Here is a 52,538-nt window from a genome sequence, read left to right as displayed (position 1 = left end):
CCAGATCGTTGTAGAAAACTAAAAACACGGTAAAGATACCGCCGCCCCAATCGGGCGGCGAACTTATTGACCTGGACTGGTTATTTACCATTTACAAGGTAAAATTGAAATTATGATATAATGGAATATAAATATGAGACTCAGATGTAAAAAATTAAAAGATCTGGATGGAGAAGATAGTTGAGAAAAAAATTGGAAAGGAAAAATAAAATGAAAAAAGTAGTAATGGGTTCGATGATGTTTTTGGCAGGATTATTATCGTGTTCAATTCTAATAGCAGGGTCCACATTGAAAGACATAACGATTAATGGGAAATATTCATTTCTTTGGAATTTATCCAGTCTGGGTCTTGTGCCAGTAACTGTTTTATTTAGCGCTATTGCATTAGCTGGTTTTCTGATTGCCTTGTGGGGGTTATTAGATAAAAACAATTAAGCATTAATTAAAAAACGATCAGCGAAAATATCTGGTAGTTTTTTAGTGCAACAGAACAGATAAACTGAGATTTTAAGTAATATAGTTCTTTGGTAATTGAATATTGATTGTAAGCGTGATATAATAAAGAGAACACCAGTTCTGTATTAGAAAAGGAGATTATAATGATTCGAAGAATGCCAACTCATTGTGGGGATGAAACTTGTTCGTCAAGTGTCGTTGCAGGAGATTATATTTTCCTGGCACACCATGGAGGAGGACAAGACAAAGAGGATATTATTTATCAAATGAGACACACGTTTGAAGGTATGAAGAAAACGCTTGCTTCTGTTGATGCAACTCTTGATGATATGGTTCAGATAAATCTTTACCTCAGAGATATTTCAGATTTCAGAGCAGCAGCTGATGTTTTCCAGGATTACTTTAAGAATGGGGCACCTGCTAGAATGACAACAACAACAGAATTTGTTGGTAAGACTTGCTTGTGCCAAATGGATGGGATTGCATATAAACCATTATAGTAATTATACAGTGATAAAAATATCTTGAATATAGTTTGCCAGGCTGCAAAGATGCTCAAGCAGGCCTTTCCTGAACTGGGTTTAATTGGTGATGTTGCACTTAATCCATATACAGATCATGGACATGATGGCATTTTGAAAAATGATTATGTGGATAATGACGGAAGCGTAAAAATATTAACTCAACAAGCGCTTTTACTGGCGAAGGCAGGTATTGATATTGTTGCGCCATCGGACATGATAGATGGACGTGTTGCTGCAATAAGAACTGCATAAGATGAGCAGGGGATGATTCAAACAAGAATAATGTCTTATGCTGCTAAATACGCTTCCTGGTTCTATGGCCCCTTCCGCGATGCATTGGGTTCAGGGAAAGCGCTTAAGAATAATAAAAAGACTTATCTGATATGGTGATGAAAACCAGGGCTTCCGTATCTGGATATCATTTAACGGGTGAAGTCTCAATTCGCAGTTCCTACATTTGCATATCAGGTTAGCGGCGAATATGCGATGTTGATGGCTGCTGTTCAAAATGACTGGCTTGATCCAAATATTGTTATCATGGAGAGCCTGCTCGCATTTAAACGTGCTGGTTGTGATGGAATTCTCACTTATTTTGCTTTAGATATTGCAAAGCAGCTTCACGGTGAATAATAAATAGTGTGGAAATAATTCAAAAGATGCCCGTTCAACACGCCCATAATAAAATTTGCACTACATCACATGGTTACTCTGGAAGATTTATTTTGTTCAGTGATTTCCCCAATAAAAAATGTAATAAGGGTGCCTATGGAAAGAATAAGAGTATCTATGTCTGATACTGAATCAAAAAATAATGGAAAGTTTATTGGAAAATCACAATACATATATGTGAAAATTTCTTTGAGAGAACCTATAAATATCATAATTACATAAGATATTACAGATAAAAAAAAGCATATTCCAAAGTTAAAAAAACCAAGACGCCTTAATGTTATTTTACCAATAAAAAATCCAAAAAAGAATGAACCGCAATATATGTATAAATATATTAATAAGAAACCTGGATAAGCCAATGGTTCGTTATACTTTGGCAGTAAATAAAAGGTGATGAAGTACGCAAATATTACACACAAAGAATAAACCATAAATGGGATATAAGCTTTTATAAAACTTTTCATATCATGTCCTTTCATTAACGAAATGACAAATATAAGGCGAAGAGGTTGCTTGTGCCAAATGGAGAGTATCTTTATAAGCGAACGATGTATTCATTTTTGCCCTGCTGCAATATCCAAATACGATTGATAACATTGTTCATAAACAGCGGATAAATCATATCTCTTTAAGGTGTTAAAATTCTTTATTCCCTCTTTGTACATATCGAAAAAATTGCGTCTGTCATGTAAAGCCATCTGACCGCTTTCAAGAGGGAGAGAGGACATTTTCATAATGCCATGATATACATGATTGTGAGCCTCCAGTGCTCTCATTTCCACATAGGTGGCATTGGATGGGTCTATATTGTTAACTGATACGGTCTGTTCAAATTCATTCCCCTTTTCATCAACTCCTTTTGCATAAATAACCGGGTCATCAGTCGTTGATTCCTCTGCATATTTAAGGAAAAAGGATAAACCTGTACCATTTCCGCCAGAATAAAGCATGTCTGGAGTTTTAAAATAAACTTTTATAGACTTGCCTGAGGTGGATGATAAATTAGAACTGTTATCCCAATCATTTTTAAACATTGATGATTTCTTATCGATGTTTAAATTTACTGGACTGCCAGTGTGCTGGTTGCCGTAATTATATGGTGTTATGAACATATTTTCCTCCTAAAGTAAGATATAAGTCTATAATAACAAAATAATACGTCTGATTCAAGATAAATGTCAAAATAAGGCAGATGAGTGTTCGAATTGTCGTGGGATTTATGTTACTCTATAATACGCTTTTGCCACAATGTCAGAAGTGGAAAACTCAATTCCAAGAGTACAAAAACCAAATAGCCATTGGACGGTAAGCCGCACGTAAGTATGGAAATCAAACGACCAATCCCTCCAAAGAAAAAGAAGAATGCTATCACCCTAAGCGTTTTCTTTTCACGATCAATTCGTGGAATCATCCATAGTATGACTATACCAATGCCTAGCCATAGACCACTATAAAATCGTATATTACTGTCCAGCATAAGAAGGCCTTTCGAATATTCTTGCCCTTCAGCAAATCCATAGTACCAGTTGACCGCGCCATATCTTATCCCTAAATAAGCTGTATATAATGCCAAAATACTTATAGAACCAAGTATCAACTGCATGATACGCTTTGGTATAATCCTGTTTTTTTTCTTATCTATTACTTTATCTTCCTTCAAGTCAATTCACACTCCTCTTATATTATAACAATTAGTTATATATCGTTTCGATATTACTAATTATAAAAAATGCACTTTCTCTATTTTCTAAATAAGAAATGTGCCCATAATTGTTAGCCTTTTATACTTTTTGTTTATAGGCCATTTAAAATGGATGTTGCTAAAGTTTCTGCTGTTTTTCTAGCCCTATCACTAAAATCTGAAGCGTCACTAAATGGGATGATAAATTCGCCAACAAGTTTAGTGTGGAACATCCCCTTATTCTCTCCATCAAAACCTCTGCGGAAGAATTCCTGCACCAAATCTGCATTCCCCTCTTCCTGACCAGCGCAGGTTATTAGTAGTGCAACACTTTTTCCATCTAACAGGGGTGTGTTGGACAGGCAAAAAGATCGGTCAACAAGAGGCTTCATCTGTGCAGTAAGGTCAAAACTATAAAGAGGGGATGCATAGACCACAGCATCTGCTGAAATAATACGCATAAGTACCTGTTCGGCATCGTCTTTTTGTACGCATCCAGCAGCATTTTGTTTTTGCATACATGCATAGCATCCTAGACAACCGTTTATGTGATAATCTGTTATATTAATTCGGTCAATTTCATGTCCTTGAGACAGTAATTGTTTCTCAAAAAATTCAAGTGCAGTAGCGGTTTTTCCATGTTTTTTGGGACTCCCCATAACAGTTGTTATTTTCATATTTTTTCTCCTTCGATTTGTTTTAATAAATCATTGCACCAGTGAATTATAAACTGATAATAATTCACACCATAAACCATTGTAGAATATATAAAGGTGTATTGTTTAACATTATTCACTTTTTCAACATCAGATTTTTCTTTCCTTAACTGATTAAAAAGTGATTCTACTTCTGTAATAAAAGTTTTTATATTCAATATTGCTTTTTCTTTCGGTAAGTATTGGTAAAAGTAGAAATAAACTAAATGTTCTTGCTTTGTTTTAGAAAAAACAATCGGTTTTTCCAGCCAGTTAAGAAAATGTGATTTACCAATATCGGTTATTGAATAAATTTTTTTGAATTTACTACTCTCCACCACTTCACTGGATTGGATATATCCTTTCTCCTCTAACCTCTTTAATGCCGGATAAATGCTGCCGAAGCTTGCATCAAAAAAGTAGGATGTGCAATTTGTCATCCACTGTTTTAAATCATACCCGCTCATTTCTTCTTTCATAAGATATCCTAAAATAATGTATTCTAGCATATGACCTCCTATATCGTTTATTTATATATCGATTTGATATAATATATATTATATAAATAATGTTAATATTGTCAACAACTTTTTTCTGAAAATTGTTCACACAATAATAGATTTCGTTCACTTCATGGGCTGGATAAGTCTTGGTTACAAAACCATAGGTATATTGACATAATTATATTGATATATTATACTTAATCTATTATACAGAGAACTTTTATCATCGTTATTCTGGCCAGCAAAAAAAGAGAATAACAAAACAAATGAATCAGACTAAAATAACTGAAACTAGCACTTGACCGCAAAAAAACAGAATGGGATGCGAGAGATGTTAAAAAGAGAAAAGAAGGAAAATCCAGGCAAACTTACCCCTTATAAAAAAAACCTGATCAACAAAATTGAGAATATTTGCAAAGTGAGTGACGTATATTCTGCTGAGAATGGAGATAAAGGGTATTTAGATGGCGATGACGAACTGGAAAAAGCCATCAACAAATTGATCCAGGTAAAAACTGCCCAGACCAGAGCATTATTTGTTAAGAACACAGAGATCATTGAATTCATTACTCAAATGGATTATATTAAGGAAATGGTTGACGGAATTACAAATCAGAAAATCCATGTGGAAAATGTGGCGGCAAGCAGTGAACAGATGAGCCACGCAATCGAACAAGTGGCAACTTTTGTCCAGAATTCTTTCGTAACTACTAACGATACCATCGAAGTCTCTAATGAATCCCTGCAGACAATTAATAAATCCTTTGATTATATCAATAAGTCCTTTGATGAAATGTCAGTGGTCAAGGAAAAAATCAAAAACGTGGCTTCCGATGCCAAAGAAATTGAGAATATTGTCAATATCATAAACGATGTTGCAGGGCAAACGAATTTATTGGCATTGAACGCCAGTATAGAGGCTGCCAGGGCCGGAGATAAGGGAAGAGGTTTTGCTGTTGTTGCAAATGAAATTAAGAAATTAGCCGATAGTACAAAGGAGTCAGCAAATTATATTAAAAACCTGGTCAAAAAACTCAGGGAAGAAATTGGAGGATCTCAGGACGTTATCGACGGTTCTGTTAATCATTTTTCGGAAGGTAAAAATTTCATCAATCAGGCAGTAGGATCCATTGATGCGATTGAGACTTCTCTAAAGAATATCGGAGAGGCATTTAGCGGGATATCCTCTAATATTGAAGAGCAGAATGCAACTACCGAAGAAATTTCCTCTCAACTTATAGAAATTAACAGAAATACCTTGCAGTTATATGATTTATGCACGAAAACAGGACAAGGTGTTTTTAATTTGAGCAAGCTTACAGAGGAAAGCAGAGGCTTGGGACGACCATGGTTTAAGGATTTTCAGGGAATGGATATGGTAAGACCCATGATAGGAGAGCATTTGCTTTGGAAATGGAAAGTTTATAATGTTTTATGCAATTTTACAAAAGCAGATGAGTCCAGTATTAACGAATATACTGAATGTACTCTTGGAAAAATGCTTGAAAATATGAAAAAAACAAAATCAGATTCTCCTTTGCTGGCCATTTATGAGCCTCATAAAAATGTACATAATTTATCCAAAAAAATTATAAGAGATTATAATAGCGGCAGACATTCAGATATTGACAAGGATTTGTTTGAATTAAACAAGAATACGGAGATACTGGTCAATGGAATAAGAAAAGTATTGTGATCATGTATTTTAATACCAGAAAAGGAAGTCCCTGGGTCTATTCCCCCGGAGCTTCCTTTTCTGGCTTTAACCTCAATAATCCATTGTATTTAATATTATTAGTTTGTATAATCCAATGTATTAAACGAAATTTATTAGGAAAAAGGGAGGTAATTATGAAAAATAAAAAAGTTGCGGTTGTTACAGGCGGGAGCTCAGGAATGGGACTGGCTATCTCAAAAAAGCTTCAATATATGGGTATGCACGTTATCGTTTTTGACAAACAAATTCCGCCAGAGGATTTTGAATTTTATCATGTTGATATTAGTAATGATGAGGAGATTAAAGCAGCGCTGTCCCATATCCCGCATTTAGATATTGTTGTAAATAATGCAGGTATCTACTTTGAAAAGTATCTGGAAGACACTACAAACGAAGAGTTAGACAGAATGGTGGATATTAATATTAAAGGGACTTATCTTATGACGCGTAATTCAATAGAAAAAATCAAGGCTTCAAAAGGTTCCATTGTGATTATTGCCTCCTGTCTGGGACTTGTCCCGGAGTTAACCTCACCACTCTATTGCACAACGAAAGCAGGACTTATTATGCTGACAAAATGCCTTGCACAGCAATATGCCCAGCTTGGAGTCCGAGTTAATTGCGTCTTACCCGGACCCATTAATACCCCTCTTTTACAGAATAGTTTTCCTGATCAGGAAACTGCCGACCGTTGTTCTGAACGCATTCCGCTAAAACGCATAGGAGAGCCCGAGGACATAGCAAATATGGTGGCTTTTCTCGTAAGCGATGAGGCGGGTTATATAACCGGAGGGGCTTTCCCGGTTGATGGGGGAGTATCCTCTACCAGCATGTATTCAAAATAAATTAAGAAAGCAGAAGGGAGAGTTTTATGAATTATATGGGAGATTCCACCTGGTGGAAAGACCGGTTTAAAAGCAGAAAGCTGGAAATTATGGGTCATGAGAAATGCCTGGAAGAGGATATGTCTTATTTTCCGTTAAAAGGGAAAATTCTTGATGTTGCCTGTGGAGATGGAAGAAATTCCATCTATCTGGCTCGTTTGGGTTATGAGGTACTTGCCGTTGATTTTTGTGAAGAAGCGATAAACAGATTGACTTACTTTGCTAATAGGGAAAACCTGAACATCAGGACTAAGATAGTTGATCTGTCACAAGACAGCTTAAATACATTAGAGGAAAAGTTTGATGCGATTATAATCAATCATTATAAACCAACCCCGGGACTGTTAAAAGATTTTGTAGATATACAGAATAAAAATGGATTGCTGTGGGTAAATGGTTTTCGTACAATACCATTGGATAATCCGGATATAAAAGAGAGTGATATTATGCTGGAAGAGGAATTTGAATTATTAGATAAGAACTTACTTTTAGACAGAAAATTTTATGAAATTAATCAAAGAGAATTTGTCAGATATATATGGCGTATCCAGTCGTAAAACTGAGGCGGACATACATTTCCAATATAGTTTAAAAAAACTACTAACTAAAAAAGTTAGTAGTCTGATTTGTTAAAGCGTCTGCAATTCCTGAATTATCAAAAAAGAAATTATCACTGTTCCAATCACTGTTCCAAAGATTGTCCTGTTATTTCGCACCCAACCGTTTCAATGCAGGACTTTATTAAATTTTCATCGGCAGATTGATTGTATCCAACCTCAATGGAGCCTCGCGCTACATCTATATTTACCATAGATACTCCGTTAATTTTATCTAACGCATTTTTCAGCTGGGTTTTGATTTCGGAATTCTGTATTCCTGATGTTTCATAATGAATTCTATTCATAGAATGCTCCTTGTATTATTAATCATTTTTCTGGACATTTAAGGCGCTTAAGCCTTTCTCATCCTGTCTGATATCAAAGTTAACAGACTCGCCTTCGTGAAGGTCCTTATTATGAGTCTTTTCTTTAACTTGAGAATGATGTACGAAAACATCCTGACCATCATTGGTTGAGATAAAGCCATAGCCTCTTTCATTGTCAAACCATTTAACAACACCGGTATAATTAGACATGGTTAAATCCTCCATCCTTATCTTTTTGAATTATCATCTTTTAAACCAAATACTGCTCTGGCGCTTTCCGCCTGAGGGTTGTGATTAATATGTTTGGAATGAAAAGTACCATCTTCTTTTTTATGATTACTTGTGCTTTTCTTAGAATTATCTCTGCTCATTATTTTTCTCCTTTTCCTGATGTTTTTTTTTAGTATGCTACAGATGCCACAATAAAATCATAAGATAAGCCACCATATAATGGTAGCGATTCCTGCTCCGATCATGCAGCAGATTGTATCGTTCATAGTATCAACAAGACCGGCTGGTTGAATTGCATTTTCTGGCATATGATTTACTGACGCATGAATTTTCTGCCAACGCTGGGCATTACCATGTGTAAGGCAATCACTTACATATTCAAGGACTTCCCATATTACATGGAGTGTCACGGAAAATGTAAATCCAAACAGAAGAAATATTATTTTTTTTGAATCGGGATTTATCTTAATTATTGCTGTCCCAAATCCGGTAAATCCAACTCCGGAAAGAAAATGAATGGTTCGGTCCCACCACCAGTACCGATCGTAATAACCCAGGCTGCTGCCAAGATATAATGCCATAAATAAAACAATCAGGTAGATGACGGTGCTGTAGGGATCTATGACTATCCCCAGAAACCGGTCTGCCATGCCAGGCAGATAAGATAATATAAACACCAATATAAGAGAACCAATAATTTTGTATTTTTTCTTAATTAAATAGTACAATGCCAAAACAATTGATAAACAGCGGAAAACAAGCTGAAACAAATTTATAATATGCATATAGTCACCTCGAAATGAAGTATGTACGATTGTAAGAGGAGTATGCAAGTTAATTTACTGGTATTAAATACAATTTCCAGAACATAAAATGATATGATCCCAGTGCATTGTAAAAGTGAGGCTGATCTGTTATGAATTATGAAAAAATGAGCGCTTGTGAAAAGCGGGAGGCCATAGAACTCCTGGGAATCATAGTGACAGCATTGTTGTTATTGTATTTACTCATCGCTTTTTACTTTACCAGTCATTTCTTTTTTTCTACGACCATAAACGGAGCAGATGTATCTTTAAAGAATGAAAGACAGGCGGATCAAAGCATAAGAAGATACACGGAGAATTATAAGCTCCATCTGATTGAACGAGAAGGTAAATCGGATGAGATTACCGGACAGGAAGCAGGGCTGGAATACAAGAATAAAACATATGTAAAAGAAGCACTTAATGAGCAAAAAGCACTTCAATGGATCGGATCATTATTTAAAAAGCAGGAATTTCTTTCGGAAAATTTATTTTTCTATAATGAGAACAAGCTAAATTTGACGTTGAATCAGTTAAACTGCTTTAAACAGGCCAAAATAGAGCCCCAAAATGTATCTTATCAATACACAGACGGACATTATCAAATGGTAAAGGAAATTTACGGTAATCGAGTTGAAAAAGAAAAACTAAAAGCTGCTGTAACAGACAGCCTTTTTAAAGGAGAAACAAAACTTGATCTGGAAGCAAATTCCTGTTACATAAATCCCGTATATACCATGAAATCCCCCAAAGCCTTTAAAACCCTGAGACATTTAAATAAATGCGCTTCTACCCATGTCACTTATCTTTTTGGCAGTGAAAGAGAAGTGGTTGATGGCAATGTAATACAGTACTGGATTGCAGTAGATGAAAATCTGGATATGATACTGGATAAAGATAAAGTCAGGGCCTATGTGAAAGCTATGGGGAAGAAATATGATACGGTTGGCGTGAAAAGAAGTTTTAAAACCTCTCTCGGGACAATGGTGGATATAGAGGGGGGAATCTATGGCTGGAAAATTGATCAGGAAGCTGAAACATTGGCACTGGCGGAAAATATCAACTCAGGGCGGATTCTTATAAAAGAACCTGCTTATGTTCAAAAAGCAGTATCCAGGTCTGGTAATGAAATTGGAGAAACCTATGTGGAGATAAATATAACCAGACAGCATATGTGGTTCTACAAGGATGGCAGACTCATTGCCCAGGGCCCGGTGGTTACGGGGAATCCTAACAGAGGTAATGCTACAGTAACCGGAGCTTACATGCTGAATTATAAACAGGAAGGTGCAGTGCTGTCCGGGCCTGGTTACGAAGCCGGTGTCCAGTACTGGATGCCCTTTTATGGAAATATCGGAATTCACGACGCGAAATGGAGGCATGCGTTTGGAGGCGAGATTTATAAAAAGAATGGAACACATGGCTGCGTGAATGCTCCCTATTATCTTGCTAGAACAATATACAATTATATAGAATCCGGTATTCCCATCATCTGTTATCAGGAGAAAAATTGAGTATAGAACAAAATAGTGATGAATATATTCCAGGTAGACTTCCAACCCGGTCTATGATAAAATGCAACTGGCGGATTAACGCTTTTACTTCATTTAAGACAAAGGGGATAAAGATGGCTAAATTATATTTCAGATATGGGGCGATGGGCAGTTCAAAGACAGCAAACGCACTAATGACCAGATATAATTTTATAGAAAAAGGAAAACAGGTGCTGCTGGTAAAACCGGATATTGAAACCAGAGATGGGATAAACAAGATCCGATCAAGGATTGGCCTGGAGGCGGAATGCATTGTATGGTCTGAGTTGGAGAAATATGATTCGGAACAGCTGAAAAAATCTGATGTTATTATCATAGATGAAGCACAGTTTCTTGCAGAAGCAGATATTGATAAGCTGGCTTATATCGTAGATCAGTATGAGATACCGGTCTTTTGCTATGGTCTTAGAACGGATTTCACTTCACATCTTTTTCCGGGTTCCAAACGGCTCATGGAACTGGCTGATGAAATAACGGAATTAAAGACCGTCTGCTGGTGCGGCAATCGCGCAGGAATGACAGCAAGGATCGATGGAAGCGGAAAAGTTGTGAGAAACGGAGAACAGATTCTGATGGGAGCTAACGATAAATATGTATCTCTGTGCAGGAAACACTATAATGAAGGAAAGATCAAGCCTGACTGAGAGAGTGTTGGCTGACAGGTTGTTATTTTAACAAATGATAGAAACTCCTGATATCAGGATTATAAGTATCTGCTTTCAATAAAATCATGGTTTCCTCCAATGAAGAAATTAAGGGGATAAAAATAACCCAGAGAGGTATGTACCCCAGAATAACAGCCGCGGGGCATGCAAAAAAGAAGATGAAACCGGATAATTTATTTCCTATGGTGTGGAGGATACCTGGTATACCAAATTTTTTTCTTGTGATATACAAATTAAAGAAACGGATCAGTGCGATCAGGATGGCTCCTGAAATAATCGGCGCCGGTATCGTGAGGCTGTAAGAAAGCAGCATTCTGAAAAATGCGGCAAAAAAGAATATAAAATCAGCCAGGCTGTCCAGTCTGGCTCCTGTTTTTGTTTGCCACTTAAATTTTCTTGCAAGAAAGCCGTCAAGGACATCGCTTATTCCGCAGACAAAATAGATCACCAGAAAAAGAATCCAGTTTTTCGTTATAAAAAATAAAAAGACAGACAGGATCAGGCGGACCAGTGTAATATAGTTTGGGATATTTTTCATATTAATCTCCATAGCAGGGAACGTAACTTTCATCTTAACTATGGCACAGAACGCTTTTGTTGTCAATCATATGGATAAACGAAACCTGATGGTATGTCAGGAGTCGTTTATCCAAATTTACTAGTTTAGAGTAAAATATCTATTCCCAACGGAAAAAGCGAAGGGAGAGGGCGGCACATATGAATCCAATCCCTGCCAGGAAATAAACAGGTAAGGCTGACTCTTTTACAGGAGATCCCAGTACTGCAGCTTTTAACAGTTTAATCCCCTGAGTAAGAGGCATGAGATCCGAACATTTTTGAAGTGCAGATGGCATGATTTCATATGGAAGTGTGGCACCGGAAAAAATAATCATAGGAAAATAGAGAATGCTGGCGGCTGCGCTGGCAGTTTTTATATCTGGCGCAATTCCTCCTACCAAAAGTCCGATGCTGAACATGGATACCATCACCAGTAAATATGCTGCTAAGAACGTCAAAACGGATCCTCTTAATTGAAAGTCGAAAAATATTACTCCTGCAGTGTAGAGCAGAACGAGAGAAGCAAAGGAATAGAAAGCATAGATGGACAGCTGTACGGCAAGTATTAGTACAGGACTTGCAGGTGTCACTTGAAAGCGTTTTAGAATATGCTTTTTTCGGTAATCAGACACCACAAGAGGCAGACCCATGACACCGCCCGCACAGATTGCAATCGTTGACACTGCCCCAAATGACTGCTCTACAAAGGTATAACCTGCACCTTCAAAAGCAGGTTTGTCCTTGTAAATAATTCCTAAAAGAATAAAAATTGTTACTGGCATACAGATTGCAAAGATAAACATATCCAATCCTCGAAGCGATAATTTGCACTCTGTTCTAAGTAGTGTTCTAAATGCTTTCATTTTTTCTTTCCTCCTCTGTAAAATAGAAGTAAGCATCCTCCAACTGGTCATAAGGACTGTTTTGTATGGCTTCATTTACGGTTCCCTCAAAAACGGTTCTTCCATTCTTTAAGATCATTATTTTGTCACACAGAGTTTCTACTTCGTCCATAAAGTGGGAAGTTAAAAGTACAGTTAACCCGTCTTCTTTCAGTTTTAAGATGCTGTTCCATACATCCCGACGTGCCCGTACGTCGAGCCCTGTTGTCAGTTCGTCTAAAAAGATTACTTCCGGATCTGCGATGAGAGCCAGTGCAATAAACAGACGCTGCTTTTGTCCCCCGGATAAGTCGTTTACCATCACCTTAAGTTTATCAGAGAGTCCAAACTGATGCAGCAAAAGTTTTGGATCTCTGGGCGTCTTGTATAAAGAGGCAGTGACTTGGCAGAGCTCCCATACCCGTATTTTGTCCTGATAACTGGTTTCCTGAAACTGGACCCCCACCCGTTCATATAATTTTTTTCGATTTGTGAAGGGATTCATACCAAGAATTTCAACTGTTCCATAGTCTGGTTTTCTGGTTCCAAGGATACATTCCATTGCTGTACTTTTTCCTGCGCCATTGGCCCCCAGCAAACCAAATATTTCACCTCTGCATACTGTTAAGTCAAATTGGTCAAGGGCCTTTAAGCTGCCATATGATTTTGTCAGCTTTTCTGCTGTGATTGTAACTTCCATTCTGTTTTCCTCCTTTTGATGATAAAAAGAGAATAACACCAGAACAAAGTCTGGTGTTATAATGTAGAGTCGGCAGGATAAAGTTTTTTCATTTTATTCAACTGAATTTCCATGGCATTTGCAAGTGTTTCTGCTTCCGAAAGAGAAGTAAGCAGTTTATCACAGACTGAAATAATATCTTCTGACTCTTCCGGTGTATCAATTACCTGTCGAATATCGGCACCGGGACTTATGGTAAAGGCATTGAGCATACGAAGAATTGCGGAAAGGGAGTAATTAGCACTACGCAGCAAACGGATGATTTTTAAACGGACAAGATCCTCTCCGGTGTAAATACGATAACCATTCTGCCTTCGTTTTACCGATAAAAGTCCGTTCAGCTCCCAGTTTCTTAATGAATCAATGGATATATCAAGACAGTCGGCAGCCTCTTTTCGGGTATAAACTTCATCTCCCCATTCTTCCGGTTTACCGGATAATAGCTTTTTCGTGATTTTAATGGCTTCTTCTGAATTCCTCTGCTCCTTTTTGATCTGCTGTAAATAATTTTCTGTCATTTTAAGGGCGCTATCGTATTTCAGGTATGCAGCTTCCTTTATAATGTCTACAGCCTGTTTTCTCAGACCGTTTAGAAGAATTTCCGCTTTTAATGCCAGCCTGGCAAATATTATCTGCTCCAGGTGCAGATCTGTGAAAACACGATAGCCGTTGGGGAGGCGTTTCGGTTTTGTAATCAGATTCAGCTCCTCATAGAGTCGTACTGTGTTGGGATGAATTCCTGTTCTATGTGCAATTTCAGCAGTTCGATACGTATTCATAAGCAATGGCACCTCCATTTGGCAGCTACAGTATACCACAGATGGAAAGTCTGGTGCTATAGTGGAGGGTTTATTGTTTGGAATACATCTGTTCCATCCCGTGGATCTGAGTGACCAGCATTAAGTTGCAGGGAGCAGCAATTTTATACTGGCTCCCCAGATCGGCGACAACACCATTTATTCTGTCAATTTCGGTCATTCGCTGATTCTGTCTGTCCTGATACATGCTGGCATAACCATTGGCATCATTGATACATACTTTTGAGACTGCCAGTAGTGCTTCCTTTCTGTCAAGATAAGTGCCGTCTGCTTCTGCGATTAATACGCATTCATAAACAATTCTTTTGCATAAATCCCATAAATAGGGATTGGTATAAATTTCTCCGATCCTGCACTGCATCAATGTGCTTAAGGCGTTGATGCCGCAGTTTATAACCAGCTTCTGCCACAGGACGTACTGGATATTTTCCATGATATTAACGGTAAGACCGCTTTCTTCCAGAGCCTGTGCTGCTATTTTGACATCCCGTAAGGATTCTTCACAGGGAAGATCTGGACCGATGTTAGTGGGACCGCACCCGGAGTGATAAAACTTACCAGGCTCCAGGGAAACACTGTTGTGACTGCTGGTGCCTACAATGATCCGTTCTCTTTTAACAAACTGTGCGATGTCCCGGTTATTGCCCGCACCGTTTTGAAGGGTCATGACGATCGTATCCGGTCCTAACAGAGACTGATTGTTTTTTATGGCTTCATAAGTATGAATTCCTTTTACAAAAACAATAACCAGATCCTGATAGTCAAGACTGGTTCCGCTTAACACTGCTTTTACCTGAAATGGAATTTCTGTATGGTCATGGCTGACTTTAATCAGTCCTTTTGTATTAATGTGTTCTACTAAGGGAGCGTAGCTGTCTAACAGTGTAACTGAATGATTGGGCGCCAGATAGCTGGCATAGAGGCTGCCCATGGCTCCTGCGCCAAGTATTGCTATGTTCATTATGTCCTCCGTGATTGGTATGTTTTTCTTGATTTTACCATGAATTATTTTCTTATTATAATGCTAAAATTTCAATAGTATCATGAAAAAATTTCATGTATAATTAGAAAAGGTAAAAGCAGAGAGGATAATCATATGGATGTAAATAAATATATTCTGTTTGTAAAAGCAGCAGAAACCGGGAATCTTTCCAAGGCGGCAGCACAGCTTAGCTATTCACAGACTGCGGCAAGCCACATGATTTCTTCCATGGAAGAAGAACTGGGAATTAAGCTGCTTTACAGAGGAAGAAATGGTGTCTCATTAACGGAAGAGGGGGAAAGAATTTATTCGGCGGCAAAGGAATTAACAGAAAAGGAAGAGATCATAAGGCAGCTGGCAGGAGAAGAGAACCTACAGCATGGAAAGATCCGCATTGGCGTTATCACAAGTGTTGCAGTCAGATGGATGCCTCAGATGATTATTGAATTCAGAAAAAAATATCCTCTGGTGGATATATTCCTGAACGATGCCATCAATTACGAAATTATGAAAGACTGGTTCTCGAAAGATGTAATTGACTGCGCCATCTCTGCGGAATCAAACAAAAAGGAGAATGAGACCCCGCTGGTAAGAGATCCCTATTATGTCATTTTGCCAAAGGATCACCCTCTTTGTGACTGTGAGACCATTACTCTTACTCATTTAAAAGGGGAAACCTTTATTATACCAAGCGAAGGAACCAGCTATTCCGTGGGGAAAATGCTCCGTCAGGCAAAAGGAAATTTAATGGAGCATAGTGGTTTTTTAAGCGATCAGGCAGCCATATCCATGGTATGCGGAGGCTGCGGAATCAGTATTTTACCAAAGCTGGTTCTGGATTCTTATGGCAGCGGGGGGTATGTAAGAAAAGCTCTGGATCCGGAAGTTTACCGTATTTTATATTTCATCGTTCCTTCCGGCAAGACGCTGCGTCCAACAGTCAGAATATTCTCGGCTTTTGCCAGGGAATGGGTAAAAGAGAATGCGGAAAATGTAATCATTAACTGATATACAGGTATATTCTGACAAAATTTCACCAATCCTAAAAGTCAGATAGGAGTAAGAATTTTAAGAAAAGAGGGATGTTTCTATGAATAATAAAAAGTCAATTACAGCTGAGTTTAAGGAATTTGTTCTGCGGGGAAATGTAGTGGATCTGGCTGTCGGCGTAATAATTGGCGGAGCATTTCAGGGAATTGTAAGTTCCCTGGTGAAAGATGTGATCTCCCCTTTCATCGGTGTGATAACAGGAGGTGTGGATTTTTCCAATCAGTTTTTGCTGCTTTATAAAGTTCCCCAGGGAACGGTCATTCAAACCCTTGCGGATGCGCAGGCACGGGGTCCGGTTTTTGCCTATGGTGCCTTTATAACTTCTGTAATAAATTTCCTCATTATGGCCGTGGTAATATTCCTTATCATTAAGGCGATTAACGTTTTAAGAGGAACGAAACAGGCTGGTGGTTCAGCTGCGGCAGAGGATAAAAAATGTCCTTTTTGTTATCAGCCAGTTGATCCCAAGGCTACCCGCTGTCCTCACTGCACCAGCCAGCTGAATTCCAAAAGTCAGACATCCTAAAGAGAGAATGATGATCTTTGTATAATACGGGGATCATCATTCTCTTTGCGTAATAATAAATTTATAAATTATTATAGAGCTGGTTAATAATACGGTAAACATCAAGTATCCCATAACCCCAGATATTATTTGGATAATGGTAGGCAGGGCTGCGCTGCGCACTTCGGATTAAAAGTTTGTTTGCCTGTTCTCCGGTTATAGAAGTCAGATTTCCTTTTCCCTCTGACCATTCAAACAGAATTGCCATTGCACCGGCAGCCTGTGCAGCAGATGCGCAGGTACCCGTTAATGTTCCGTATTTACCGTTTGGAACCGCACAGGTAATGTTGTAGCCTGGAGCTGCCACGTCAGGCTTTACCTGACCGTTTCTTGTATATCCCCTGCTGGACTCATTTAAAATATTACCTGTCTGCTGATTATAGGCGGTTACTGTAAATACACTTTTGGTATTACCAGGTGAAGTAATGGTCGTATCAGGATCGGGACTGAGAAAGAACGTATTTTCAGAAATTAAATTTCCTGAGGGAAGCCAGGCATTAAAAGAGAAACGCTCATTTTCCGTACTCCTTAAATGAAAGTTCCATGTACCGGGAAGGGGATTTTCAAAGCGCAGTAAGATAAGCTGATCACCGGTTTGCTGCTCAAATGTTATATTATTAATCCAAAGTATGGTTTCACTTTCCTGGAATTCATATTTTATGCAATCACTAAAGGAAGGGTCGGTCTGAGGAGCCTTTTCCATATTGGGAGAAGTGACCTCAATAGAAAGCTGCCCTGGGGGCTGAGACCATATTTCCATGGCAAATTTCATTTCTCCCTGGCCAACGTTTAGCTGGAAATCCCTTGTATAAGGCAGTGAAACCACAGAATTAAAATGATGTCTTCCGTTATTTCCTTCGTTACCAGCTGACGTAACAATTCCAACTTCTGGTATCTGAACCAGATCATCAATATATCTGGATAGAACACCTTTTCCGTCATGACCTCCCTGGCTGCTTCCCAGAGCAAGGCAGATCACCAGGGGACGCTTCAACTTTTGAGCAAGGACAACCAGATAACGGATACCAAGTATAATGTCACTTTCCTGGTAACACAGCCTGTCATCAGGAATTGCATAGAGCATTTTTAAATTTTGCTTTGCTTCCTTAAGTTTAACAACTGCCAGTTCTGCATTTGTAACAATTCCCTGGAACGGAGGATCCTTACTCTGGCTTCCTGCAATAATACTTGCGACGGCAGTTCCATGGCCAATTAAATCCTGGGTTGGCACTGTTAGCAAAGGGTCATCTGAACTGAGAGCGCTGTTAATGGCTGCTTTTGTGTATTCCGTTCCAAATGTAAAACTCTGTGGAGCAGGACCGTTTTGAATGGTCTGATCCCAGACAGATAGAATTTTAGTTGTTTTATCCCTGTTGAGGAAAGCGGAGTGCTGATAATCAATTCCGGTATCCACGATCCCTATGATCGTTCCCTGGCCTGAGAGGGAAAAATCAGGGGGCTGCTGGGTATACCGTAAAGGACCAGAATAATACCGGCCAATGGCTGAAGTTAGTGTATAGACATTGGGAAAGAAATGATATGGATTTACTCCAAGATCGCAGAGATCTTTATTTTTTTTTGATACATGGAGCAGGGAAAAATATCCATTTAAAAGAGTGATATCATCACCAGCGCCGAAATTGGGTACCATGTAATTATTAATTATCATATCATAATAATTATTGTCCAGTATTTTCCCCATAAACTGTTCTCCTTTATTCCGTTTCTCCAGGCATATGTTATATCTTATGCAATAGTCTTTCCATTATGAGTGGTCTGCTTCCAACACAACTCATAATAAGTGCCTTTTCGCATAAGATATATCATATGTACTTCAAGTGATAGACAGGGAGGCCTGCTTATGCAAAAAATACTGGATGAGAATTATTATGATATCATTATCAGTAACGTGATGAGACCCACTTATGATACAGGAGATAATATCACTTATATGAATTTAAGGCATTCGCTGGCTCACATCCCCATCCCTAATATTCCGCCGGATCCATGCGATTTGGGAACCTATCCTTATAATGCTTTTCCCTCTGTGCTGACCCTTAGTTCCACGGTCAGTCTGGAAAAATCAGGAATTGGAACGGTTCAGAGAAATCCATATCTGGCTTTATTTGGGAGAGGGGTCATAGTAGCAGTCATAGACACTGGTATTGATTATCAGCACCAGGCGTTTCTTTTTAATGATGGAACGACCCGTATCCTATCACTCTGGGATCAGACGATCCAGACTGGTACTCCTCCAGCGGGATATACATATGGATCCGAGTATACCAGGGAGTATATCAATGTGGCTCTCCGGTCGGAAAATCCCCTCTCAATTGTACCTTCTGAGGATACCAACGGACATGGTACTGCAATCGCCAGTGTAATGGCAGGCAAGCCAAATGCAGCCCAGTCTTTCAGCGGTGTGGTACCGGAGGCAGATCTGGTAATTGTAAAGCTGAAACCCGCAAAAAATACCCTGAAACATATATTTTTTGTTCCTGAAAATGTGGAATGCTATCAGGAATCTGATTTGATTATCGGACTCAGTTATGTAACAGAGCTTGCCAAGAGACTCAACCGGCCCATAGCTGTGTGTATCGCTATGGGAACCAATCAGTCAAGTCACGATGGTCGGGGGGCAACCAGTTATATTACTAATTTTCTGGCTGAACAGCCCCAGACAGGTATCATAATCTCAGCAGGAAACGAAGGGAATAAACGGAGACACTATTTTAATAATACCGTTGCAGATCCCTATATCAATGAGTTTGAAATGCGGGTGGGAGAAAATGATAAGCTTTTTTCTCTGGAGATCTGGCCATTTGCTCCGGCAAGACTTTCGGTTGAAATTACAGTGCCAAACAGAGAAACCACCGGACAGGTATTTCCTACACTTGGCGAATGCAGAAGATTTTCTTTTGTTTTAAATGAAAGTGTCATATACGTAAATAATTATATCTTTGAAGAAGAGACGGGAGATCAGTTGATCCTGATCCGTTTTCAGAATCCTATACCGGGAATATGGACCATTAAACTGCAGAATCTGGAAAACGAGGCTTTCTCATTCCACTCCTGGCTGCCATCGGGAAATCTGATCAGTGAAAATACGTTCTTCTTAAATTCCAATCCGGATACAACCATAACTGCTCCGGGTACGTCAACTCATCCCCTTGCCGTAACCGCTTATAATGGGGATAATGACAGTATATTACCGGAGTCAGGAAGAGGGTTTACAAGAACCGGATATATCAAACCGGACATTGCAGCACCAGGGTATCAGCTTACCTGTGCAGTACCAGGAAATCAATATGGTACTGTAACGGGATGCGGGTGTGCAGCTGCACAGGCCGCAGGAATAGAAGCTATGGTTTTTGAATGGGCGGTACCAAGAGGTAATTATACAACCATAACAGGGAATGATGTAAACCGGCTTTTGATCAGAGGAGCCAGGCGGAATCCATCCAATACATATCCCAATAATGTGTGGGGTTATGGGCAAATTGATATTAACACTCTTTTCGAACGGCTCACCAATATTTAAAGTCAGGACATCCCGTTGTCCATAAGTCTGGGAATCCCGTATTTTATGGAAATAATAGTTGAGGTCAGAGGGTTGTTCCTGTATAATTAAGAGTACTGCAAAAGAAAGGAATGGAGATACGGTATGAAGCATGAGGAAGAGATTGGACTGGAATCCTTAAACGGTCTGGTGACAAGTGAACTGAAGTGGTATGTATTTGATCTGATTATGGAACGGTTAAAACTGGATAAAATAGATGAGTGCAGATACAGTGTGGAGAAAGAAGAAACAGATAAAATCAGCTTTTATATTAAGGATGGAACCATTCTGGTTTCTGGTAAAGATGGTGGGGATTTAAAAGTCTATGAAAATTTATACCTGGCAGTCTGCGATTTTTTCAATCGGGTATATCAGGATGAGGCAAAGACAGAGGAAGCCATATCCCGTTTTCTTACCAGGACACTTGATCTTCCCATCCTTATGAAAAAGCCCAGCCGATCCTTACTTCAGGAACAGATAAAGGAATGCGAGGAACGGATTGCAGCACTTGATGAGCAGCTGCAAAAGGAAGACGTAAAATCCTTAAGGTCAAAACGCAGACTGGATGGAATCTATCTGGAGGGGCTGAAAGCAAAACTTTCCGGACTTTATTAAAATTAAATTGATTTATGTGAATAAAAACAATGGTATGGGTGATAATAGAATTATACCAAAGATAAGTGAATACTTATCCTCCCCTTTTTAATACCCCATGTGCGGCAAAGGCGTCGCATGTGGGGTATTTTTTGCAGTTTGTATTTTTCTTAAAAGCTGCATTGCAAAATTTTTCAATATGTTATATACTGTTTGATGGAGTATTACAAGAAAGAACAGACAAAAGGATGGTTTTAATCATGACTATTTTAGAAAATTGGAGAAATCTGGCATACGGCGAAGGTCTGGATGATAAAGAAAAAGAAGAATTATGGACCCAGTATTTTAAGGTTGAAAAGGGAATTTACGAACATATTCTGTCTAAGCCGGAAGAAGTAGTGGAAGGAACCGTTGAAGAACTGGCTAAGAGATATGGCACAGATGTGCAGACTATGACCGGATTTTTAGATGGTATCAATGAAAGCTTAAAGGGTTACGAGAATCCTGTTGAGACGATGGACGAGAATACCGTTGTTAAAATTGAGATCGATCCGGAAAAGCTTTATTATAATATGGTAGAAGCAAAAGCGGAATGGCTCTACAGCCTTCCCCAGTGGGATCAGATCCTGACAGAGGAAAAGAAGAAGGAACTTTATAAGACTCAGAAGGCTTCCGGAACCATTGTAAAGGGTGCTAAAATCGGAAGAAATGATCCATGTCCATGCGGCAGCGGCAAGAAATATAAAAAGTGCTGCGGACAGAACCTGTAATTGTAACGGTTGCTGCGATTGCAGTGAGACAATGAGACAGGAAAGCAGGTACCTCTCCGGGGCTACCTGCTTTGTTTTTCCATTGGGAGAAATAGCGCTATAAAGAAAGGAACTCATAAGTGGAAGCGTATACAAATTTTGCCGAAGTCTACGACCTGTTTATGGATAATATTCCATACGAAGACTGGTGCAGTTATGTGACTGGCCTTTTAAAAGAGTATGGGGTGAAAGACGGCCTGGTTCTGGATTTAGGCTGCGGAACAGGAAGTCTTACAGAGCTTCTTGCAGATGCAGGCTATGATATGATTGGAGTGGACAACTCGGAAGATATGCTTCAGATTGCCATGGATAAGCGGGCAGAATCTGGTAAGGATATTCTTTATCTGCTGCAGGATATGAGAGAGTTTGAACTCTATGGCACTGTGAAGGCTGTTTTAAGTATCTGTGACTGTATCAACTATATCTTGGATTACAAAGATCTGGTGGAGGTATTCCGGCTGGTAAATAATTATCTTGATCCCGGCGGCGTTTTTATCTTTGACCTGAATACGGTTTATAAGTATGAATCGGTAATGGGAGATACTACCATTGCAGAAGACAGGGAGGAATGCAGCTTTATCTGGGATAATTTTTATGATGAGGATACAAAAATCAACGAATACGATCTTTCTCTCTTTATCAGAGAGGAAGAGGATCTGTATCGGAAATATATGGAAACCCATTACCAGAGAGCTTATACCATCGATGAGATTAAAAAGGCATTAAAGGAAGCCGGACTGGAGTTTTTACAGGCATACGATGCTTTTACCAGGGAACCGGTTAAGGATACCAGTGAACGAATTTATCTGATTGCGCGAGAGCATGGAAAGGAGCAAATAAATGGCTGATTATATTGTAAGAGCGACAGCAGGGGATCATCAGATCAGAGCTTTTGCAGCGACTACCAGGGATCTGGTGGAGCATGCAAGACAGGCTCATAATACCAGTCCTGTGGCAACGGCGGCGTTAGGAAGACTTTTAACGGCTGGCGGTATGATGGGGATTATGATGAAGGGAGAAGAGGATTTACTTACAATTAAGATCCAGGGAAGCGGTCCCATAGAAGGTCTGACTGTAACTGCGGACTCCAAGGGAAATGTAAAAGGATATGCATATAATCCAGGCGTTATGCTGCCTCCCAATGAGTTTGGAAAACTGGATGTGGGCGGTGCTGTTGGAGAAGGCGTTTTAAGCGTGATCCAGGACATTGGTTTAAAAGAGCCATATGTGGGACAGACCATATTGGTTGGCGGAGAAATCGCAGAAGATCTTACCTATTATTATGCCAATTCAGAACAGACACCTTCTTCCGTAGCACTTGGTGTTTTAATGAACAAAGATAATACGGTAAAGCAGGCAGGCGGTTTTATTATCCAGCTTCTTCCGGGAGCATCAGAAGAGATGATTGAATTACTGGAAAAAAGACTGGGTGAGATCCATTCAGTGACTTCTCTTTTGGAAGAAGGGAAAACTCCGGAGATGATACTGACCTATATTCTGGGCGGACTTGGTCTGGAGATTATGGAGCAGACACCGGTACAGTTTACCTGTAACTGTGATAAACAGCGGGTTGAAAAGGCGTTAATCAGCATTGGAAGAAAAGAACTGGAAGAGATGATTGAGGACGGAAAGAGCATAGAAGTAAACTGCCATTTCTGTAACAAACATTATGAATTTACAGTGGAAGATTTATCAGAGTTATACGAGAAAGCAAAATAAACAAAATCATAGAAGCGTCAAAAAGAGCCATCCTGGGGATGGCTCCAATCGTAATCATGTGAAACAATATAACTTCTTCCTATATTGAAAAAAGGTACACTGATAAGTCAATGATTATATTTTGATAACGTTTGTAGCCTGAGGACCCTTAGCTCCATCTACTACATCGAACTCTACAGCAGCGCCTTCATCTAAAGACTTGAAACCATCCATGTTGAGACCTGAGTAGTGAACGAATACATCGTTACCCTGTTCGTCGGAAATAAATCCGTAACCCTTTTGGTTGTTAAACCACTTAACTGTACCTTTCATTATGATACCTCCAAAACGACTATAAATTGTACTGTTACAGGATATCTGTAACTTCCCTAAGAATAGCATAAAATGGGTAAGGTGTCAAACATTTTCCACCATAAAAAACAAGAATTCTCTTAAAAAAATGAAACCGAAAAATATGTGGTAAAATCATAGGTATTTGTGATAAAATGGGTGAAGATTTTACGTTGGGACAGGAAGGATAAATATGAAACTTAAAAACTTTTGGGGACATTTTTGTACCATTCATATACACAAAATCCGGGTTATGAAAAACTGCTTTCGGGTAGGTCTGATAAAGCAGGGCCTGCTTCACGATCTTTCCAAATACAGTCTGGAAGAATTCATACCAGGTGTCTTATATTATCAGGGAAACAGAAGTCCCAATGCGGCTGAAATTGAAGACAAAGGCTTTTCCAAAGCATGGCTTCATCACAAAGGGCGAAACAAGCATCACTGTGAATACTGGATCGATTTCTCCATGGATCCGTCAAAAGGAATGATTGGTTACAAAATGCCTCTTAAATATCTGGTGGAGATGGTCATGGACCGGATTGCAGCGTCTAAGACCTATAAGGGGAAAGATTATACGGATGCATCTCCCTGGGAATATTACGTACAGGGGAAGGCTTATATGATTGTTGCGCCTGAGACGGAAAGACTTTTAGAAACCCTTCTTATCATGTTAAAAGAGGAAGGAGAGAAAAAAACGTTTTCCTACATCAGAGAATTGTTAAAAAAAGGGGACTATTAAAGAAATTATGGAATTTCAAATCAGCAGGACAAGACGTCCTTATGAATTTAATATGTGGAAAAGCCATTGGCACCCTTATTATGAACTGTTCTACCTGGTATCGGGGCATTGTAAAATATTTATTAATCACAGCTTATATTATCTGGAACCAGGTGATATGGTATTCATCACACCTGGTGAAATCCACAGGACTACTAATTATTCCAGTCCGGTCAACGAAAGGATCACTTTAAGCTTTGATCAGGAATATTTAAATGACATGACTCAAAGCTGCGGTTACCATCTGACAGATTCTTTATTCCAAAGCTCCAAAGTCTCCATACCGGCAGGCAGCAGGTCCTACGCGGAAGAATTAATTCAGAAAATGGTTTATGAGGGAGCTGGTCAGGATGGATATTCTCCCATGATGATGAGAAATTATCTATATGAATTACTGATTTTTCTTTCCAGATGTCAGGAAGCCAGACCGGTTGCAGGGAAGATGGAGGTTGGTGAAAAAGCCATAGAAGAAGCGGCGGAATATATCTACCATAACTTCGGAGCACCTCTGACTTTGAATGAAGTTGCAGAAATGATCCATATGAGTCCTGCCTATTTCTCCAGAAAATTTAAATCAGTAACAGGATTTGGATTTAAAGAGTATTTAACCAATATCCGGATCCGGGAAGCTGCCCAGCAGTTAATCAATACTTCAAAATCTGTGACAGATATTGCACTTGAATGCGGGTTTGGTGACGGAAATTACTTTGGAGATGCCTTTAAAAAGATCAAAGGTGTATCTCCAAGAGACTTCCGTAAAATGCAGGGGATCCGATAAACGGTTTAAGAAGAAAGATGATCGAACAGGTGGCGGATATAAGCCTGAAGCTTCACCTGATCCTGAAAGAACTTTGGGTCATATGCAAAATACGTGATCTTATCTTTCCACTGATACTGAAGAACGGGTGTCCATAAAGGAGAAAACTGAGGTACATAGCAGCCGGTCTGCCGGATATAGCAGTTTTTTGCAGACGCCTTCACCCGCGCTTCTTTGTCCACGTATTCTGCCACACTTTTATGAATGGCTCTGTCTTCATATATGAGATAATAGTAATTTTTGTAATCCGGATAAAAGTATTTCAGTTCTCCCTCATACAGGTCGATGAGAAGGGTGAGCTCTCTGCCGTCTGCCGTTGCCCTGACCATGGAATTGGCTTTTGAAAATCCCACAGGTACAGAGAAACCATTTTCAAGGGTCAGTTTAAGAAGATGCTGCTCCCGCCCGAGTAAATCGGGATTGATAATAAGCTCCTGGTCTGACAATGAAAAGTCATGCTCCAGAAAATCCGGGTAGTTTAAAATGGGGAGAATTAAGGGCATACCTTTTAAATCGTCTTCATTATGTAGGATCAGTAAATCAAAAAGGTACTGGTCCCTGGAAAATAAGTAATCTTTATAAACTTCAATCAGCTGTCCGCCGGAATAAAGATCCTTCCGTTCCACACCCAGGAATGCTTCAATGGCTTTCTGCTTCATGCTTGAAAGACCTAAAAGATTCCGGTATGGACGGATTTTTTTATAGATGTCCAGGCTTTCGGTGCCTGAAAAATTATAGTCAAACCCATAGGCATGGCAACGCTTTAACAGATAAGGAATATCAAATCCATCCCCGTTAAAATGAATTACTTTTTTAAAACTTTTAAGAAATTCGAAAAAGGTTACAAGAAGCTCTTTTTCCGAATCCAGAGTATCGGCAAACCATTGAACCAGATTCCAGACCCCGTTCCTGTAATAGACACATCCAATTAAGTAGAGAGTGGAATACTCCCCTGAAAATCCGGTGGTTTCTATGTCAAAGAACAGAAGCTCCTCCCGGTTTCCCAGACGGTGAAGGGGATAGGTTTCTTCAAAGGCTATTTGTTTTTTTAGAGTGATCATCGGCAGTTTCGTCCTTTCTTTCGCTTCTTAATTATAGCCAAAGCTTTCTGGTTCGTCAACGGAGTACAGAATATTTGTTCGATCAATTACTTGCATATCAACTGGCAGTATGCTATGATAAAAATCAAAGGAATGGTTTTACAAAAGTATTTGCAAGGCATAAAAGGAGAACTGCAGAGTGATTTCTTTCGTAAAAGGACCGATTGCCGAGATGACAGGAGACTGTGTCGTAATTGAGTGCGGAAACGTGGGGTATGAAATTTTCATTCCCCTGTCTGTATTTGAGAAGCTTCCGGGCGTCGGCAGGGAAGTAAAGTTATATACATATTTTCAGGTGAGAGAGGATGCCATGTGTCTCTACGGCTTCTTGTCCCGCCAGGATCTAAAGATGTTTAAGCAGCTGATCAGTGTGAATGGAATTGGCCCCAAAGGAGCACTGGGGATTTTGTCTGCCATGGATCCGGATGATTTAAAAAGAGCGGTGATATCAGGAGATGCAAAGGCTATTTCCAAGGCGCCTGGCGTAGGTGCGAAAACTGCTCAGAGAATTATTCTGGATTTAAAGGATAAGATTGATATAGAAGATATGATCCCAGCTGCCTTTAAAGAGGCGGTGAATGAGCTGGGAAAAGAGACCGGAGTCACTGGTGAGGCCATTGATGCACTCACTGCACTTGGTTATTCTCCTGCGGAAGCCGGACGTGCGGTGCGTCAGGTAGAGGTAACGGACACCATGTCTGTGGAGGATGTCTTAAAGGCTTCCTTAAAGCATTTGGCATTTATATAGAATATAACAGGGTATGGCGAAGATGGAGCGTAGAATAATAACCACAGAGTTAACAGAAGAAGATAAGAAAATTGAACCGAATTTAAGGCCCAGAAGTCTGAATGAATATATCGGACAGGAGAAGATCCGGACCAATTTAAAAGTATATATTGAAGCGGCAAAAGCCAGAGGAGAATCCTTAGACCATGTATTGTTCTATGGTCCTCCTGGACTTGGAAAGACCACTCTTTCCGGTATTATTGCCAATGAGATGGGCGTGAACATGAAAGTTACTTCAGGCCCCGCCATAGAAAAGCCGGGTGAGATGGCAGCTATTTTAAATAATCTTCAGGAAGGCGATGTCTTGTTTGTGGATGAGATTCACCGCTTAAACCGGCAGGTGGAGGAAGTACTTTATCCCGCCATGGAGGATTTCGCCATTGATATCATGCTTGGAAAAGACTCGGCAGCCAGATCCATCCGGCTGGACCTTCCTAAGTTTACCCTGGTGGGAGCCACCACCAGAGCCGGACTTTTGACGGCACCCCTTCGGGATCGTTTTGGAGTAGTTCAAAAGCTGGAATTTTATACACCAGATGAGTTAAAGATAATTGTATCCCGATCCGCAGATGTTCTGGGGGTGGAAATCGAGGAAGAGGGAGCGGTGGAGATTGCCAGGCGTTCCAGAGGGACACCAAGACTGGCAAACCGCCTGTTAAAGAGAGTGCGGGATTTTGCCCAGGTTAAGTACCATGGAGTGATTACCAGGGAAGTGGCTGATTTCGCTCTTGATATACTGGATGTGGATAAATTTGGACTGGATTATAACGACCGCGCAATTCTTACCACAGTAATTGAAAAATTTGCCGGTGGTCCTGTTGGCCTTGATACCCTTGCTGCTGCTTTGGGTGAGGATGCGGGAACCCTGGAAGATGTATATGAACCCTATCTTCTGATGAATGGATTTTTAAACCGGACGTCCAGAGGACGGGTAGCGACGGAACGGGCTTATGGGCATCTTGGTATCCCCATGGAGTCATAACTGCCTGAATTTTAGAACTTTCCTAACTGTGTAAAGTATGATATAGTAAAGAAAGAGCAAATGATAACAGGGAGAGAACAACATGAATTCCAAGCAATATACAGAAGTTTTGATTGATGGCAAGATTTATGCACTTGGCGGCAGTGAAGAAGAGGGATATATACAGCGCCTTGCCAGCTACATCAATGAGATGATCATAACTTTAAAACGTCGGGAAGGATTCACGAAGCAGAGTGCAGAATACCAGAACGTTATGATAGAGTTAAATATGGCAGATGATTATTTTAAGGCCAGAGAACAGATAGCAAGGCTGGAGCAGCAAAAGACTGAGATGGAGAAGGAAACCTACAGTTTAAAGCATGAGCTGGTTGCAACTCAGATGAAGCTGGAGGCAGTGAAAACAGAACTGGCCGGACTAAAGAAATCTTCTGGTTCAGACAGGAATGAATAAGGCAGGAGGGGGTGTTTCATGGATTTTCCGTGACCTCCTCCTTTTTATCAATCAGAAATTAATTACTGATATTTTTGGAGGCAGATGTGAAAAAAATAGTTGAGATCCTTGCTCCGGCAGGCTCGTTTGAAAGCATGAAAGCGGCAGTAGCCGCAGGCGCAGATGCAGTATATATTGGAGGAAGCCGGTTCGGGGCCAGAGCATTCGCAGAAAATCCAGGAGAGGACAAGCTGCTGGAGGCCATTGACTATGTTCATCTTCATGGTAGAAAACTCTATTTAACTGTCAATACTCTTATGAAAGAACAGGAGATGAAGGAACTTTTTGAGTACCTTCTTCCTTACTATCGTCAGGGACTTGATGCTGTTATTGTTCAGGACTTGGGAGTGCTTTCTTTTGTAAGGGAGCATTTTCCGGATCTTCCCATTCATGCCAGCACACAGATGACGATTACCGGAGTTTATGGAGCCGGGCTTTTAAAGGAGCTTGGTGCAGAACGGGTCGTAACTGCCAGGGAACTGTCATTAAAAGAGATCCGGCAGATTCACCAGCAGGTTGATGTAGAAATCGAAAGCTTTGTTCATGGGGCTCTCTGCTATTGTTATTCCGGTCAGTGTCTTTTCAGCAGTCTCATCGGGGGCAGAAGTGGGAACCGTGGAAGATGTGCTCAGACCTGCCGTCTTCCGTTTGATGTAAAAGATAAGGGAAAGACTCTTGGGAAAAAAGAGGAGCGTTACTGCTTAAGTCTGAAAGATTTAAGTACATTGGATCTGATACCGGATATGATAGAGGCCGGAGTCTATTCCATGAAGATCGAGGGCAGAATGAAAAGTCCCAGATATACGGCCGGAGTGGTAAGCATTTACCGCAAATATGCGGATCTTTATCTGGAAAAAGGCAGAAACGGTTATAAAGTAGAAGACGGAGACAGAAAAGTACTTCTGGATCTCTTTGACAGAGGCGGACAGACAGACGGCTATTATAAGAAACATAATGGCAGAGATATGATAGTATGGAAGGAAAAACCGTCATTCAGGGAGGGGAACAATCAGTTATTTGATATGCTTGACCGTGAATATGTGGATAAGCAGTTAAAAGTGGCCGTTAGCGGTAAGATTTTCCTTTCAGAAGGAGAAAAGGCTTCCCTGACCCTTGCGTCACAGGAACATCGCATTGTGATAGAAGGAGATCTTGTAATGACGGCTTTAAACCAGCCGATGTCAGAAGAAAAAGTGTTAAAGCAGCTGAACAAAACAGGGAATACTCCATTTTTATTTGAGAACCTGGAGGCAGAGATTAATGGCAATGTCTTTGTTCCTGTTCAGGCACTGAATGAGTTAAGGCGCAGAGGTCTGGAAGAACTGGAGGCAGAGATACTTCGGGAATACAAAAGAGAATACCCACAGAATGAAGTTTCTGGTGAAGGTAATAATGTTTTAAAAATTCCAGTATCTGAGCCGGCAAAACTTACTGTTTCTCTTGAAAAGCCAGAATGTTTTGACGCAGTGGTTTGCAATCCCGATGTATACAGACTTTATATAGAAGCAGCTCATTTTGAATCGGAACGGTGGAGTCAATATGTAAATGTGTGCCATGAAAAGGGAAAAGAGTGTTATCTGACCATGCCTCATATTTTCCGAACCGAAGCCCAGCTGTTCTTTGACCGTCATCAGAACTATTTAAAAGAAGCAGGTTTTGACGGCTTTTTAATCCGTTCCATGGAAGAACCGGGTTATTTAAAGAAGACAGGCATAAGAGGAAATCTTGTTTTTGATTTCGGCGTATATGGAATGAATAACCAGGCACAAAAGATGCTTAAGAATCTTGGTGCAGATGAGATCACCTGGCCTGTGGAATTAAACAGCAGAGAATTGGAAAAGCTAGAGATTCCAGGAGAACTGTTAATCTACGGTCGTCTTCCAATGATGGTGACAGCGCAGTGCATTCACCAGGGAATGGAGCGGTGTGATAAGACGCCGGTTGAATTAAATTTAAAAGATCGTATGGGAAAAGAATTTCCTGTAAGAAACCATTGTGTATTTTGCTACAATTCCATTTATAACTCAGCACCCCTTTCTCTTTTGGGATTAAGTGATACCGTGAGTTCTTTATCACCCGCCTCTTTAAGACTTCAATTTACAACCGAGGGTCCAGGAGAGACAGAAACCATTATTAAGGCTTTTTCAGACGAGTTTCTAAGGGGGAAAAAGGCAGAAATGAATCTGCCGGAATTTACGAGGGGACATTTTAAACGCGGTATCGAGTAGGTGATTTATGATTAATCTGATAATAGACGTATCCCGGTATCTGATGATACTGCTGATCGCTTTATACACATATTTAAATTTCAGATATTTTTCTTTTCAGGATGATAAGAGAAAAAACAGCATTTGCAGGCGGCAGAACATATTGATGTTTCTGATTCATCTTCTGGCGTATGGAATCATCTGGCTGGAGACAGAAGATGAGCGGATGCTTGTTTTCTATGGAGCGCAGGTCCTGTTCTTTTTTGGTTACCTGCTTTTATACCGGCTGTTTTACAGAAACTTATCAAAGCTTTTGGTCAATAATATGTGTATGCTTTTATCCATAGGCTTTATTATGCTTACCAGATTGTCATTTGACAAAGCGGTGAAGCAGTTTACCATTGTAGTTGTGGCGGCGGCAGTAACCTGTATTATACCATTTATCATTGACAGGGTATGGCAGCTTAGCAAAATTCCCTGGGTTTATGGCATAGGAGGGGTAATCCTTCTTGGAATTGTGTGTGTCGCTGGTACTACAAGCTATGGAGCCCAGCTTTCCATCGGGGTAGCTGGATTTTCCTTCCAGCCGTCTGAATTTGTAAAGATCAGTTATGTTTTTTTTATCGCTACCATGTTTTACCGCTCTGTCAGTAACCGGACAATTCTTTTGGTCAGTGGTGTTTCTGCGCTTCATGTGCTGATACTGGTACTGTCAAAGGATTTAGGCAGTGCACTGATATTCTTTATCACCTATGTGTTTATGCTTTTTATAGCCACAGGCAAATGGCGGTACTTACTTGGAGGAACGGCGGGAGGAATTTTAGCGTCTACACTTGCATTCCAGTTATTTAGTCATGTAAAGACCAGGGTTGCGGCGTGGTTGAATCCATGGTCTGATATTGCTGGAAAAGGATATCAGATCAGTCAGTCCCTGTTTGCCATTGGAACAGGCGGCTGGTTTGGAATGGGGCTTTACCGCGGAATGCCAAGAAAAATCCCGGTTGTGGAAAAAGATTTTATATTTTCCGCCATTTCAGAGGAAATGGGTGGGATTTTCGCCCTCTGTGTCCTTTTAATATGCCTTGGCTGCTTTCTGCAGTTTATGATGGTTGCAGGGAATATGCAGGCCGTATTTTATAAGCTTATCGCCTTTGGGCTGGGCATGATCTATGCGATCCAGGTCTTTTTAACCGTCGGGGGAGTGACCAAATTCATCCCTTCAACTGGTGTCACCCTTCCTCTTGTCAGTTATGGGGGAAGTTCGGTGCTAAGTACTTTTATTATTTTTGGAATTATCCAGGGACTTTATATTCTAAAGCGCAATGAAGAGGAAGAGGACCAATATGAAAGCTAATGCGAATCCAAAAGCAAATCATCAGATCTTAATTTTAACCTATGGTATTGTTCTGCTATTTATAGGTCTGGTGGTTTATTATGGATACTTTCTTCAGGTGAAGAGCGACAGTGTAATTAATAATTCCTATAATGCCAGACTGGACAGCTTTGCAGACCGGGTAGTAAGAGGAGAGATCAGGAGCAGTAACGGTCAGGTCCTTGCCCGGACGGATGTGGATGGTGAAGGACATGAGACCAGGGTTTATCCATACGATTCCATGTTTGCCCATGCAGTGGGATATTCGGTAAACGGAAAGACCGGGCTGGAGGCCCAGTCTAATTTCTATCTGCTTACCAGCCATGTCAATATCATGGAACAGGTAATTAATGAATTGTCTTCCAGAAAAAATCAGGGAGATAACGTGGTGACGACCCTGGATGTGGATCTTCAGAAAAAGGCGTATGAAGCACTTGGAAAAAGAAACGGGGCAGTTGTTGTAATGGAACCTGATACGGGTAAGATTCTTGCCATGGTATCAAAGCCTGATTATAATCCCAACACCATTTTAAGTGACTGGAATAGTCTGGTTGCAGAAGAAAATACATCAGGACAGCTGTTAAACCGGGCAACCCAGGGACTATATCCGCCAGGTTCCACATTTAAGATTGTTACGGCACTGGAATACATCCGCGAAAATCCTGAAAACTATAAAGACTATGTTTTTGACTGTGACGGGATTTATGAAAATGGGGATTACTCCATCAAATGCTATCATGAGACCGCCCATGGACATCAGAATTTTACTCAGGCATTTGCCAACTCCTGCAACGGAGCCTTTTCAAATCTTGGCCTTATGATGGATTTAAACGGTTTAAGGAATACATCCCAGCAGCTGCTGTTTAATACAGACCTTTCTTTGCCGTTTCCGTCCAACAGAAGTTCATATATTATGGCGCCAGGGGCAGATACGTGGCAGATACTTCAGACCGCCATTGGCCAGGGTCAGACCCAGATTACTCCTCTTCATAATGCCATGATTACTGCAGCCATTGCCAACGGGGGGACTTTGATGAAACCTTATCTGATCGACCATGTGGAGAATGCGGGAGGAGATATCATTAAGAAATTTGTGCCCCAGGCTTACGGGAATATCATGACTGCGGAAGAATCAGCCAAAATGACAGAGCTGATGCAGGCTGTGATCACGGAAGGAACCGGATCTGCTCTTCGGACAGATGCTTATACAGTGGCAGGAAAGACAGGGTCAGCGGAATTTGATAAAAACAAAGAGACTCATGCCTGGTTTGTGGGATATGCGCCTGCAGAGCACCCAAAGATAGCTGTCAGTGTGATAGTAGAAGAGGGAGGATCCGGGGGAAAAACTGCCGCACCCATTGCCAGATCGCTTTTTGATTTATATTTTTCCAGATAAGGTCAGCGATTACACACTTGCATATCATTATAAAAAGAGGTATACTATAGCCAGTCTGTGAGACACACCAAAATCGGGATCCCTATGGATTCACGGTTTCACTCTGGAGGAATTGCAATGATAGAAGCAACGAGTTGTGGCGGTGTGGTTATTTTTCGAGGTAAAATTCTGGTTTTATATAAGAATTACAAAAACAAGTATGAAGGTTGGGTTTTGCCAAAGGGAACAGTAGAAGCGGGTGAAGAGTATAAAGAGACGGCGCTTCGGGAAGTTAAAGAAGAGACCGGAGTAAGTGCGTCCATTATCAAGTACATTGGTAAGAGTCAGTATTCTTTCAATACGCCTCAGGATATGGTGGAAAAGGATGTATACTGGTATCTCATGATGGCCGACAGCTATTACAGTAAACCACAGCGGGAAGAATATTTTATTGATTCAGGATACTATAAGTTCCATGAAGCGTATCATCTTCTGAAATTTTCCAACGAAAAACAGATTTTGGAAAAAGCATACAATGAATATCTGGATTTGAAGAAGAGCAACCTTTGGGGTAATAAAAAGTATTTCTGAAAGAAGTCAGAGTTGTTTTCCTGACTGTAAAAAGAGCCGGAAAAGCTTCTGCCAAAACTTTTCCGGCTCTTCTCTATTTATTGTTAAAAAGTTAATTCCAGATCTCTGAATTTCGCCATCAGTGTCTCAGGGTTAAGTTCAAAGATCAGTCCTTCCCGTTTTTCACTTTCCATAACTCTGCCTAAATAGGAACAATGATTTACCATAGGGTCTTCGTGACGCTCAGAGATAATATCCAGATCCTCAACAGCCACGATTTCGTCTACAACAATACCCCACTGGATACCATCAAGTATCAAAACCATCTCTTTATAAATGGTAGAACGGAACAGATCCTTTGTCTGATCCAGAAGTTTTAAAATAACTGGCATGGATTCGCCTTTTACCCGCTTTAAAACCGTTTGCAGGCATTCGGATTCCTGGCAGTTTTCACAGTCTCTTTTGCAGTCTTCTGCCTCAGCTGCCGCCTTATGGAGTTTCTCGTGAGGTTCTTCGATTTTTTTAAGATGATTCATAATTGACTGGTTATCAGTGGTAAAATTATCGTACCATTTTCCAAATGCACACTGGTGGGAATCTTTTGCCAGAGTAAAGGAGCCGCCTTCTTTGATATATCGTTCAAGCTCATTGACCCAGTGGATGTGATCCTGTTTTCTGGCATCAATCATCTGCTCAAAGTCTCTGCATTCTTCTACAATGGGCTTTAAACCAAACGTAATGCGTAAATCCATCATATTTATGACCTGGTTCCGGTACTTAAACATTCCGGTAACATTCGCTGGCGCGGCAGGAATGGTGCTGTATTCCGGCAACTGTAAAATTGTGGATATGTATTTGCTGTTTATGCAGTATAAAGAACCTGCAATTTTAAATATAATGTAGGGGCATTTAATCTCTTTTTCCATTCTCTTACGTACCTTACCTTTTTTATTTGCTGTTAATGTTTATTATAAATCTTATTTCCCTATACTTCAACGGGTTTTTGGAAAATATATGTTAAAACTTGAGGAATGTACTATGAATAACTGGAAAATCAGGGTATAATGAGTTAGGATATCTGATTAGATAAGCTTGGAGGAATGAATTATGCTAAAGTATTTCAGTGGAGATATCTTTAATTCCGATGCGGACATTATCTGTCATCAGGTGAATTGCCAGGGAGTATTTGGACGGGGAATTGCCGGGCAGATTAAAACGATGTTTCCTGAGGTAGAGAAGACATATCGGATTATTACAAAACAGTGGCAGGAGCAGGCCGGCGGAATTACCTCCGGTTTATTAGGCAGGGTTTCAGCTCAGCCGGTTGAATTAAATGGCCGGTGGTTTCTGATTGCCAATCTTTACGGACAGGATAATTATGGAAAGAATGGAATTTATACGGATTATAGAGCGCTTTTGCAGGCTGTGACTGAGATCCGGGATTTTGTAGATGTCAGAGGTAAACTGGAAAAAGTGGCATTTCCCTATGGAATCGGCTGTGGGAATGCAGGTGGAGACTGGAATAAAGTAGAAGAGATTATAAACAGCTGCTTTTCGGATTACCAGGGTGAAGTTCAGATTTGGAAAAATGAATCACAATCATAAAAATATCATTGCAGCATAAAGTCAGCAAAAATATCCGGGAGGAACGAATATGGCTAAAGTCAGCTCTTTAAGCCGCAGTATCACTGCTTTTTATGTGGAATGGAGTGCGCTCAATCACTATTTATCATCTTATGAATGCGATAGAAATGGTCTGCCCTATGTTGGATTTTCAGACCCCCGCGTTCAAAAGCTGTGGAAGGGATTGTCTGCTCAGGAGCGGAAGGAAATCATGAAACGGCTGGGCGCAAAGAATGAAACGGAATTGCAGAATTATTTTACTTAATTCCGTCTGGAACGGAAAAGAATGGAGTTTATAGATGTCAGAAAATAAATTTGTGGTTGTAGATGGCTCATCCATGCTGTCAACCTGCTATTATGCAGTTTTGCCCAGAGAAATCATGTTTGCCAAGACAGAAGAGGAAAAACTGAAGCATTATGATAAGATTCTTCATGCAAAGGATGGAACGTATACCAATGCCATCTTTGGTATGCTTAAGATGATAGTATCCCTTATGAAGAAGCAGCAGCCCGGCCACATCGCCTTTGTTTTTGATAAAACCAGAGATACCTTTCGCAGAGAACTGTATTCCCAGTATAAAGGGACAAGAGGGTCCACACCGGATCCGTTAAAAGAACAGTTTGTACTCATGGAACGGATTTTAGAGGAAGCAGGATTTAAAGTGCTTTACAGCGATCAGTATGAGGCAGATGATTATGCGGGAAGTCTGGTTATGAAATTCAGGGAACAGATCCCCATGGTTGTTTTAACCAAGGATCATGACTATCTTCAGCTGGTAAGTGATGAATATAATGTCCGTGCGTGGATGGTTCAGTCCCGCCAGGAGAAAGCGGACGAGCTTTATAAAAAATATTATTCTTTTTACGGCTTCGGGAAAGAAGAGATTAATCTTCCGGAAAAAGTATTCGAATATACATCGGATACGGTTCTGCGTGAGGAAGGTGTGATGCCGGAGCAGATTCCGGATTTAAAGGGAATACAGGGTGATGCTTCTGATAATATTCCTGGTGTAAAAGGGGTTAGCAGTGCAGCACCATTACTGCTTCGGGAATATGGAACTGTAGAGAACATTTACGCGGCCATACACGAAGCGGAATCAGACAAAAAGCGGTTAAAGGATCTTCAGGATTTTTGGAAGAATGATCTGGGAATTTCAAGATCACCGTATAAAGCCATGACGAAAACCAGCGAAGAAGAACTTTGCGGAGAAAAGGCAGCTTTATTATCTAAAATTCTTGCTACCATGAAAACAGATATCGAAATCGATTTTCAATTAGAAGATTTTAACGTTTCTTCTTATATGGAAGAGAAGATCCGGGAATGGCTGGTAAGGCTGGATATAAAAGAAGCTTCCATCTTTGGCAGCGGAAAATAAATCCGTTCCAGTATTATTTCAATGGGTTTGGAGACAATCATACAGAATGTCCCGATTTTTTGTAAAGGAGAAATAATAATGAATAAAACTTATGAAAACTTATCTTCTATATTAGAAAAGACAATGGCTCTGCAGACTGCTCTCGTTCTTTTTGAGTGGGATAATGAGACACTGGCTCCGGAAGAATCAGGATCTTATACTGCCAGAGTGATTGGTACTCTTTCTGAGGAGTATTACGGATTTATGACTGGTAATGAAATGGGAGACGCCATTGCAGCGTGTGAAAAAGAATCTGATTTATCTGAGATCCAGCAGGCAGTTTTAAACGGCGCAAAGGAAGCCAGAGAGGAACTGATCTGCATCCCGAAAGCGGAATACAGGGAGAATGCCCAGCTCATAGCAGAAGCAGCGAGAGTGTGGTTTAAGGCAAAAAAGAATGAAGATTACGATTCTTTTCTGCCTACGTTAGAAAAGGTAATTAATTATAAAAGAAAAGTCGCCTCCTATCGGAAGAAAGACGGACAGAAGCTTTACGATGTCCTTCTTGCTGAATATGAGAAGGGCTTTGATACAGAGCTTTTGGATGAATTTTTCGGCAGACTGAAGGAAGAGATCATTCCTCTTCTAAAAGAAATTAAAGAGAATGGAAAAGAAATTGACGATTCCTTTCTCACTGGAGGCTACCCCGTAGAAAAGCAGGAGGAGATGGCTCGTTTTCTTGCTGAGTATATCGGGTTTGATTTCCATAGAGGCGTATTGTCTGAGAGCGCCCACCCATTCACCACCAATCTTCACAATCATGACGTCCGCATCACAACCAGTTATCATGATAAGATGGACAGCTCCATGTTTTCTGTGATCCATGAGGGCGGTCATGGACTTTATGAATTGGGAATCAGCGATGAGATTACTCAGACGCCAGTGGGACAGGGAACTTCTATGGGAATGCATGAATCCCAGTCCAGATTTTATGAAAATATCATTGGCCGTAATCCTAACTTCTGGATTCCTCTTTATGATAAATTAAAAGAGCTTTATCCTGACAAGCTTGATTCTGTGTCCATAGACCAGTATATGGAAGCCATTAACAAGGTTGATCCCGGATTTATCCGTACAGAAGCAGATGAACTGACTTACAGCCTTCACATTCTGATCCGCTATGAGCTGGAGAAGATGATTATGGAAGAAGATGTGGACTTAAAGAAACTGCCGGAAATCTGGGCTGATAAATACGAAGAATATTTGGGTATCCGTCCGGAACAGGTTTCAAAAGGGATTTTGCAGGATATTCACTGGTCTCAGGGACTGTTTGGTTACTTCCCTTCTTATGCACTTGGGAATGCCTTTGGAGCACAGCTCTATTTCCACATGAAGAAAGAGATGGATTTTGACCAGCTTTTAAGAGATGGAAAGATGGATGTGATCAAAGAATATCTGCGAAGCCATATTCATCAGTACGGAAAGATGAAGACAAGCCGTGAGATCTTAAAGGCGGCAACAGGTGAGGACTTTACTCCGGAATATTTCATTGATTACCTGAAAGAAAAGTACCGCAAGATTTACGGTTTATCATAATAATACATGCCTGCAGATAAAATATAATCAGGACACATACGCGGGATTTATAAACGTATGAGAAAAGAGGATGATTATGGGAAATATCAAAAAAAGTGCTATGGAACTCATCGGCAATACTCCTTTGCTGGAACTCTCCAATTATGAAAGGAAGCATGGACTGAAAGCTTCTGTCATTGCAAAGCTGGAATATTTTAATCCGGCAGGCAGTGTGAAAGACAGAGCAGCATTAGCCATGATTGAGGCTGGAGAAAAAGACGGTACGATTAAACCAGGTGCCACCATTATTGAACCTACTTCCGGGAATACCGGGATCGGTATTGCCAGTATTGCTGCCATGAAAGGCTACCGTGCGATCCTGACTATGCCAGAGACCATGAGTGTAGAAAGAAGGAATCTTTTAAAAGCGTATGGGGCTGAAATTGTGCTTACAGAAGGAACAAAAGGAATGAGAGGCGCAATTGAAAAAGCAGAAGAGCTGCAAAAAGAGATAGAAGGTTCGGTTATTATGGGACAGTTTGATAATCCTGCGAATCCAAGAATACATCGTGAAACAACCGGACCTGAAATTTGGGCGGATACAGATGGGAAAGTCGATGTATTTGTTGCAGGAATTGGTACTGGGGGAACAATCACTGGTGCTGGGGAATTTTTAAAAGACAGGAACCCGCACATCAGAATTATTGGGGTTGAGCCGGCAGGATCACCCATTCTTTCAGGCGGAAAGCCAGGTCCTCATGGAATTCAGGGAATTGGAGCTGGTTTTGTTCCAACTGTACTCAACAGGGATGTATACGATGAAATTATACCGGTAGAGAATAATGACGCATATGAAACCGGAAAAGAGATCGCTAAGACAGAAGGAATTCTTGTGGGTATCTCCTCAGCCGCAGCTGTATGGGCTGCGAAAGAAGTAGCGAAACGGCCTGAATTCCAAGGCAAGACAATCGTAGTGCTTCTTCCTGACACAGGTGACAGATATTTGTCAACGCCTCTTTTTTCTTAGATCGTCCGTATCAAAAAGCCAGGGATTCTTAAGGGAATCACTGGCTTTCCTAAGTTATGTTCCGTCTTTCCAGTTTTCTGAGTAATAATAATTGATCTCGGCTCCGAAAAACAGGATGGAGATGCAAAAATAAAGCCATAACATCAAGAGGACGATGGCAGTCAGGCTTCCGTACATCACGGAATAGTTGCTGAAGTTGCTAAAATAGATAGAAAAAGCAAAGGAGAAACCGATCCAGCCAAGGGTAGAAAATACGGCACCCGGGATCTGCTTCATAAATTGCTGTTTCTTTTCAGGTACATAGGTATAAAGCATGGCAAAACACAAGGTGAGAATAAATAAAAGCATGGTACGAAAGCTGATAACATATCGGGTGATCTCACCTAGGATAGGAAAATGATGGTTCATAAATGACTGTATGGAACCTCCCAGTACTAAAAGTACAAGCGTCAGAAGACAGATGATAATGAATACAACCGTATAACAGGCACAGACAAAACGGGTCATTAAATAGCTCCTCTTATTCTCCTGACCGAAAACACGGTTTAATCCACGCTCTATGCTCAGCATGCCTCTGGAAGCGGACCAGATCGCGGCAATGGCAGTAGCAGATAAAATTGCCGCAGGAGTATGAGTATAAAGATCTTCAATTACAGTAACGATGACGCTGTCAATCTCTAAAGTGCTTGGAATAATTGTGATTAAAACCTGGAGCAGGTTTGCTTTTGTAATGGATGGGATAAACTGAATCATTGCTAATAACAGCATAATAAACGGAAAAGCAGCAATTATGGTAAAAAATGATGCCTGTGCTGCATAGACAGTCATTTCATCTCTGGTAAATTTGTCGTATATCTGCTTGCAGCGCAATAACAAACGTATCATAATAAACTCTTCCCTTCTTATCTCGTATAAGCATATTAACATGGAAGAAAGAAAATATCAAGGGATCACCTTTTTAGCAAAATAAGAAAGAGAGGACGGAGGTATGGAGCTCATTCCTGCAAAGACAATTGTAACAAAAACAAAGGATTCCGGGTGGTTCGGGATTGATTATAACATGAATATTTACAGGGGTTGCAGTCATGGTTGCATTTACTGTGACAGCCGTTCGGACTGTTATGGAATAGACCGGTTTGATCAGGTTCGGGTCAAAGAAGATGCTCTGCGGATTATCCGGGATGATTTAAGACGAAAGGTAAAAAACGGAGTGGTGGGCACAGGGGCTATGAGTGATCCTTATAATCCGCTGGAAAAGGAATTGGAACTAACCAGACATGCTCTGGAATTAATTGATGCTTTTGGTTTCGGTGCAGCAATTGCCACAAAAAGCAATCTGCTTACCAGAGACATTGATATACTGGAAAGTATAGCAGATCATTCTCCTGTACTGTTAAAAGTTACGGTTACAACCACTGACGATGCCCTGGCTGCTAAATTAGAGCCAAGAGTCTCCAGACCCTCTGACCGGTTGTCTTTGATTGCGGCGTTAAAGGATCGGGGACTGTTTGCAGGGATTCTCCTCATGCCAGTGCTTCCTTTTTTAGAGGATCATGAGGAGAATATACGTTCAATTATAAATGCCGCAAAAGAAACCGGCGCCGATTTTATCTATCCTGCTTTTGGGGTCACACTTCGTAACAATCAAAGAGAATGGTATTACGACCGTTTAAGGGAGTTGTTTCCCGGGGAACATCTTGACGAAAAATACATGAAACAGTATAAAAATAATTATCATTGTACCAGTCCCAAAGCACGTAAATTATGGCAAATATTTTCGGAAGAGTGTGAGCGCAACAGGATTCTGTATAAAATGCCGGATATCATTCATGCTTATAAGAAAAATTACCAGATAACCCAGTTAAGCCTGTTTGATTAAAGCATACCGTTCTGACAACCAAAACTATTTACAAATTCTCTGGCTATGTTTGAAACATAGCCATTTTTTTTATAAACTGCTGCAATCTGAGTGACTGTATCAGGAGAATCAATCTCCTTAAACATCAGGTTATTCTGCCCTGTGATATCGCAGATGGATTGAGGCACCAGTGCGATCCCCAGTCCGGCTTTTGCCCATTGAAGACAGGTTCTTGCATCGTCATTTCGGCAGAATATATCTGGCTCTGTGCCGCTGTTTTGAAATGCGAGAGATATGATGGAATCAAATCTGCGGTAATATATCAGCCGCTTTCCCGTTAAGCCGGTGATACTTACTTTGTCATCTGATATCTGCGGAAAAAATTCTGGAATCCCCACTGCCATAATCGGTTCTTTCTTACCATAGACACATTCCAGCCCTTCCGGATTAAAAGGTGTCCGTATAATCGAGCACTCAACCAGTCCGTTTTTCATCTTCTCCAGCAGCTCATAGGTGTTTCCCTCTGTCACTTCAAACCGGACACCTGGATGATCTGCTGTAAAATGTTTCAGAAAATCCACAAGAACTGTTCCCGCTGAAGAGATGACACCCAGCTTTAACAGGCCTCTGGCAGAAGAGGGGAAGTGTTTTAAATCCTCTGATACGGAATCCATCAGAGATAAAATATCTCTTGCTTTAAAATATAAATAAGTTCCTGCTTCTGTAAGCTCTGTTTTTTTCGCACCCCGCTCAAAAAGTCTGACCCCCAATTCTTCTTCCAAAAGCATGATCTGCTTGCTTAAAGGCGGCTGGGATATTCCCAGTTTCTTTGCGGCAGCGGTAAAACTGCCGGTTTCTGAAATGACTGTAAAATAATAAAGCTGTTTTGAATTAATCGGAACCATATGGTACATCCTCTATTCATAAGATTTTCATTTTGTACTTGTATAATTATATCAAAATGGTATAATAATACAAGGCATTATTCTAAAAAAGTATTGATTACGGAGGAAAAGGAACATGAAAAAGCTCCTTAAATATTTAAAAGAGTATAAGCTGGAAAGTATCCTGGGGCCTTTATTTAAACTTCTGGAAGCCAGCTTTGAGCTTTTAGTGCCTTTGGTTATGGCCAGAGTCATTGATATTGGAATTAAGAATCACGATCTGCACTATATTCTTTCTATGGGCGGATTGCTGGTGTTGTTAGGCATTATAGGGCTTGCCTGCTCCATTACTGCCCAGTATTTCGCAGCAAAGGCAGCAGCCGGATTTGGCACCTCACTGAGAAATGATTTATTTGCCCATATCAACAGCCTGTCTTATCAGGAAATTGATACCGTCGGGACTGCGACTCTGATTACACGAATGACCAGCGATGTGAATCAGGTTCAATCAGGGGTCAATCTGTTTTTACGGTTGTTTCTCCGTTCGCCCTTTGTGGTATTCGGTGCAATGATCATGGCATTTACCATAGATTTTAAGGCGGCTCTTATATTTATGGTTTCCATACCTGTGCTTTCTGTTGTAGTATTTGGCATAATGATTATAAGTATGCCTTTATATAAGAAGGTACAAAAACAGCTGGACCGGGTTTTACTGACTGCAAGAGAAAATTTAGGCGGAGTCCGTGTAATTCGTGCCTTTAACCGCCAGAATGATGAAATCCGCCGGTTTGATGAAGAAAACGGCATGCTGGTAAAATTTCAGGTGTTTGTAGGAAAGATCTCTGCACTGATGAATCCTCTTACTTATGTCATTATTAACCTTGCAATCATAGTTCTGATTAACACTGGCGCAAACCGGGTTGAATCGGGTATCATCACCCAGGGTCAGGTAGTGGCTCTGGTGAATTATATGTCTCAGATTCTGGTAGAACTGGTTAAACTGGCAAACCTGATTATTACCATATCAAAAGCACTGGCCTGCGCCAACCGGATCAGTTCCGTATTTTCCATGGAATCAGGAATCAGGGAGACAAATCACGATATTGTCAAGGAAGATGCAGATGTACCCAAGGTGGAATTTGATCAAGTCAGTCTTTTTTATCAGGGAGCAAAAGCAGAATCACTGGCCGGAATTGAATTTCAGGCTATGAAAGGTGAAACAATTGGAATTATAGGCGGAACCGGTTCTGGTAAAACCACACTGGTAAATTTAATTCCCCGATTTTACGATGTATCAAAGGGAAATGTTAAAGTGGGAGGGATTGACGTCAGAAATTATCCTCTCAGCCAGCTGAGAAATATGGTTGGAATCGTTCCTCAAAGAGCGGTATTGTTTAAAGGAAGCATCAGGGAAAACATGCAGTGGGGAAAAAGAGATGCCTCTGATGAAGAGATTTACCGTGCTCTTACCATTGCCCAGGCGAAGGATTTTGTGGATGAGAAAGGCGAGGGCCTTGACTTTATTATAGAGGCAGGAGGTAAGAACTTATCCGGAGGGCAGCGTCAGCGTCTTACCATTGCCAGAGCGGTTGTCAAAGATCCCCAGATTCTCATTTTAGATGACAGCGCTTCAGCACTGGATTTTGCCACAGACGCCCGCCTTCGTAAGGCAATTAAAGAAGAAACAAAAGACATGACAGTATTTCTGGTATCCCAGAGAGCCTCCACAATCAGAAATGCAGACCGAATTGTCGTTTTAGACGACGGACAGATGGCAGGCTGCGGAAATCATGGTGATTTAATGGAATCCTGTGAAGTCTACCGTGAGATCTGCCTTTCCCAGCTGTCTGAAAAGGAGGTGCAGTAATATGAATATAAAAAAGCACAAGTCCACAATTAAGCGGATTTTAAATAAGATTGCAAAGTATAAATGGAGTGTGATGGCCTCCCTGTTCTGCGCATTTCTGACCGTGGTTTTCACTTTGTATGTTCCCATATTAATCGGCCGTGCAATTGACTGTATTGTAGGTGCAGGAGCGGTAGACTTTAGCGCCATGGGTATGATACTTTTGCAGATTGCTGTTGTCATACTGATTACTGCAGCAGCGCAGTGGGTGATGAGCCATATTAACAATCAGATCACCTACCGTGTAGTAAAGGATATCAGAACCCAGGCATTTAACAAGCTGGAAATTCTTCCTTTAAAGTATATAGATTCCCATGCCCACGGGGATATTATCAGCAGAATTATTGCTGATATCGATCAGTTTTCAGATGGCCTGCTCATGGGATTTACCCAGCTTTTCACTGGAGTTTTAACAATCCTTGGAACATTGTTTTTTATGTTTTATATTAATCCGGTGATTGCTGCCTTAGTTGTTCTTGTTACACCGCTGTCTCTGTTTGTGGCCAGCTTTATTGCAAAAAGAACTTACAGCATGTTCCGGATGCAGTCTCAGACCAGGGGAGAGCTGACTTCACTGGTGGAAGAGATGTTAGGAAATCAGAAAGTAGTGAAAGCCTTTGCATATGAAGACGAAGCTCAGAAAAAATTTGAAGTTATTAATGAAGACCTTCGTCTATGGGGGCTGAAAGCGACATTTTTTTCTTCCATCACAAATCCGGCAACCCGGTTTGTAAACAGCCTTGTATATGCGTGTGTAGGAATTGCAGGAGCATTTGCTGCAGTCAATGGCCTTTTAACAGTGGGACAGCTGTCCAGCTTTCTAAGCTATGCCAATCAGTATACGAAACCGTTTAATGAGATTTCAGGAGTGGTAACAGAGCTTCAGAACGCACTTGCTTCTGCTGCCAGGGTATTTGAATTAATTGATGAAGAAATAGAAGTACCAGATGACAGCAATGCGATTGTACTGGATGATGCAAGGGGTGAGGTGGTACTGGAACATGTTGACTTCTCCTACAATCCCACTGTACCTCTGATTGAAGATATGAATCTTCATGCGGGGCAGGGAAAGCGGATCGCCATTGTTGGCCCCACAGGCTGCGGAAAAAGTACTGTCATCAACCTGCTTATGCGTTTTTATGATGTAAATGCGGGATCAATCAAGGTTGATGGAAACGATGTGCGGCATATAACCAGAAAAAGTTTAAGGTCTGAATATGGAATGGTTCTTCAGGAAACCTGGTTAAAGACAGGTACCATAAGAGAGAATATTGCATATGGGAAGCCGGAGGCTTCGGAAGATGAAATTATAACAGCAGCAAAAGAAGCCCATGCCCACAGCTTTATTTCCCGAATGCCTCAGGGATATGATACAATCATATCAGAAGACGGAGGTAATTTATCCCAGGGACAGAAGCAGCTCTTGTGCATTGCCAGAGTTATGCTCTGTCTGCCGCCAATTCTTATTCTTGATGAGGCGACTTCATCCATTGATACAAGGACGGAATTAAAGATACAAAAGGCGTTCGCGAAAATGATGGAAGGACGTACCAGTTTTATTGTTGCCCATCGTCTTTCCACAATCAAGGAGGCAGATGTCATACTTGTCATGAGAGATGGCCATATTATTGAACAGGGAACTCATGAAGATCTCCTCTCTAAAAATGGTTTTTATGCTCAGCTTTACAACAGCCAGTTTGCGGTATAATTCGGCAGGATAATTATGGATCAGGCACCGGGAAAATATGAATTTTGTATTTTTCTGGCGCCTTTTCTTGTATTATTGACATATTTCTTATAGAATAAGAGAGATAGTACGATATCTAATAGAAAGTAATTAAGTAAGAGGGGAAAAAGTATGTTTGAAATTGCTATTTGTGATGATAGTATCGGCGACAGAGAGCGTTTAAAAGAACGAATTGGAAAAAACATGCCGGAAAGCGACAAGTTCCGCATCCATGAATATGATTCAGGAATCAGTCTTCTGGCAGCGATAAAGAACATCAGATTTTCTATTATATTTCTTGATGTTCAGATGAATGAAATGAATGGAGAAGAAACAGCTGTCAGGGTTCGTCAGCTGGATAATAATGTGATACTGGTTTTTTATACGGGTTTTGCGGAACCTTCGCCGCGTAGTTTTGAAGTTCAGCCATATCGGTATATTATGAAGAATATGACTGATGAAGTTATGGACCGTTACATAAGGGATTCTCTTGATAAAATGATCGAATTGGGACAGGCACCCCTGCTTTCTGCCAATGTAAACCGGGAGCGGCTGTTTTTAAGAGCAGATGATATTGTTTACATTGAAAAATATAAGAAAAACACCAGAGTCCATATTTCTGAAAGTTCAATCAGAATCTATGGAATAAAAGATTTAGATAGCAGTGACGTTCCGGATATCCGCGTTTCAGAAAGACTGGAAACAATTTACGAACGCCTTAAAAAATATGGTTTTGGCTATCCACACGACAGCTATATTATAAATTTTAAATATTTGATCTACTGCACCAGTAAAATATTGCGGCTGAAGGATGTTGACACCATGTTTCAGATAACCAGAAGCAAGGCGCAGGAGTTTCATATGCTGAAGGAAGAATTTATGTTATCAAAATATAAGGATGGCATTTGATATGGGAAATGATTTGTTGTCAATAAACAGGCTTTTATTTTGTGGTGCAGATGTTTATATGATGTGCAGATTTTTTGCCGCCATATATCCTTTTAAAACTTTTGGTATGAAGCGTCATATAATTAGTTTAGTTATAACATTATTAATTTTTGTTGAAAATGCAATTGGCAGTGTGGGCCTGAATTTTATTACAATTCCACTTTTTTGTTATATTTATGCTTTGCTATTATTTAAAGTTTCATTTACAAATGGAATTGCATATACCATAATTTATTTTGCTTTTGTGGGAGGAAAAGAAGTTCTTTTTGAACTATTATATCGTTTCTTTTCATATAATCTGCCTTTTTATATACCTCCATGGTTCACATCAGGAGGAGTATATTTTTTAATATTAGAATATATTGTAGGTATTCTATTTTTAATTTATATTGAAAAGTATATTAAAAAAATAAACATAAGGAATAATAATGGATTTTCGTGGTATTTACTGATTCTGCCAATTTTATCCCTTGCTATTTCAAGCAGCTTTTTATATATGGATTTTCCTAAGACTATTGTTTTGCAATTTTTTATGTGCGGTGGTGCGGTGTTATTATATCTATCAAATGCAGCTATATTTATCATCCTGGAGAGATATACGGATATGATGAATAAAATAAAATATGCAGAACTTTATTCGGTTAAAAGAGAGATGGAAAATGACCATTTTCAGAATATTTTAAAAATAAATGACCATTACCGCTGCTTTATGCATGATGTTCACTCTTATTTTAACAGTTTTCGTTTATTAGCTTTAAATGGGGAAAACAATAAAATAGTTGAAATTATTGATGAATTAAAGGGTAAAATACAAGAAGAGATTAATATAGTAATTTATAGTAGCAATCCAGTATTTAATGCTATTTTATCTGAACGTGTTTCAAAGGCGAAGGAACTTGATATACAGTTATCTATTTTTATAGAAAAAAATTTAAATTTGGATTTCATATCAGATTCCGATATGATTTCAATGTTTGGTAATCTGCTTGACAATGCGCTGGAGGCAGCTGCGAAGTGTGAGGCGGGAAAGCGAATGGTAAATATAAAACTATTTATGGGAACTAATTATTTTCTGATATTCCATATTGAAAATAGTTTTAAAGTGAAAGTCAAAAAGGAGGGGGATAAACTGCTGTCAACAAAAGAAGATTCAAAACATCATGGTTTGGGAGTAGGAATCGTAACATCGTTGGCAGAGAAGTATGGAGGGTCATTAAATCTTTCTCAAAAAGATAATTTATTCGATACAGTATTAACGATTTCTGCGTTTTTGTAAGGGCTGTGTGCAAATTTTGGCACTCAACGTGTATAATTTTGGCACTTGACTTGAAAAACATAAATTACTGTTATATTATGAAAGAAAAAAGGAGGTCTCAAAATGAGAAAAATGTTAAATGCTTTAAAAGGAAAAGTATCAATGGTGAAGGTGATGAACACATGCGCATTACTGGTTGCAGCTTATACAATTAATGTAACCTGTTTCTGGGCTCATCATCAGCCAGAAGTGCCAGAAGAGGCTAAGATGCTCAGGAAGTTCTAATGTTACAACGGATTTCAGAAGACATAGTCAGCTGGCAAATTAAAAAGAATCTTTTAAAAGATGATCAGCGCGCTTTATATCTTTACGCCTATGAGGTATTAATTAACCAGATTATTAACATAGTCGTGGCTGTGTTCATAGCGGTAATCATGCGTGCACCTATGCCAGTGTTTGTGTTCCTTGCCAGCTATATACCATTAAGGTCATATTGCGGCGGGTATCACGCAAGAACCAATGGAGTCTGTACTGTAGTTTCAGCAATCCTTATTCTGATTGTCTGTCTGCTTGAGAAGTACATAGTCGGGACAGTGGCTCTTATATTGCCAATTGCAGGGTTTCTTATTTCAGGAATTCTGATCTTTAAGTTTGCACCTGTTCCTGACAGGAACAAGCTTCTCGATGAAGAGGAGACAAGCCGTTACCGGTCAAAAAGCAGACAGTTCTGGTTAATGGAAGTAATCGTAGGTGCGATATTCTGGTTTGTTAATATGAGAGTCTGTGTTGTACTGGCCATAAGCCATATGCTGCTGTCCGTTATGCTTGTATATGGAGTGCTGAAAATTAGTAAAGTGAAATAGGAAAACGAGACTGTTGTTCTGGCAACAGTCTCGTTTTTCTATTATAGATTCACTGGTTTTAGCAAAGGAGAAATCTAATTGTATGCTGTTTCAACTGGTCCGGCATGCAAATTTTGGAGCTCAATGTGTACAATTTTAGCACTTCGGTTGAATTTCTTTCAGTAATATGTAGAATGTAAATTATAAGTGATATAGTTCTCGGAACGAAAGGAGGGCTGATGGTGCAGAATAAAAGAAACAATGAAAGCTATTACCAATACAGAGCAAGCTGCTCAATCCGCAAGGAGGATGGAACAGAGGAAATAAAAAATTACGAATTGGAAACAGATATTTTATACGGAGATCTCCATTTTTGGAATCGTTTATATTATCTGAAAAAAAGTCAGAATATGCTGTTTGACTTTGCATCCCGTGAACCCGGAATTGTAAAATGCAGAATCTTACAGGAAAGGCTGGTTTTAATACCAAGATTTACTTATAAATCACAAAAGACTGTATGCAGAAAAGGATCATTAATCAAAAGACTGCTGCTGGTAATTGAAGTGATAGTATTACTGCTTTTGGTTATGACCAGAGCATCTGCTGCAGGAGAGGAAGAACAGGGTATTTACGCAAAAGGTCAGGAACTGTCTTATATTGCAGGCCATGGAGAGGAGAACATGGTACAGTATATATTAGATAAAGATTGAACATACCAGAGAGGAAGAATCATGTGTGAAGAAGAGAAACTGATGAATGACAGGCATCTTGAACGGATTAACCGGTTTACCAGTATTGAAACAGGGATTTATGTGGAGGGAGAATTGCTTCAGTTTTGTGAAGCAAGGATGTTTGATAACGAAGTGGGTATCTTTCTTCCCTCCACCTTTAAGGATATGAAACCGGAAGATGCGAAGAAAAAGTATTTTTCTGAGCAGCGTCCTGAAATTATAAAAACAAATGAGGATGGCACTGTTAATTTCTCCTTCAGTATGGTAGAAAGAGAGATTAAGCCAGAACAGCTTGCGGATGTAATACAGGAATTTTATCTTGTTTTAAAGCGATTTCAACCAATGAGTGTTTGTCTGGAAGATGGGACAGAGTCAGCCCATAATGTACCTTTTGCATGGATGGAATTTATCAGTACAGCTCTTGATGATAATCTATTTAATACATTGATTATTTATCCGGTGGGCAGAAAGCTGCTGATGGTAATGTTTAGCTGTCCGTTTGAGAAAAGGCTGGACTGGAGCCGTTGCTTAAGTGAAATCCGCAAGAGTATTACGATATATAGTAAGGAGAATGAAATTGGAGCAACTTAGAATCTATTTGGATTCCGGGGGAATGTTTTATCCGACACAATGTTTTATTGATAAAAGAGTAAACGAACATTTTACAGCTGTTGTAACCGGAATGGTAAGTGCAGAAAAAGATACTCTGATTCTTAGAGGATCGAAGGAGGTTTTGCTGACTATAACTTTTCTTGACGAGAAAAAGAAAGAAACACCTGTTTTCAAAGGAAGAATTGAAAGAAGATATGAGATTCAGGCAGATGGAGCTGTGTACTGGAATCTGTTTGCAGTGTCCCTGACTATGGATCTTGACAGAGAAAAGCATATAAGGACGTTTCAGGGGGAGGGACAGAATTATCTTCAGATAATTGGATCGGTGCTTGCCGGATATGAGAATACAACTGTAGTTTTAAATAAAGAGATGCGGGAAATGTCCGATGGTCTGGCTGTACAGTATATGGAGACAGACTGGCAGTTTTTAATACGTCTTGCAGCAAAGAAAAATCAGATTCTGGTGGCAGACAGTGTTCATAATAACATCTGTTTCCATTTTGGAAGAATAAAAAGAAAAGGCAGAAAGTGTTTTAACTCCGATCAGTACCGTATCAAATGTTATGATGACTTTGAGAAAGGTGAGACTGTTGAATATCTGATTAAAAGCAGAAAGTGCCTGCACTTATGTGATTGTGTGATGATAGAAGACAGCGCTTATTACATATACTCCATGAGTATGAATTTCAGCGGGAGTAAGGTGGAGTTTGATTATGTACTCCGCACCCGGTCCGGTTTTCTGGTTCCGGCAAAGGAGCATTTAAGTCTTGCAGGACTTATGATCATGGGGAATGTTAAAAATACAGGCGAGAACGCAGTTCAGATAAAGCTGCTGAGTGAGAAAGATGAAACCTATGGAAAACCCATCTGGTTTCCGTTTTCTTCTGTATATACGTCACCGGAAGGAACGGGCTTGTATGTTACACCCAAACCAGGAGATCCCATTCGGTTGTATTTACCAGATGGCTGGGAAGAACATGCGTATGCAATTGGTTGCGTTCCGGCTGGAGATACGGCTGGCGAAAGGAAGGAGATTATATGACAAAAGATCAGACATTTCAGGATTTATACGGATATTTTTTTGGAATGCTAAATAGAGGAGATCTGGATGAATTATATGTAAGGGCTTTGGAGGCAATTCCCTCTATTGTTTCCCTGGATGAGATCAATGATGTTAAAAATTCATCAGGTGTCAGCAGTTTAAGAACATAAAAAGCACTTCCCTTTGTACCTCAAAATCCCCGTACTTTTGCACGGGGACAATGAAATAATCTGTTATCAAAGGTTTGTTTGCGCCTATTTTGACTGAAGCCGGTTAATCATGGTTAAGATCAGCAGTAAATCACTTTCCGGCAAAGATTTAAGCTTGTCTATTGTATCCCTGACTAAAGGCGGGTTGGGATTATCATTATCGAAAAAATCTTTCGGCGTTACGCTTAAGTACTCACAGATTGCCAGAAACTCCGCCATGGAAGGGAGACTTCTGCCGCTGGAGATACTTTGTACGTAACTTCTGCTGTGTCCAAGTTCCAGGCTCATCTTATGTTCTGCCACTCCCTTTTTAAGACGTAATTCTGTAATTCTTTTATTGATATAGTCTTGATCCATTATAGTCACCTCTCGTACTATATTTTATGATAATAAAATTTGTAAAATACACGATTAAAATATGTAAAATTCATATATTGCATAATTTGAATACCAATAGTATAATTGAAAACTGTTAATATTATGTAAAAAGTGCAGGGAGGAAAGGAGTTTGTATTAATATAAAAGTTCTGATAATCAGTTTATATGTACATAAG

General features: G+C 40.0%; 59 protein-coding genes and 1 pseudogene. 40 read left to right on the top strand and 20 right to left on the bottom strand.

The window, feature by feature from the left end:
• Positions 1–210: 210 nt before the first annotated feature.
• The 3 genes and pseudogenes from BXY41_RS15025 (at position 211) to BXY41_RS27215 (ending at position 1,610) form a co-directional block, all read left to right on the top strand.
• Positions 211–435, top strand: a complete 225-nt coding sequence (locus tag BXY41_RS15025) for a hypothetical protein (protein ID WP_170072390.1) — start codon at positions 211–213, stop codon at positions 433–435.
• Positions 436–599: 164 nt separating this feature from the next.
• Positions 600–956 carry a RidA family protein gene (locus tag BXY41_RS15020; protein ID WP_104437659.1) on the top strand — a complete coding sequence of 119 codons (357 nt, stop codon included), beginning with the start codon at positions 600–602 and terminating at the stop codon, positions 954–956.
• 24 nt (positions 957–980) lie between these two features.
• Positions 981–1,610, top strand: a pseudogene (locus BXY41_RS27215) (hypothetical protein).
• A gap of 596 nt (positions 1,611–2,206) precedes the next feature.
• Here the strand turns inward: BXY41_RS27215 and BXY41_RS15005 are convergent.
• The 4 genes from BXY41_RS15005 to BXY41_RS14990 form a co-directional block, all read right to left on the bottom strand.
• On the bottom strand, positions 2,207–2,764 hold the full coding sequence (locus tag BXY41_RS15005; protein WP_104437657.1) for a hypothetical protein: 558 nt from the start codon (positions 2,762–2,764) through the stop codon (positions 2,207–2,209).
• 110 nt (positions 2,765–2,874) lie between these two features.
• A complete protein-coding gene (locus BXY41_RS15000) occupies positions 2,875–3,312 on the bottom strand; it encodes a DUF4345 domain-containing protein (protein ID WP_242980210.1) in 438 nt (145 codons plus the stop codon).
• A gap of 134 nt (positions 3,313–3,446) precedes the next feature.
• Entirely contained in the window at positions 3,447–4,010 is a 564-nt protein-coding gene (locus BXY41_RS14995) for a flavodoxin family protein (RefSeq protein WP_104437656.1), read from the bottom strand.
• Positions 4,007–4,537 carry a PadR family transcriptional regulator gene (locus BXY41_RS14990; protein WP_104437655.1) on the bottom strand — a complete coding sequence of 177 codons (531 nt, stop codon included), beginning with the start codon at positions 4,535–4,537 and terminating at the stop codon, positions 4,007–4,009. Before BXY41_RS14990 ends, BXY41_RS14995 begins: the two co-directional genes overlap by 4 nt.
• Before the next feature lie 325 nt (positions 4,538–4,862).
• Here BXY41_RS14990 and BXY41_RS14985 point away from each other — a divergent pair, with 325 nt between their 5' ends.
• From BXY41_RS14985 to BXY41_RS14975, 3 genes are all read left to right on the top strand, one after another.
• Positions 4,863–6,227: a methyl-accepting chemotaxis protein gene (locus tag BXY41_RS14985; RefSeq protein WP_170072388.1), complete on the top strand. Its 1,365-nt coding sequence runs from the start codon at positions 4,863–4,865 to the stop codon at positions 6,225–6,227.
• Positions 6,228–6,382: 155 nt separating this feature from the next.
• A complete protein-coding gene (locus BXY41_RS14980) occupies positions 6,383–7,093 on the top strand; it encodes an SDR family NAD(P)-dependent oxidoreductase (protein ID WP_104437653.1) in 711 nt (236 codons plus the stop codon).
• A gap of 26 nt (positions 7,094–7,119) precedes the next feature.
• On the top strand, positions 7,120–7,689 hold the full coding sequence (locus tag BXY41_RS14975; protein WP_104437652.1) for a methyltransferase domain-containing protein: 570 nt from the start codon (positions 7,120–7,122) through the stop codon (positions 7,687–7,689).
• A 125-nt stretch (positions 7,690–7,814) separates the two neighbouring features.
• Here BXY41_RS14975 and BXY41_RS14970 read toward each other — a convergent pair whose 3' ends face one another.
• Genes BXY41_RS14970 through BXY41_RS14960 form a run of 4 tightly spaced genes read right to left on the bottom strand, consistent with a single transcriptional unit; the run spans position 7,815 to position 9,073 of the window.
• Positions 7,815–8,036: a heavy metal transporter gene (locus BXY41_RS14970; protein WP_104437651.1), complete on the bottom strand. Its 222-nt coding sequence runs from the start codon at positions 8,034–8,036 to the stop codon at positions 7,815–7,817.
• Positions 8,037–8,054: 18 nt separating this feature from the next.
• A complete protein-coding gene (locus BXY41_RS14965; RefSeq protein ID WP_104437650.1) occupies positions 8,055–8,267 on the bottom strand; it encodes a cold-shock protein in 213 nt (70 codons plus the stop codon).
• Positions 8,268–8,284: 17 nt separating this feature from the next.
• On the bottom strand, positions 8,285–8,428 hold the full coding sequence (locus BXY41_RS26800) for a CPC_1213 family protein (RefSeq protein ID WP_170072387.1): 144 nt from the start codon (positions 8,426–8,428) through the stop codon (positions 8,285–8,287).
• A 57-nt stretch (positions 8,429–8,485) separates the two neighbouring features.
• Entirely contained in the window at positions 8,486–9,073 is a 588-nt protein-coding gene (locus tag BXY41_RS14960) for a DUF2238 domain-containing protein (RefSeq protein ID WP_104437649.1), read from the bottom strand.
• A gap of 131 nt (positions 9,074–9,204) precedes the next feature.
• On the opposite strand from BXY41_RS14960, the gene BXY41_RS14955 reads away from it, so the two are divergent.
• Both BXY41_RS14955 and BXY41_RS14950 read left to right on the top strand, forming a co-directional pair.
• Complete coding sequence (locus tag BXY41_RS14955) at positions 9,205–10,605, top strand: L,D-transpeptidase family protein (RefSeq protein ID WP_104437648.1); 1,401 nt, start codon at positions 9,205–9,207, stop codon at positions 10,603–10,605.
• A gap of 113 nt (positions 10,606–10,718) precedes the next feature.
• The gene (locus BXY41_RS14950) at positions 10,719–11,288 is read left to right on the top strand and encodes a thymidine kinase (protein ID WP_104437647.1); all 570 of its coding nucleotides are present in this window, start codon (positions 10,719–10,721) and stop codon (positions 11,286–11,288) included.
• A gap of 22 nt (positions 11,289–11,310) precedes the next feature.
• Here BXY41_RS14950 and BXY41_RS14945 read toward each other — a convergent pair whose 3' ends face one another.
• The 5 genes from BXY41_RS14945 to BXY41_RS14925 form a co-directional block, all read right to left on the bottom strand.
• The gene (locus BXY41_RS14945) at positions 11,311–11,847 is read right to left on the bottom strand and encodes a CDP-alcohol phosphatidyltransferase family protein (protein WP_170072385.1); all 537 of its coding nucleotides are present in this window, start codon (positions 11,845–11,847) and stop codon (positions 11,311–11,313) included.
• 139 nt (positions 11,848–11,986) lie between these two features.
• Positions 11,987–12,730 carry an ABC transporter permease gene (locus BXY41_RS14940; protein WP_104437645.1) on the bottom strand — a complete coding sequence of 248 codons (744 nt, stop codon included), beginning with the start codon at positions 12,728–12,730 and terminating at the stop codon, positions 11,987–11,989.
• Positions 12,717–13,448, bottom strand: a complete 732-nt coding sequence (locus BXY41_RS14935; protein ID WP_104437644.1) for an ABC transporter ATP-binding protein — start codon at positions 13,446–13,448, stop codon at positions 12,717–12,719. Before BXY41_RS14935 ends, BXY41_RS14940 begins: the two co-directional genes overlap by 14 nt.
• A gap of 56 nt (positions 13,449–13,504) precedes the next feature.
• Positions 13,505–14,266 (bottom strand): MerR family transcriptional regulator, encoded by a 762-nt coding sequence (locus BXY41_RS14930; RefSeq protein ID WP_104437643.1) that lies wholly within the window; start codon positions 14,264–14,266, stop codon positions 13,505–13,507.
• A gap of 70 nt (positions 14,267–14,336) precedes the next feature.
• Positions 14,337–15,266, bottom strand: coding sequence for a ketopantoate reductase family protein (locus BXY41_RS14925; protein ID WP_104437642.1), 930 nt, complete (start codon positions 15,264–15,266; stop codon positions 14,337–14,339).
• 135 nt (positions 15,267–15,401) lie between these two features.
• Between BXY41_RS14925 and BXY41_RS14920 the strand changes: the two genes are divergently transcribed.
• Both BXY41_RS14920 and mscL read left to right on the top strand, forming a co-directional pair.
• On the top strand, positions 15,402–16,295 hold the full coding sequence (locus tag BXY41_RS14920) for a LysR family transcriptional regulator (RefSeq protein WP_104437641.1): 894 nt from the start codon (positions 15,402–15,404) through the stop codon (positions 16,293–16,295).
• Between the two features lie 82 nt (positions 16,296–16,377).
• Positions 16,378–16,863 (top strand): large conductance mechanosensitive channel protein MscL, encoded by a 486-nt coding sequence (gene mscL, locus BXY41_RS14915; protein WP_104437640.1) that lies wholly within the window; start codon positions 16,378–16,380, stop codon positions 16,861–16,863.
• Positions 16,864–16,924: 61 nt separating this feature from the next.
• On the opposite strand, the gene BXY41_RS14910 is transcribed toward mscL, so the two are convergent.
• Positions 16,925–18,604 carry a S8 family peptidase gene (locus BXY41_RS14910; RefSeq protein ID WP_104437639.1) on the bottom strand — a complete coding sequence of 560 codons (1,680 nt, stop codon included), beginning with the start codon at positions 18,602–18,604 and terminating at the stop codon, positions 16,925–16,927.
• A 159-nt stretch (positions 18,605–18,763) separates the two neighbouring features.
• Between BXY41_RS14910 and BXY41_RS14905 the strand changes: the two genes are divergently transcribed.
• From BXY41_RS14905 to hslO, 5 genes are all read left to right on the top strand, one after another.
• On the top strand, positions 18,764–20,443 hold the full coding sequence (locus BXY41_RS14905; RefSeq protein ID WP_104437638.1) for a S8 family peptidase: 1,680 nt from the start codon (positions 18,764–18,766) through the stop codon (positions 20,441–20,443).
• A gap of 123 nt (positions 20,444–20,566) precedes the next feature.
• A complete protein-coding gene (locus BXY41_RS14900; protein WP_104437637.1) occupies positions 20,567–21,076 on the top strand; it encodes a hypothetical protein in 510 nt (169 codons plus the stop codon).
• A 239-nt stretch (positions 21,077–21,315) separates the two neighbouring features.
• Positions 21,316–21,825, top strand: coding sequence for an SEC-C metal-binding domain-containing protein (locus BXY41_RS14895; RefSeq protein ID WP_104437682.1), 510 nt, complete (start codon positions 21,316–21,318; stop codon positions 21,823–21,825).
• Between the two features lie 119 nt (positions 21,826–21,944).
• On the top strand, positions 21,945–22,712 hold the full coding sequence (locus tag BXY41_RS14890; protein ID WP_146088581.1) for a class I SAM-dependent DNA methyltransferase: 768 nt from the start codon (positions 21,945–21,947) through the stop codon (positions 22,710–22,712).
• Positions 22,705–23,583 carry an Hsp33 family molecular chaperone HslO gene (gene hslO, locus BXY41_RS14885; protein WP_104437636.1) on the top strand — a complete coding sequence of 293 codons (879 nt, stop codon included), beginning with the start codon at positions 22,705–22,707 and terminating at the stop codon, positions 23,581–23,583. Before BXY41_RS14890 ends, hslO begins: the two co-directional genes overlap by 8 nt.
• Positions 23,584–23,697: 114 nt before the next feature.
• On the opposite strand, the gene BXY41_RS14880 is transcribed toward hslO, so the two are convergent.
• Entirely contained in the window at positions 23,698–23,895 is a 198-nt protein-coding gene (locus BXY41_RS14880; protein ID WP_024295188.1) for a cold shock domain-containing protein, read from the bottom strand.
• A 211-nt stretch (positions 23,896–24,106) separates the two neighbouring features.
• Here BXY41_RS14880 and BXY41_RS14875 point away from each other — a divergent pair, with 211 nt between their 5' ends.
• On the top strand, positions 24,107–24,652 hold the full coding sequence (locus BXY41_RS14875) for a DUF5662 family protein (protein WP_104437635.1): 546 nt from the start codon (positions 24,107–24,109) through the stop codon (positions 24,650–24,652).
• Positions 24,653–24,659: 7 nt separating this feature from the next.
• Positions 24,660–25,469, top strand: coding sequence for an AraC family transcriptional regulator (locus BXY41_RS14870; RefSeq protein WP_104437634.1), 810 nt, complete (start codon positions 24,660–24,662; stop codon positions 25,467–25,469).
• Positions 25,470–25,474: 5 nt separating this feature from the next.
• Here the strand turns inward: BXY41_RS14870 and BXY41_RS14865 are convergent, their stop codons facing one another.
• A complete protein-coding gene (locus tag BXY41_RS14865; RefSeq protein ID WP_104437633.1) occupies positions 25,475–26,569 on the bottom strand; it encodes a ribonuclease H-like domain-containing protein in 1,095 nt (364 codons plus the stop codon).
• A 178-nt stretch (positions 26,570–26,747) separates the two neighbouring features.
• Here BXY41_RS14865 and ruvA point away from each other — a divergent pair, with 178 nt between their 5' ends.
• The 7 genes from ruvA (at position 26,748) to BXY41_RS14830 (ending at position 34,412) form a co-directional block, all read left to right on the top strand.
• Positions 26,748–27,356 (top strand): Holliday junction branch migration protein RuvA, encoded by a 609-nt coding sequence (ruvA, locus tag BXY41_RS14860; protein ID WP_104437632.1) that lies wholly within the window; start codon positions 26,748–26,750, stop codon positions 27,354–27,356.
• A gap of 22 nt (positions 27,357–27,378) precedes the next feature.
• Complete coding sequence (gene ruvB / locus BXY41_RS14855; protein ID WP_104437631.1) at positions 27,379–28,377, top strand: Holliday junction branch migration DNA helicase RuvB; 999 nt, start codon at positions 27,379–27,381, stop codon at positions 28,375–28,377.
• Between the two features lie 82 nt (positions 28,378–28,459).
• On the top strand, positions 28,460–28,828 hold the full coding sequence (locus tag BXY41_RS14850) for a cell division protein ZapA (RefSeq protein WP_104437630.1): 369 nt from the start codon (positions 28,460–28,462) through the stop codon (positions 28,826–28,828).
• A 134-nt stretch (positions 28,829–28,962) separates the two neighbouring features.
• A complete protein-coding gene (locus BXY41_RS14845; RefSeq protein ID WP_104437680.1) occupies positions 28,963–31,095 on the top strand; it encodes a U32 family peptidase in 2,133 nt (710 codons plus the stop codon).
• A gap of 7 nt (positions 31,096–31,102) precedes the next feature.
• Positions 31,103–32,428 carry an FtsW/RodA/SpoVE family cell cycle protein gene (locus BXY41_RS14840; RefSeq protein WP_104437629.1) on the top strand — a complete coding sequence of 442 codons (1,326 nt, stop codon included), beginning with the start codon at positions 31,103–31,105 and terminating at the stop codon, positions 32,426–32,428.
• On the top strand, positions 32,418–33,842 hold the full coding sequence (locus tag BXY41_RS14835) for a peptidoglycan D,D-transpeptidase FtsI family protein (RefSeq protein WP_242980209.1): 1,425 nt from the start codon (positions 32,418–32,420) through the stop codon (positions 33,840–33,842). Before BXY41_RS14840 ends, BXY41_RS14835 begins: the two co-directional genes overlap by 11 nt.
• A 117-nt stretch (positions 33,843–33,959) precedes the next feature.
• On the top strand, positions 33,960–34,412 hold the full coding sequence (locus BXY41_RS14830) for an NUDIX hydrolase (RefSeq protein ID WP_097005819.1): 453 nt from the start codon (positions 33,960–33,962) through the stop codon (positions 34,410–34,412).
• Between the two features lie 83 nt (positions 34,413–34,495).
• On the opposite strand, the gene BXY41_RS14825 is transcribed toward BXY41_RS14830, so the two are convergent.
• A complete protein-coding gene (locus tag BXY41_RS14825; protein WP_104437627.1) occupies positions 34,496–35,317 on the bottom strand; it encodes a CZB domain-containing protein in 822 nt (273 codons plus the stop codon).
• A gap of 181 nt (positions 35,318–35,498) precedes the next feature.
• Between BXY41_RS14825 and BXY41_RS14820 the strand changes: the two genes are divergently transcribed.
• The 5 genes from BXY41_RS14820 (at position 35,499) to cysK (ending at position 39,971) form a co-directional block, all read left to right on the top strand.
• Entirely contained in the window at positions 35,499–35,996 is a 498-nt protein-coding gene (locus BXY41_RS14820; RefSeq protein WP_104437626.1) for a macro domain-containing protein, read from the top strand.
• Between the two features lie 49 nt (positions 35,997–36,045).
• A complete protein-coding gene (locus BXY41_RS14815) occupies positions 36,046–36,279 on the top strand; it encodes a hypothetical protein (RefSeq protein ID WP_104437625.1) in 234 nt (77 codons plus the stop codon).
• A 34-nt stretch (positions 36,280–36,313) separates the two neighbouring features.
• Positions 36,314–37,390, top strand: a complete 1,077-nt coding sequence (locus tag BXY41_RS14810; protein ID WP_104437624.1) for a 5'-3' exonuclease — start codon at positions 36,314–36,316, stop codon at positions 37,388–37,390.
• Positions 37,391–37,468: 78 nt separating this feature from the next.
• The gene (locus tag BXY41_RS14805) at positions 37,469–38,965 is read left to right on the top strand and encodes a carboxypeptidase M32 (protein ID WP_104437623.1); all 1,497 of its coding nucleotides are present in this window, start codon (positions 37,469–37,471) and stop codon (positions 38,963–38,965) included.
• Positions 38,966–39,041: 76 nt separating this feature from the next.
• Positions 39,042–39,971, top strand: a complete 930-nt coding sequence (cysK, locus tag BXY41_RS14800; protein ID WP_104437622.1) for a cysteine synthase A — start codon at positions 39,042–39,044, stop codon at positions 39,969–39,971.
• A gap of 54 nt (positions 39,972–40,025) precedes the next feature.
• Here cysK and BXY41_RS14795 read toward each other — a convergent pair whose 3' ends face one another.
• A complete protein-coding gene (locus BXY41_RS14795; protein WP_104437621.1) occupies positions 40,026–40,856 on the bottom strand; it encodes a YihY/virulence factor BrkB family protein in 831 nt (276 codons plus the stop codon).
• Positions 40,857–40,959: 103 nt separating this feature from the next.
• Here BXY41_RS14795 and BXY41_RS14790 point away from each other — a divergent pair, with 103 nt between their 5' ends.
• A complete protein-coding gene (locus tag BXY41_RS14790; RefSeq protein WP_104437620.1) occupies positions 40,960–41,850 on the top strand; it encodes an SPL family radical SAM protein in 891 nt (296 codons plus the stop codon).
• Here the strand turns inward: BXY41_RS14790 and BXY41_RS14785 are convergent.
• Entirely contained in the window at positions 41,847–42,734 is an 888-nt protein-coding gene (locus BXY41_RS14785; RefSeq protein ID WP_104437619.1) for a LysR family transcriptional regulator, read from the bottom strand. The genes BXY41_RS14790 and BXY41_RS14785 overlap by 4 nt on opposite strands.
• 115 nt (positions 42,735–42,849) lie before the next feature.
• Here BXY41_RS14785 and BXY41_RS14780 point away from each other — a divergent pair, with 115 nt between their 5' ends.
• The 10 genes from BXY41_RS14780 (at position 42,850) to BXY41_RS26795 (ending at position 51,945) form a co-directional block, all read left to right on the top strand.
• Complete coding sequence (locus tag BXY41_RS14780) at positions 42,850–44,580, top strand: ABC transporter ATP-binding protein (protein ID WP_104437618.1); 1,731 nt, start codon at positions 42,850–42,852, stop codon at positions 44,578–44,580.
• Position 44,581: 1 nt separating this feature from the next.
• On the top strand, positions 44,582–46,327 hold the full coding sequence (locus BXY41_RS14775) for an ABC transporter ATP-binding protein (RefSeq protein WP_104437617.1): 1,746 nt from the start codon (positions 44,582–44,584) through the stop codon (positions 46,325–46,327).
• Between the two features lie 150 nt (positions 46,328–46,477).
• Entirely contained in the window at positions 46,478–47,254 is a 777-nt protein-coding gene (locus tag BXY41_RS14770; protein ID WP_104437616.1) for a LytR/AlgR family response regulator transcription factor, read from the top strand.
• Position 47,255: 1 nt separating this feature from the next.
• Positions 47,256–48,569, top strand: a complete 1,314-nt coding sequence (locus tag BXY41_RS14765) for a sensor histidine kinase (RefSeq protein WP_170072383.1) — start codon at positions 47,256–47,258, stop codon at positions 48,567–48,569.
• 102 nt (positions 48,570–48,671) lie between these two features.
• Positions 48,672–48,833: a cyclic lactone autoinducer peptide gene (locus tag BXY41_RS14760; RefSeq protein ID WP_242980208.1), complete on the top strand. Its 162-nt coding sequence runs from the start codon at positions 48,672–48,674 to the stop codon at positions 48,831–48,833.
• Positions 48,833–49,411 (top strand): accessory gene regulator ArgB-like protein, encoded by a 579-nt coding sequence (locus BXY41_RS14755; RefSeq protein ID WP_104437614.1) that lies wholly within the window; start codon positions 48,833–48,835, stop codon positions 49,409–49,411. The genes BXY41_RS14760 and BXY41_RS14755 overlap by 1 nt, the downstream gene beginning before the upstream one ends.
• 218 nt (positions 49,412–49,629) lie before the next feature.
• Positions 49,630–50,100 (top strand): hypothetical protein, encoded by a 471-nt coding sequence (locus BXY41_RS14750; RefSeq protein ID WP_104437613.1) that lies wholly within the window; start codon positions 49,630–49,632, stop codon positions 50,098–50,100.
• Between the two features lie 21 nt (positions 50,101–50,121).
• Positions 50,122–50,712: a hypothetical protein gene (locus tag BXY41_RS14745; RefSeq protein ID WP_104437612.1), complete on the top strand. Its 591-nt coding sequence runs from the start codon at positions 50,122–50,124 to the stop codon at positions 50,710–50,712.
• Positions 50,699–51,775, top strand: a complete 1,077-nt coding sequence (locus BXY41_RS14740) for a hypothetical protein (RefSeq protein ID WP_104437611.1) — start codon at positions 50,699–50,701, stop codon at positions 51,773–51,775. The genes BXY41_RS14745 and BXY41_RS14740 overlap by 14 nt, the downstream gene beginning before the upstream one ends.
• On the top strand, positions 51,772–51,945 hold the full coding sequence (locus BXY41_RS26795; protein ID WP_170072381.1) for a hypothetical protein: 174 nt from the start codon (positions 51,772–51,774) through the stop codon (positions 51,943–51,945). Before BXY41_RS14740 ends, BXY41_RS26795 begins: the two co-directional genes overlap by 4 nt.
• An 84-nt stretch (positions 51,946–52,029) precedes the next feature.
• Here BXY41_RS26795 and BXY41_RS14735 read toward each other — a convergent pair whose 3' ends face one another.
• Positions 52,030–52,341 (bottom strand): helix-turn-helix domain-containing protein, encoded by a 312-nt coding sequence (locus BXY41_RS14735; protein WP_104437610.1) that lies wholly within the window; start codon positions 52,339–52,341, stop codon positions 52,030–52,032.
• Between the last annotated feature and the right edge of the window lie 197 nt (positions 52,342–52,538).

This window comes from Lacrimispora xylanisolvens, from assembly GCF_002934545.1.
Classification (GTDB): Bacteria; Bacillota; Clostridia; order Lachnospirales; family Lachnospiraceae; genus Lacrimispora; species Lacrimispora xylanisolvens.
The sequence above is the reverse complement of the archived record's forward strand: the minus strand, read 5'-3'. Positions and strand labels throughout refer to the sequence as shown.

Excerpts from the sequence above, each read along its gene's own strand:
- BXY41_RS15025 (WP_170072390.1), top strand. The coding sequence starts at position 211 with ATGAAAAAAGTAGTAATGGGTTCGATGATGTTTTTGGCAGGATTATTA.
- BXY41_RS15020 (WP_104437659.1), top strand. The coding sequence starts at position 600 with ATGATTCGAAGAATGCCAACTCATTGTGGGGATGAAACTTGTTCGTCA.
- BXY41_RS15005 (WP_104437657.1), bottom strand. The coding sequence starts at position 2,764 with ATGTTCATAACACCATATAATTACGGCAACCAGCACACTGGCAGTCCA.
- BXY41_RS14995 (WP_104437656.1), bottom strand. The coding sequence starts at position 4,010 with ATGAAAATAACAACTGTTATGGGGAGTCCCAAAAAACATGGAAAAACC.
- BXY41_RS14990 (WP_104437655.1), bottom strand. The coding sequence starts at position 4,537 with ATGCTAGAATACATTATTTTAGGATATCTTATGAAAGAAGAAATGAGC.
- BXY41_RS14985 (WP_170072388.1), top strand. The coding sequence starts at position 4,863 with ATGTTAAAAAGAGAAAAGAAGGAAAATCCAGGCAAACTTACCCCTTAT.
- BXY41_RS14980 (WP_104437653.1), top strand. The coding sequence starts at position 6,383 with ATGAAAAATAAAAAAGTTGCGGTTGTTACAGGCGGGAGCTCAGGAATG.
- BXY41_RS14975 (WP_104437652.1), top strand. The coding sequence starts at position 7,120 with ATGAATTATATGGGAGATTCCACCTGGTGGAAAGACCGGTTTAAAAGC.
- BXY41_RS14970 (WP_104437651.1), bottom strand. The coding sequence starts at position 8,036 with ATGAATAGAATTCATTATGAAACATCAGGAATACAGAATTCCGAAATC.
- BXY41_RS14965 (WP_104437650.1), bottom strand. The coding sequence starts at position 8,267 with ATGTCTAATTATACCGGTGTTGTTAAATGGTTTGACAATGAAAGAGGC.
- BXY41_RS26800 (WP_170072387.1), bottom strand. The coding sequence starts at position 8,428 with ATGAGCAGAGATAATTCTAAGAAAAGCACAAGTAATCATAAAAAAGAA.
- BXY41_RS14960 (WP_104437649.1), bottom strand. The coding sequence starts at position 9,073 with ATGCATATTATAAATTTGTTTCAGCTTGTTTTCCGCTGTTTATCAATT.
- BXY41_RS14955 (WP_104437648.1), top strand. The coding sequence starts at position 9,205 with ATGAATTATGAAAAAATGAGCGCTTGTGAAAAGCGGGAGGCCATAGAA.
- BXY41_RS14950 (WP_104437647.1), top strand. The coding sequence starts at position 10,719 with ATGGCTAAATTATATTTCAGATATGGGGCGATGGGCAGTTCAAAGACA.
- BXY41_RS14945 (WP_170072385.1), bottom strand. The coding sequence starts at position 11,847 with ATGAAAAATATCCCAAACTATATTACACTGGTCCGCCTGATCCTGTCT.
- BXY41_RS14940 (WP_104437645.1), bottom strand. The coding sequence starts at position 12,730 with ATGAAAGCATTTAGAACACTACTTAGAACAGAGTGCAAATTATCGCTT.
- BXY41_RS14935 (WP_104437644.1), bottom strand. The coding sequence starts at position 13,448 with ATGGAAGTTACAATCACAGCAGAAAAGCTGACAAAATCATATGGCAGC.
- BXY41_RS14930 (WP_104437643.1), bottom strand. The coding sequence starts at position 14,266 with ATGAATACGTATCGAACTGCTGAAATTGCACATAGAACAGGAATTCAT.
- BXY41_RS14925 (WP_104437642.1), bottom strand. The coding sequence starts at position 15,266 with ATGAACATAGCAATACTTGGCGCAGGAGCCATGGGCAGCCTCTATGCC.
- BXY41_RS14920 (WP_104437641.1), top strand. The coding sequence starts at position 15,402 with ATGGATGTAAATAAATATATTCTGTTTGTAAAAGCAGCAGAAACCGGG.
- mscL (WP_104437640.1), top strand. The coding sequence starts at position 16,378 with ATGAATAATAAAAAGTCAATTACAGCTGAGTTTAAGGAATTTGTTCTG.
- BXY41_RS14910 (WP_104437639.1), bottom strand. The coding sequence starts at position 18,604 with ATGGGGAAAATACTGGACAATAATTATTATGATATGATAATTAATAAT.
- BXY41_RS14905 (WP_104437638.1), top strand. The coding sequence starts at position 18,764 with ATGCAAAAAATACTGGATGAGAATTATTATGATATCATTATCAGTAAC.
- BXY41_RS14900 (WP_104437637.1), top strand. The coding sequence starts at position 20,567 with ATGAAGCATGAGGAAGAGATTGGACTGGAATCCTTAAACGGTCTGGTG.
- BXY41_RS14895 (WP_104437682.1), top strand. The coding sequence starts at position 21,316 with ATGACTATTTTAGAAAATTGGAGAAATCTGGCATACGGCGAAGGTCTG.
- hslO (WP_104437636.1), top strand. The coding sequence starts at position 22,705 with ATGGCTGATTATATTGTAAGAGCGACAGCAGGGGATCATCAGATCAGA.
- BXY41_RS14880 (WP_024295188.1), bottom strand. The coding sequence starts at position 23,895 with ATGAAAGGTACAGTTAAGTGGTTTAACAACCAAAAGGGTTACGGATTT.
- BXY41_RS14875 (WP_104437635.1), top strand. The coding sequence starts at position 24,107 with ATGAAACTTAAAAACTTTTGGGGACATTTTTGTACCATTCATATACAC.
- BXY41_RS14870 (WP_104437634.1), top strand. The coding sequence starts at position 24,660 with ATGGAATTTCAAATCAGCAGGACAAGACGTCCTTATGAATTTAATATG.
- BXY41_RS14865 (WP_104437633.1), bottom strand. The coding sequence starts at position 26,569 with ATGATCACTCTAAAAAAACAAATAGCCTTTGAAGAAACCTATCCCCTT.
- ruvB (WP_104437631.1), top strand. The coding sequence starts at position 27,379 with ATGGAGCGTAGAATAATAACCACAGAGTTAACAGAAGAAGATAAGAAA.
- BXY41_RS14850 (WP_104437630.1), top strand. The coding sequence starts at position 28,460 with ATGAATTCCAAGCAATATACAGAAGTTTTGATTGATGGCAAGATTTAT.
- BXY41_RS14845 (WP_104437680.1), top strand. The coding sequence starts at position 28,963 with ATGAAAGCGGCAGTAGCCGCAGGCGCAGATGCAGTATATATTGGAGGA.
- BXY41_RS14840 (WP_104437629.1), top strand. The coding sequence starts at position 31,103 with ATGATTAATCTGATAATAGACGTATCCCGGTATCTGATGATACTGCTG.
- BXY41_RS14835 (WP_242980209.1), top strand. The coding sequence starts at position 32,418 with ATGAAAGCTAATGCGAATCCAAAAGCAAATCATCAGATCTTAATTTTA.
- BXY41_RS14830 (WP_097005819.1), top strand. The coding sequence starts at position 33,960 with ATGATAGAAGCAACGAGTTGTGGCGGTGTGGTTATTTTTCGAGGTAAA.
- BXY41_RS14825 (WP_104437627.1), bottom strand. The coding sequence starts at position 35,317 with ATGGAAAAAGAGATTAAATGCCCCTACATTATATTTAAAATTGCAGGT.
- BXY41_RS14820 (WP_104437626.1), top strand. The coding sequence starts at position 35,499 with ATGCTAAAGTATTTCAGTGGAGATATCTTTAATTCCGATGCGGACATT.
- BXY41_RS14815 (WP_104437625.1), top strand. The coding sequence starts at position 36,046 with ATGGCTAAAGTCAGCTCTTTAAGCCGCAGTATCACTGCTTTTTATGTG.
- BXY41_RS14810 (WP_104437624.1), top strand. The coding sequence starts at position 36,314 with ATGTCAGAAAATAAATTTGTGGTTGTAGATGGCTCATCCATGCTGTCA.
- BXY41_RS14805 (WP_104437623.1), top strand. The coding sequence starts at position 37,469 with ATGAATAAAACTTATGAAAACTTATCTTCTATATTAGAAAAGACAATG.
- cysK (WP_104437622.1), top strand. The coding sequence starts at position 39,042 with ATGGGAAATATCAAAAAAAGTGCTATGGAACTCATCGGCAATACTCCT.
- BXY41_RS14795 (WP_104437621.1), bottom strand. The coding sequence starts at position 40,856 with ATGATACGTTTGTTATTGCGCTGCAAGCAGATATACGACAAATTTACC.
- BXY41_RS14790 (WP_104437620.1), top strand. The coding sequence starts at position 40,960 with ATGGAGCTCATTCCTGCAAAGACAATTGTAACAAAAACAAAGGATTCC.
- BXY41_RS14785 (WP_104437619.1), bottom strand. The coding sequence starts at position 42,734 with ATGGTTCCGATTAATTCAAAACAGCTTTATTATTTTACAGTCATTTCA.
- BXY41_RS14780 (WP_104437618.1), top strand. The coding sequence starts at position 42,850 with ATGAAAAAGCTCCTTAAATATTTAAAAGAGTATAAGCTGGAAAGTATC.
- BXY41_RS14775 (WP_104437617.1), top strand. The coding sequence starts at position 44,582 with ATGAATATAAAAAAGCACAAGTCCACAATTAAGCGGATTTTAAATAAG.
- BXY41_RS14770 (WP_104437616.1), top strand. The coding sequence starts at position 46,478 with ATGTTTGAAATTGCTATTTGTGATGATAGTATCGGCGACAGAGAGCGT.
- BXY41_RS14765 (WP_170072383.1), top strand. The coding sequence starts at position 47,256 with ATGGGAAATGATTTGTTGTCAATAAACAGGCTTTTATTTTGTGGTGCA.
- BXY41_RS14760 (WP_242980208.1), top strand. The coding sequence starts at position 48,672 with ATGAGAAAAATGTTAAATGCTTTAAAAGGAAAAGTATCAATGGTGAAG.
- BXY41_RS14755 (WP_104437614.1), top strand. The coding sequence starts at position 48,833 with ATGTTACAACGGATTTCAGAAGACATAGTCAGCTGGCAAATTAAAAAG.
- BXY41_RS14750 (WP_104437613.1), top strand. The coding sequence starts at position 49,630 with ATGGTGCAGAATAAAAGAAACAATGAAAGCTATTACCAATACAGAGCA.
- BXY41_RS14745 (WP_104437612.1), top strand. The coding sequence starts at position 50,122 with ATGTGTGAAGAAGAGAAACTGATGAATGACAGGCATCTTGAACGGATT.
- BXY41_RS26795 (WP_170072381.1), top strand. The coding sequence starts at position 51,772 with ATGACAAAAGATCAGACATTTCAGGATTTATACGGATATTTTTTTGGA.
- BXY41_RS14735 (WP_104437610.1), bottom strand. The coding sequence starts at position 52,341 with ATGGATCAAGACTATATCAATAAAAGAATTACAGAATTACGTCTTAAA.